Source organism: Paraburkholderia sp. FW306-2-2C-D06C (assembly GCF_058781505.1).
Genome location: NZ_JBYSWU010000017.1, coordinates 1 through 56,857, shown reverse-complemented (window position 1 = coordinate 56,857; position 56,857 = coordinate 1). Strand labels below are relative to the sequence as shown.

At 59.9% G+C, this 56,857-nt stretch carries 52 protein-coding genes and 1 pseudogene (1 of these 53 cut by a window edge); 6 read left to right on the top strand and 47 right to left on the bottom strand.

Features of this window, described 5'->3' with window-relative positions; all coding sequences use genetic code 11:
• The 9 genes from AC3WLT_RS15305 to AC3WLT_RS15265 all read right to left on the bottom strand — a co-directional run.
• On the bottom strand, positions 1-991 hold the 5' portion of the coding sequence (locus tag AC3WLT_RS15305) for a phenylacetate--CoA ligase family protein (protein ID WP_492592557.1). 392 nt of this gene lie to the left of the window's left edge; the window shows 991 of its 1,383 coding nt (coding positions 1-991); its start codon is at positions 989-991; its stop codon lies off the left edge, out of view.
• 87 nt (positions 992-1,078) lie between these two features.
• A complete protein-coding gene (locus AC3WLT_RS15300; RefSeq protein WP_492592556.1) occupies positions 1,079-1,855 on the bottom strand; it encodes an ABC transporter ATP-binding protein in 777 nt (258 codons plus the stop codon).
• Positions 1,856-1,859: 4 nt separating this feature from the next.
• The gene (locus tag AC3WLT_RS15295) at positions 1,860-2,678 is read right to left on the bottom strand and encodes an ABC transporter permease (protein WP_492592555.1); all 819 of its coding nucleotides are present in this window, start codon (positions 2,676-2,678) and stop codon (positions 1,860-1,862) included.
• Position 2,679: 1 nt separating this feature from the next.
• Positions 2,680-4,095, bottom strand: a complete 1,416-nt coding sequence (locus AC3WLT_RS15290; protein WP_492592554.1) for a mannose-1-phosphate guanylyltransferase/mannose-6-phosphate isomerase — start codon at positions 4,093-4,095, stop codon at positions 2,680-2,682.
• Positions 4,096-4,337: 242 nt separating this feature from the next.
• Entirely contained in the window at positions 4,338-5,264 is a 927-nt protein-coding gene (rfbD, locus tag AC3WLT_RS15285; RefSeq protein ID WP_492592553.1) for a dTDP-4-dehydrorhamnose reductase, read from the bottom strand.
• An 11-nt stretch (positions 5,265-5,275) separates the two neighbouring features.
• Positions 5,276-5,827 carry a dTDP-4-dehydrorhamnose 3,5-epimerase gene (gene rfbC / locus AC3WLT_RS15280; protein WP_492592552.1) on the bottom strand — a complete coding sequence of 184 codons (552 nt, stop codon included), beginning with the start codon at positions 5,825-5,827 and terminating at the stop codon, positions 5,276-5,278.
• Entirely contained in the window at positions 5,812-6,705 is an 894-nt protein-coding gene (rfbA, locus tag AC3WLT_RS15275; RefSeq protein ID WP_492592551.1) for a glucose-1-phosphate thymidylyltransferase RfbA, read from the bottom strand. Before rfbA ends, rfbC begins: the two co-directional genes overlap by 16 nt.
• A 10-nt stretch (positions 6,706-6,715) precedes the next feature.
• Positions 6,716-7,777: a dTDP-glucose 4,6-dehydratase gene (gene rfbB, locus AC3WLT_RS15270; protein ID WP_492592550.1), complete on the bottom strand. Its 1,062-nt coding sequence runs from the start codon at positions 7,775-7,777 to the stop codon at positions 6,716-6,718.
• 465 nt (positions 7,778-8,242) lie between these two features.
• Positions 8,243-9,154, bottom strand: coding sequence for a GDP-mannose 4,6-dehydratase (locus AC3WLT_RS15265; protein ID WP_492592549.1), 912 nt, complete (start codon positions 9,152-9,154; stop codon positions 8,243-8,245).
• A 211-nt stretch (positions 9,155-9,365) separates the two neighbouring features.
• Between AC3WLT_RS15265 and AC3WLT_RS15260 the strand changes: the two genes are divergently transcribed.
• The gene (locus AC3WLT_RS15260) at positions 9,366-10,247 is read left to right on the top strand and encodes a symmetrical bis(5'-nucleosyl)-tetraphosphatase (protein ID WP_492592548.1); all 882 of its coding nucleotides are present in this window, start codon (positions 9,366-9,368) and stop codon (positions 10,245-10,247) included.
• Here AC3WLT_RS15260 and AC3WLT_RS15255 read toward each other — a convergent pair.
• The 5 genes from AC3WLT_RS15255 to ruvX form a co-directional block, all read right to left on the bottom strand.
• Complete coding sequence (locus AC3WLT_RS15255) at positions 10,244-11,086, bottom strand: lysophospholipid acyltransferase family protein (RefSeq protein WP_492592547.1); 843 nt, start codon at positions 11,084-11,086, stop codon at positions 10,244-10,246. The genes AC3WLT_RS15260 and AC3WLT_RS15255 overlap by 4 nt on opposite strands.
• 37 nt (positions 11,087-11,123) lie before the next feature.
• Positions 11,124-12,404: a dihydroorotase gene (locus AC3WLT_RS15250; RefSeq protein WP_492592546.1), complete on the bottom strand. Its 1,281-nt coding sequence runs from the start codon at positions 12,402-12,404 to the stop codon at positions 11,124-11,126.
• A gap of 87 nt (positions 12,405-12,491) precedes the next feature.
• On the bottom strand, positions 12,492-13,517 hold the full coding sequence (locus AC3WLT_RS15245) for an aspartate carbamoyltransferase catalytic subunit (RefSeq protein WP_492592545.1): 1,026 nt from the start codon (positions 13,515-13,517) through the stop codon (positions 12,492-12,494).
• A 125-nt stretch (positions 13,518-13,642) separates the two neighbouring features.
• Positions 13,643-14,185 carry a bifunctional pyr operon transcriptional regulator/uracil phosphoribosyltransferase PyrR gene (gene pyrR, locus AC3WLT_RS15240; protein WP_492592544.1) on the bottom strand — a complete coding sequence of 181 codons (543 nt, stop codon included), beginning with the start codon at positions 14,183-14,185 and terminating at the stop codon, positions 13,643-13,645.
• Positions 14,172-14,612 (bottom strand): Holliday junction resolvase RuvX, encoded by a 441-nt coding sequence (gene ruvX / locus AC3WLT_RS15235; protein ID WP_492592543.1) that lies wholly within the window; start codon positions 14,610-14,612, stop codon positions 14,172-14,174. The genes pyrR and ruvX overlap by 14 nt, the downstream gene beginning before the upstream one ends.
• A 128-nt stretch (positions 14,613-14,740) precedes the next feature.
• Here ruvX and AC3WLT_RS15230 point away from each other — a divergent pair, with 128 nt between their 5' ends.
• Positions 14,741-15,874 carry an RNA-guided endonuclease InsQ/TnpB family protein gene (locus AC3WLT_RS15230; RefSeq protein WP_492592542.1) on the top strand — a complete coding sequence of 378 codons (1,134 nt, stop codon included), beginning with the start codon at positions 14,741-14,743 and terminating at the stop codon, positions 15,872-15,874.
• 59 nt (positions 15,875-15,933) lie between these two features.
• On the opposite strand, the gene AC3WLT_RS15225 is transcribed toward AC3WLT_RS15230, so the two are convergent.
• The 3 genes from AC3WLT_RS15225 to AC3WLT_RS15215 form a co-directional block, all read right to left on the bottom strand.
• Positions 15,934-16,512: a YqgE/AlgH family protein gene (locus AC3WLT_RS15225; protein ID WP_029971036.1), complete on the bottom strand. Its 579-nt coding sequence runs from the start codon at positions 16,510-16,512 to the stop codon at positions 15,934-15,936.
• Positions 16,513-16,743: 231 nt separating this feature from the next.
• Entirely contained in the window at positions 16,744-18,153 is a 1,410-nt protein-coding gene (locus AC3WLT_RS15220) for a FimL-related protein (protein WP_492592541.1), read from the bottom strand.
• 238 nt (positions 18,154-18,391) lie between these two features.
• Positions 18,392-18,562: a rubredoxin gene (locus AC3WLT_RS15215; protein ID WP_006047743.1), complete on the bottom strand. Its 171-nt coding sequence runs from the start codon at positions 18,560-18,562 to the stop codon at positions 18,392-18,394.
• 303 nt (positions 18,563-18,865) lie between these two features.
• On the opposite strand from AC3WLT_RS15215, the gene AC3WLT_RS15210 reads away from it, so the two are divergent.
• Entirely contained in the window at positions 18,866-19,726 is an 861-nt protein-coding gene (locus tag AC3WLT_RS15210; RefSeq protein ID WP_492592540.1) for a hydroxymethylpyrimidine/phosphomethylpyrimidine kinase, read from the top strand.
• A gap of 268 nt (positions 19,727-19,994) precedes the next feature.
• Here AC3WLT_RS15210 and groL read toward each other — a convergent pair whose 3' ends face one another.
• From groL to AC3WLT_RS15150, 12 genes are all read right to left on the bottom strand, one after another.
• Positions 19,995-21,635 carry a chaperonin GroEL gene (groL, locus tag AC3WLT_RS15205; protein ID WP_492592539.1) on the bottom strand — a complete coding sequence of 547 codons (1,641 nt, stop codon included), beginning with the start codon at positions 21,633-21,635 and terminating at the stop codon, positions 19,995-19,997.
• Positions 21,636-21,687: 52 nt separating this feature from the next.
• On the bottom strand, positions 21,688-21,978 hold the full coding sequence (gene groES / locus AC3WLT_RS15200; RefSeq protein ID WP_007178996.1) for a co-chaperone GroES: 291 nt from the start codon (positions 21,976-21,978) through the stop codon (positions 21,688-21,690).
• A 792-nt stretch (positions 21,979-22,770) separates the two neighbouring features.
• Entirely contained in the window at positions 22,771-23,832 is a 1,062-nt protein-coding gene (locus AC3WLT_RS15195) for a maleylacetate reductase (protein WP_492592538.1), read from the bottom strand.
• Positions 23,833-23,855: 23 nt separating this feature from the next.
• A complete protein-coding gene (locus AC3WLT_RS15190; protein ID WP_154872768.1) occupies positions 23,856-24,152 on the bottom strand; it encodes a Dabb family protein in 297 nt (98 codons plus the stop codon).
• A 152-nt stretch (positions 24,153-24,304) separates the two neighbouring features.
• The gene (mmsB, locus tag AC3WLT_RS15185; protein ID WP_492592537.1) at positions 24,305-25,513 is read right to left on the bottom strand and encodes a multiple monosaccharide ABC transporter permease; all 1,209 of its coding nucleotides are present in this window, start codon (positions 25,511-25,513) and stop codon (positions 24,305-24,307) included.
• Between the two features lies 1 nt (position 25,514).
• Complete coding sequence (mmsA, locus tag AC3WLT_RS15180) at positions 25,515-27,044, bottom strand: multiple monosaccharide ABC transporter ATP-binding protein (protein ID WP_492592536.1); 1,530 nt, start codon at positions 27,042-27,044, stop codon at positions 25,515-25,517.
• Positions 27,045-27,136: 92 nt separating this feature from the next.
• The gene (chvE, locus tag AC3WLT_RS15175; RefSeq protein ID WP_492592535.1) at positions 27,137-28,207 is read right to left on the bottom strand and encodes a multiple monosaccharide ABC transporter substrate-binding protein; all 1,071 of its coding nucleotides are present in this window, start codon (positions 28,205-28,207) and stop codon (positions 27,137-27,139) included.
• A gap of 96 nt (positions 28,208-28,303) precedes the next feature.
• Positions 28,304-29,392 (bottom strand): Gfo/Idh/MocA family protein, encoded by a 1,089-nt coding sequence (locus AC3WLT_RS15170; RefSeq protein WP_492592534.1) that lies wholly within the window; start codon positions 29,390-29,392, stop codon positions 28,304-28,306.
• Between the two features lie 24 nt (positions 29,393-29,416).
• Positions 29,417-30,409 (bottom strand): inositol 2-dehydrogenase, encoded by a 993-nt coding sequence (iolG, locus tag AC3WLT_RS15165; protein ID WP_492592533.1) that lies wholly within the window; start codon positions 30,407-30,409, stop codon positions 29,417-29,419.
• 35 nt (positions 30,410-30,444) lie between these two features.
• Complete coding sequence (locus AC3WLT_RS15160; protein WP_492592532.1) at positions 30,445-31,326, bottom strand: sugar phosphate isomerase/epimerase family protein; 882 nt, start codon at positions 31,324-31,326, stop codon at positions 30,445-30,447.
• A 69-nt stretch (positions 31,327-31,395) separates the two neighbouring features.
• Positions 31,396-32,319, bottom strand: a complete 924-nt coding sequence (locus tag AC3WLT_RS15155) for an intradiol ring-cleavage dioxygenase (protein ID WP_492592531.1) — start codon at positions 32,317-32,319, stop codon at positions 31,396-31,398.
• A 144-nt stretch (positions 32,320-32,463) separates the two neighbouring features.
• A complete protein-coding gene (locus tag AC3WLT_RS15150; protein WP_492576688.1) occupies positions 32,464-33,378 on the bottom strand; it encodes a LysR family transcriptional regulator in 915 nt (304 codons plus the stop codon).
• A 241-nt stretch (positions 33,379-33,619) separates the two neighbouring features.
• Here AC3WLT_RS15150 and AC3WLT_RS15145 point away from each other — a divergent pair, with 241 nt between their 5' ends.
• The gene (locus AC3WLT_RS15145; RefSeq protein WP_492592530.1) at positions 33,620-33,799 is read left to right on the top strand and encodes a hypothetical protein; all 180 of its coding nucleotides are present in this window, start codon (positions 33,620-33,622) and stop codon (positions 33,797-33,799) included.
• Positions 33,778-34,821, top strand: coding sequence for a LacI family DNA-binding transcriptional regulator (locus AC3WLT_RS15140; protein ID WP_492592529.1), 1,044 nt, complete (start codon positions 33,778-33,780; stop codon positions 34,819-34,821). The genes AC3WLT_RS15145 and AC3WLT_RS15140 overlap by 22 nt, the downstream gene beginning before the upstream one ends.
• 214 nt (positions 34,822-35,035) lie before the next feature.
• Here the strand turns inward: AC3WLT_RS15140 and AC3WLT_RS15135 are convergent, their stop codons facing one another.
• From AC3WLT_RS15135 to AC3WLT_RS15055, 17 genes are all read right to left on the bottom strand, one after another.
• Complete coding sequence (locus AC3WLT_RS15135; RefSeq protein WP_492592528.1) at positions 35,036-36,220, bottom strand: porin; 1,185 nt, start codon at positions 36,218-36,220, stop codon at positions 35,036-35,038.
• 1,081 nt (positions 36,221-37,301) lie between these two features.
• Complete coding sequence (locus tag AC3WLT_RS15130; protein ID WP_492592527.1) at positions 37,302-38,300, bottom strand: sugar-binding protein; 999 nt, start codon at positions 38,298-38,300, stop codon at positions 37,302-37,304.
• Positions 38,301-38,338: 38 nt separating this feature from the next.
• Positions 38,339-39,352 (bottom strand): ABC transporter permease, encoded by a 1,014-nt coding sequence (locus AC3WLT_RS15125; RefSeq protein ID WP_492592526.1) that lies wholly within the window; start codon positions 39,350-39,352, stop codon positions 38,339-38,341.
• A gap of 23 nt (positions 39,353-39,375) precedes the next feature.
• A complete protein-coding gene (locus AC3WLT_RS15120) occupies positions 39,376-40,116 on the bottom strand; it encodes an ATP-binding cassette domain-containing protein (RefSeq protein WP_492592525.1) in 741 nt (246 codons plus the stop codon).
• Between the two features lie 59 nt (positions 40,117-40,175).
• Positions 40,176-40,448, bottom strand: a complete 273-nt coding sequence (locus AC3WLT_RS15115) for a hypothetical protein (protein ID WP_492592524.1) — start codon at positions 40,446-40,448, stop codon at positions 40,176-40,178.
• A gap of 35 nt (positions 40,449-40,483) precedes the next feature.
• Positions 40,484-41,479, bottom strand: a complete 996-nt coding sequence (gene iolG / locus AC3WLT_RS15110; protein WP_492592523.1) for an inositol 2-dehydrogenase — start codon at positions 41,477-41,479, stop codon at positions 40,484-40,486.
• 631 nt (positions 41,480-42,110) lie between these two features.
• Positions 42,111-43,310 (bottom strand): arabinose transporter, encoded by a 1,200-nt coding sequence (locus tag AC3WLT_RS15105; RefSeq protein ID WP_492592522.1) that lies wholly within the window; start codon positions 43,308-43,310, stop codon positions 42,111-42,113.
• A 347-nt stretch (positions 43,311-43,657) separates the two neighbouring features.
• Positions 43,658-44,827 (bottom strand): Gfo/Idh/MocA family protein, encoded by a 1,170-nt coding sequence (locus AC3WLT_RS15100; RefSeq protein ID WP_492592521.1) that lies wholly within the window; start codon positions 44,825-44,827, stop codon positions 43,658-43,660.
• The gene (locus tag AC3WLT_RS15095; protein ID WP_492592615.1) at positions 44,824-45,891 is read right to left on the bottom strand and encodes a sugar phosphate isomerase/epimerase family protein; all 1,068 of its coding nucleotides are present in this window, start codon (positions 45,889-45,891) and stop codon (positions 44,824-44,826) included. The genes AC3WLT_RS15100 and AC3WLT_RS15095 overlap by 4 nt, the downstream gene beginning before the upstream one ends.
• A gap of 81 nt (positions 45,892-45,972) precedes the next feature.
• A complete protein-coding gene (locus tag AC3WLT_RS15090) occupies positions 45,973-46,782 on the bottom strand; it encodes an SDR family oxidoreductase (protein ID WP_492592520.1) in 810 nt (269 codons plus the stop codon).
• Entirely contained in the window at positions 46,779-47,693 is a 915-nt protein-coding gene (iolE, locus tag AC3WLT_RS15085) for a myo-inosose-2 dehydratase (RefSeq protein WP_492592519.1), read from the bottom strand. Before iolE ends, AC3WLT_RS15090 begins: the two co-directional genes overlap by 4 nt.
• Before the next feature lie 24 nt (positions 47,694-47,717).
• On the bottom strand, positions 47,718-49,559 hold the full coding sequence (iolD, locus tag AC3WLT_RS15080; RefSeq protein ID WP_492592518.1) for a 3D-(3,5/4)-trihydroxycyclohexane-1,2-dione acylhydrolase (decyclizing): 1,842 nt from the start codon (positions 49,557-49,559) through the stop codon (positions 47,718-47,720).
• Between the two features lie 244 nt (positions 49,560-49,803).
• Positions 49,804-50,760, bottom strand: coding sequence for a MurR/RpiR family transcriptional regulator (locus tag AC3WLT_RS15075; protein ID WP_492592517.1), 957 nt, complete (start codon positions 50,758-50,760; stop codon positions 49,804-49,806).
• Between the two features lie 406 nt (positions 50,761-51,166).
• On the bottom strand, positions 51,167-52,288 hold the full coding sequence (locus AC3WLT_RS15070; protein WP_492592516.1) for a Gfo/Idh/MocA family protein: 1,122 nt from the start codon (positions 52,286-52,288) through the stop codon (positions 51,167-51,169).
• Between the two features lie 196 nt (positions 52,289-52,484).
• Positions 52,485-53,465, bottom strand: a complete 981-nt coding sequence (locus AC3WLT_RS15065; RefSeq protein ID WP_492592515.1) for a hydroxyacid dehydrogenase — start codon at positions 53,463-53,465, stop codon at positions 52,485-52,487.
• Between the two features lies 1 nt (position 53,466).
• On the bottom strand, positions 53,467-54,282 hold the full coding sequence (locus tag AC3WLT_RS15060; RefSeq protein ID WP_492592514.1) for an HpcH/HpaI aldolase family protein: 816 nt from the start codon (positions 54,280-54,282) through the stop codon (positions 53,467-53,469).
• A gap of 10 nt (positions 54,283-54,292) precedes the next feature.
• Entirely contained in the window at positions 54,293-55,729 is a 1,437-nt protein-coding gene (locus AC3WLT_RS15055; protein ID WP_492592513.1) for an NAD-dependent succinate-semialdehyde dehydrogenase, read from the bottom strand.
• A 430-nt stretch (positions 55,730-56,159) separates the two neighbouring features.
• Here AC3WLT_RS15055 and AC3WLT_RS15050 point away from each other — a divergent pair.
• Positions 56,160-56,324, top strand: a pseudogene (locus AC3WLT_RS15050) (IS6 family transposase); the annotation flags it as partial.
• A gap of 155 nt (positions 56,325-56,479) precedes the next feature.
• Here AC3WLT_RS15050 and AC3WLT_RS15045 read toward each other — a convergent pair.
• The coding region (locus AC3WLT_RS15045) for a porin (RefSeq protein WP_492592512.1) at positions 56,480-56,857 on the bottom strand (378 nt) is incomplete at its 5' end.

Here is a 56,857-nt window from a genome sequence, read left to right as displayed (position 1 = left end):
CGAGTTCGTGCGCACCGTCGGGATTGCCTTCGGACACGCGGCTCTCCGGCCATCCTTCGGATTCGAGAATCTGGAAGCCGCCCTCGTGCCCGTCGAGTTCATAGGCCATCACGCCGAGCTCGGCGAGACCGTAGCGGTCGATCACCCGGCAACGCAGCGCCGACGCAATCATCTCGCGCGCATGCGGCTCGAGCAGTTCGCCGCTCGACTCGAACACCTCGAATGCTTTGCCGCCGCCGTACTTGCGCTGCACATAGCAGGCGAGCGCATACATGGTCGACGGATGCGAGTGCGCCAGGTACGGCTTGCGGCGCTTGAGCGTCTGCCACATTTCTTCGAGACCCTGATCGTCGATGCGATCGAAGAAAATGTTGCTGCGATTCATCGCGAAGCACTTGAAGTCTTCACGCGACGGCCATTCCGGAATCACCTGATCCGGGAAGCGGCAGGCAAAGTGCAGTTCCGAGCGATGGCGCAGCTTGCCGATCCGTTCGCGCGCATACGACGTGACGGCCGATGAATAATCAGCGCCGACCTGATCGTAGTAGATCGTGGTCGACAGTCCGGTCGAGCCGCCGGTCTTGCACGCATGATGCCGGCCCGCTTCGAGCGGCCCCGACAGCAGGCGCGGCCCCTGCTCGCGGATGATGTCCTTGGTCAGATACGGAAGCTCTTCCAGATAGCGCGGGTCCTGCTTGACCTTCGCCGGATCGAACTGCCGCGCCTGAAACAGGTCGCGATAATACGGCACTTGCGCACCGGCGAACTCGAGCATGCCGGCCAGCCGGTCGAGCGCGATGCGGCGGCGCTCCGGCATCGGCAGCACATAGTGCTGCCGCAACTCTTCGATCTTTGGACGGACGCTGCGCTTTTCGCGGCTCTCGGCAATCGGATAGGCGATATAGCCGCCGGCAAAGCCCTTGAGCGTGCGAAACGGCTGTCGCACCAGCAAAGACTCGGAGTACCGCAGAAATGGATGATTAGCTCGCATGACATTCGAACCTTGTTGCGCCTGTGGGGCACGCACCGGGCAGCCCCGCGGTCATACGACCGGGTTCGGCATACCCGTTTGCGGAAATTAATGCGGCAACTGCGCCGACTGGCTGACCAGCGGCCCTTCGCTCACCTGCGGCGCGATCACCGGTTCGTCGGCGATCATCTTGCCGTGCTCCATGGAAATCTTGCGGTTGCACACCCGCGCCACCAGCGACGGATCGTGCGACGCAACCACCAGCACTGAAGCCTTGCCAACCAGGCTCTCGAGACGCTCGGCCGCCTTGATGCTGAACTCCGCATCGCCCACGCTGAGCCACTCGTCCATGATCAGGATGTCGGCTTCGACACTGGTCGAAATCGCGAACGCGAGACGCAGCATCATCCCGCTCGAATAGGTGCGCACCGGCAGATTCAGGTAGTCGCCCAATTCGCTGAAATCGGCGATCTCGTCGATCTTGCTGCGGATGCGCGCCGGTTTCAGGCCGTCGAGAATGCCGCGCAGATAGATGTTCTCGAAGCCGGTCGCGTCGGGATCGAGGCCCATCGAAACATCCAGCAGCGAAGCAATCTTGCCGTGCACCTTGAGCTCGCCGCGCACCGGCGCGTACACGCCCGACAGCGTGCGCAGCAGGGTTGTCTTGCCCGAGCCGTTGTGGCCGATCAAACCGACACGATCGCCTTCGGTGAAGCTGAAGCTGAGGTCGTCGATCGCTTTGACAACCGCGTGACGACCGGCATCCTGGCCGATCCGGCCACCCGTCGTGAGATTGAGCACCGCCTTTTTCAGTGAGCGATGGGAGTTCTCGTAAATCGGAAATTCGACGGAGATGTTACGAGCAACAATCGATGAAGAACTCACAATATCAAAGCCAGTAAGGAACGCGATTACGGAAACGTTTCATCAGGATTTGCGCGAAGGCAAAGCCCACAATCAGCAAACCAAACGACCAGGCCCACGATTCCCAATGGGTCGGGCGGCCGGTCAACGGCGCACGCACCGTTTCGATCAGGTGGTAAAGCGGGTTGTATTCGGCAACCCAGGCACGGTCCTTCAGAATTTCAGGTGACCACATAACGGGCGTGAAGAAGAACACGACCTGAATCAGATTGGTCACGATCGGCGGAATGTCGCGAAAACGCGCGCACAGCACGCCGAGCGTCACGCCGAGCCAGACGCCGTGCAGCAGCAGCATGGCGAGCGCGAGCGGAACCAGCAGAAACTCCCACCCGGGCCAGCGCCCGAAGGCGAGCAACAGGACCACGACCACCGGCAAGCTGTGCAGCAGAATCACAAAATTGCGCCACGCGATCCGGCACACGTGCACGGTGAGCGGCAGGCGAATCTGCTTGATGAGATACGCCGCGCCAATGAAGGCTATGCAGCCTTCATTGGCAACCGATGCAAGATAAGCCCAAATCACCAGACCAACGGCAAGATAGGGCAGATAGTCGGAAATTTCCTGGTGCAACAGCGTGGAATACAGCGCGCCCAGCACCACGACCATGATGATCGTGCTCAATGTAAACCAGAAAGGCCCGAGCACCGAGCGGCGGTAACGCTGACGAATGTCATGCCAGCCCAGCGTGCCCCACACCCGCACCGCTTTCATGCCGACGAGCAGATCGTCGGTTTCGGTATGGCGGGTCAGGTCTTCCGTATCGTTGATAAAACTGATATCCATCTCAAGTACGTCCGTAAATGTCTTCAAAGCGGACGATGTCGTCTTCGCCTAGATATTCGCCGCTCTGCACTTCGATCATCACGAGCTCGACTACGCCCGGATTCTCGAGGCGGTGTTTGTGACCCGCCGGGATGTAGGTCGACTCATTGGTCGACACGAAGAACTCCTGGTCTCCGTTAACGACCTTGGCCATTCCGCTGACCACCACCCAATGCTCGTTGCGATGATGATGCATCTGCAAGCTGAGGCTCGCGCCCGGCTTGACCTCGATGCGTTTGATCTTGAAGCGAGGGCCTTCTTCGAGCACCGAATAGGTACCCCACGGCCGATGCACCGTGCGATGCACCTTATAAGTTTCGTGGCCGCGCGCCTTGAGCTCGGCAAAAATCTGCTTGACGTCCTGAGCCCGCTCCCGGTCCGCGACGAGAAGCGCGTCCGGCGTGTCGATGACGATCAGATTTTCGATGCCCACGGCGCCGATCAGGCGGTCGCCGCCACGCAGGTAGCAATTCTTCACGTCGAGCAGCAGCGCTTCGCCTTCGACGCGGTTGCCGCTGCCGTCCGGCGGCGAGAGATCACTTAGCGCCGTCCACGAACCGACGTCCGTCCAGCCGATGTCGCAACGAACCACCGCGGCGTGTTCGCATTTCTCCATCACCGCATAGTCGAATGACACTTCCGGCACGGCGCCGAAGCTCGCGGGCTCAAGACGGATCTGCGCGCCGTCCTTACCCTCGGCAGACGGCGACTTTTCCATACACTCGGCAGCCGCGCTGAGAATCTCGGGACAATGCTGCTCCATCTCCTTCAGGATCGTGCCGGCGGTGAAGCAGAACATGCCCGAGTTCCACACGAACTTGCCGGAGGCGAGATACTCGCGAGCCTTTTCGAGCGACGGCTTCTCGACAAAGCGCACCACGTTCTCGCCGTCCGCTTCGATATAGCCGTAGCCGGTCTCCGGCGTGTCCGGATGCATGCCGAAGGTCACCACCTTGCCCGCTTGCGCAAGTTTCTTCGCAGCCTCGACGGCCACGGCGAACGCAGGCTGGTCGGCAATCAGATGATCGGCGGCCAGGACGAGCATGACCGTCTTGTCGCCATGCACTTTCGCCGTATGCAATGCGGCCGTCGCGATCGCGGCGGCCGTGTTGCGGCCAAACGGTTCAAGAATGAACGAGGTTGTACAGCCTTTCGCGTTCACCTCACGAAAGTCGTCTTCGGTCTTGAAGAACAGATCGCGGTTCGTTACGGTGAGCACTTCTTTCACGCCGGGCAGCGCGACCGCCCGCAAGAAAGCCTTCTGCAGCAGGCTCTCGCCATCCGCGAGACGGATGAAGGGCTTCGGGTGCGACTCACGCGAAACCGGCCAAAGCCTCGACCCCGCTCCGCCACAAAGGATGATCGGTAACAAACTCACAGAGTCCTCTCAGTACCGTACTTATTACGGAAGTGCCCTGACTATGAACGCTCAGCACAACCCACAATCAGGTTGATCACGCGACGGGCCCGTCATGAGCAGCGCCATGTCTACGCCCGATTGCCGAGCCTGGGCGGGGCTCCCAACCCGTCGATATTCTACCCCCGCCCCCTTTCACTATCGTTAGACAGCTGCGGCGCTGCGCTACGTGGCGAGCTTGGGCAAGGGCGCGTCCCAGCTGGTTAAGAACGGGCCGCGGGAGACACCGGAAAAGCGTCCGTCAGACACAATTGCAAGGCATCGCGCCAATGCGGAGCAGCTAGCCCGAACACCTGCGCCAGCTTCTCGTTGGACATCCTCGAATTGGATGGACGCTTCGCCGGCGTCGGATAGTCGGATGCGGGAATCGGCAGCGCCTTCGGCCGGTTCGGCAGATTCGCCAGTTCGAAAATGGCCGAGGCGAAACCGTGCCACGAAGTCGAGTCGCCGGCGCACAGGTGGTAGATGCCGGAGCACTCGTTCCACCACGCAGCGCTCTCATCAGCGGCGAACGCCTGTGCAACCAGATGCGCCGTGAGCGTGGCGATCGTGTTGCTCCAGGTCGGCGCGCCGAACTGGTCGGCAACGACCTTCAACTCAGGCCGATCTGCGCCGAGGCGCAGCATCGTGAGCAGAAAATTCTTGCCGCGGGTGCCGTACACCCAGCTCGTACGAAGCACCAGATGGTTGACGCCAGCGGCAGCGATCGCCTGCTCGCCGGCCAGCTTGGTGCGCCCATACGCGTTCTGCGGATCGGTCGGATCGTCTTCGACGTAGGCGCCGTCTTTCTCGCCGTTGAACACATAATCGGTCGAATAGTGGATCAGCGCCGCACCCAGCTTTTTCGCTTCTTCAGCCAGCACACCCGGCGCTTCGCCGTTGATCCGCATGGCGAGGTCGAATTCGTCCTCAGCCTTGTCGACCGCGGTATAGGCCGCGGGATTGACGATCAGGGCCGGCCGAACTTCGCGAACCACGGCACGCACCTGGTCCAGATTGGACAGATCCAGCCGCGAGCGATCGACCGCCACCACTTGTCCGAGCCCTTGCAACGTGCGGGCGAGTTCGAAGCCAACCTGGCCATTCACGCCGGTGACGAGAATCGTCCGCCTGGCATCATGTGCGTTCATGCTGCCGCCCCTTATGCGAAGACTTCAGCATCGGCAAGGCGCTTGCCCGCCGCATCCTTCGCAGCCAGCAGCGGCTCGAAGTCGATCGGCCACTCGATGCCGATCGCCGGATCGTTCCAGACGATGCTGCGCTCATGCTCGGGGAACCAGTAATCGGTGGTCTTGTAGAGGAACTGCGCGGATTCCGACAACACCACGAAACCGTGCGCAAAACCCGGCGGCACCCACAACTGCCGATGATTCTCGACCGACAGCGTCACGCCGACCCACTTGCCGAAATTCGGCGAGCTCTTGCGGATGTCGACAGCCACATCGAACACCTCGCCTTCAACCACCCGCACGAGCTTCCCCTGCGCATGCTGGATCTGGTAATGCAGCCCACGCAACACGCCCTTCGCCGAGCGCGAGTGGTTGTCCTGCAGGAACGTGACACCGGGCTCCACGTGCTCCGCGAACTCCAGAGCATTAAAGCTCTCGTAGAAATAGCCACGTGCATCACCGAACACCTTTGGCTCGATGATCTTGACTTCGGGCAGCGCCGTAGCGGTTACTTGGATGGCCATGCAACTTGGTCCGTAAGAATGGTTTGCAGATACTGTCCGTAGGCGTTCTTCGCGAGCGATTTGGCGAGCGTCAGCAGCTGCTCCCCATCAATCCACTGCTTCCGGTACGCAATCTCTTCCGGACACGCGACCACCAGACCCTGGCGCTTCTGCAGCGTGGCGATGAAGGTCGCCGCTTCGATCAGCGAATCGTGCGTACCCGTGTCGAGCCACGCATAGCCACGCCCCATGATTTCCACATTGAGCGCGGCATTCGCCAGATAACGCGAGTTGACGTCGGTGATTTCAAGTTCACCGCGCGGCGACGGTTTGATATCGGCGGCGATATCGCAAACCTGCCTGTCGTAGAAGTACAGACCAGTGACCGCGTAGTGCGAGCGCGGCCTGGCCGGCTTCTCTTCGATTGACAGCGCGCGGAACTGCTTGTCGAATTCGACCACGCCGTAGCGCTCCGGATCGTGCACGTGATAGGCGAAGACGGTCGCGCCTTGATCCTGCTCATTGGCGCGTTCCAGCTGCTTCGCGAGATCGTGGCCGTAGAAAATGTTGTCGCCGAGAATCAGCGCCGACGGATCGTTGCCCACGAAGTCGCGGCCAATGATGAACGCCTGCGCGAGGCCGTCCGGCGACGGCTGCACTGCGTACTGGATATTCATGCCCCACTGACTGCCGTCGCCGAGCATGGTCTCGAAGCGCGGCGTGTCCTGCGGCGTCGAGATGATCAGCACGTCGCGAATGCCCGCCACCATCAGCGTGGACAGCGGGTAGTAGATCATCGGCTTGTCGTAGACCGGCAGCAGCTGCTTGGATACGACATGGGTAATCGGATACAGCCGCGTACCCGATCCGCCTGCGAGAATAATGCCTTTGCGCGCCATAGCTGTGCCCTTACGCGCGCTGCGCGTAGTTGGTCTCAACCCACTTCCGGTACTCACCCGAAGCGACTTCGTCGGACCATGCCTGATTGTCCAGGTACCACTGAACCGTCTTCGCGAGGCCGGTTTCAAACGTTTCAGCCGGCTTCCAGCCGAGCTCACGTTCGAGCTTGCGGGCGTCGATCGCATAGCGGCGATCGTGGCCCGGACGATCCTTCACATAGGTGATCTGATCGCGGTACGAGGCGCCCGCCTTCGGCCGCAACTGATCGAGCAGATCGCACAGCGTGTGCACGACATCGAGGTTCTTCTTCTCGTTCCAGCCGCCGATGTTGTACGTCTCGCCCGGCACGCCGCGCGCGAGCACTTCGCGGATCGCGCTGCAATGGTCGCCGACATACAGCCAGTCGCGCACGTTCTGACCGTCGCCGTACACCGGCAGCGCCTTGCCACCCAGCGCATTGGCGATCATCAGCGGAATCAGCTTCTCGGGGAACTGGTACGGACCGTAGTTGTTCGAGCAGTTGGTGGTGAGCACCGGCAGGCCATACGTGTGATGGTAGGCGCGCACCAGATGGTCGGAACCCGCCTTGGTGGCCGAATAGGGGCTATTCGGCGCGTACGGCGTGGTTTCGGAGAATTGCGGATCGGTAGCGGAGAGCGAACCGAACACTTCGTCGGTCGAGACGTGCAGGAAACGGAACGCGGCCTTGCCGGCGTCGCCGAGCGCATTCCAGTAGCTGCGCGTCGCTTCGAGCAGCGTGAAGGTGCCGACCACGTTAGTTTGCACGAAATCGGCCGGGCCGTGGATCGAGCGATCCACGTGGCTTTCGGCAGCAAAATGCAGCACGGCGCGCGGCTTGTGTTCGGCGAAGAGCGCGTCGAGCGCGGCACGATCGCAGATATCGGCCCGCACGAAGATATGGCGGGGATTCGCCTGTTGCGACTTGAGCGTACCGAGATTGCCAGCGTAGGTCAGCTTGTCGACGTTCAGCACCGCTTCGTCCGACGCATTGAGCCAGTCGAGCACGAAATTGGCGCCGATAAAACCGGCGCCGCCCGTTACCAGGATCATGAAATTCCCTTCCAGATGTTCGTGGTGGATCGGACACAGCAGGCCCGAGCACACGCCCCAAATTGTGGTTTTCGATTCTTGTCAACGCCGTCGCCAATCCTCATACCGCAAGCGGACGCTCAGACGCCAATCTTATGAAGCCACGATTATAAAGCCGCCCCGGGTAAAAACCAGAACCCTAACAACTTGAAACAGCTTGACAAACCAAGTTTCTCTTGAGGTCGATTCGGGACAATTTGCCACCTGCGCCGCGGCCGGCAGCCCACGGACGCAAAAAGGCACGCGCCTGATCGACGCCTGGTTCGGACTGTTGGGGCACGATCGCGCGGCCAGGCGCCGCGCGCGATTGACGAGTAGATGCGCACGCGCCCGCGGTAACAAGCCGGCGCGCTGCAATGCAGGACGAATATCGGTGAAAGACGCTGAAAGGCGCCGATCAGGCACCTGACCAAGCCAGGCCCTCGACTAAGCCGCCAGCATCCAGCGCAGCGTATCCATGAAGGGAATAGCCTCGACTTCCGGCACCAGCGAGCGCAGCTTGGCCGGCGAACCAGCCAGCATTTTCACGTCGGTTTGACGCACGAACGCGGGATTGATCTGTATCTCGAGCTCGTGCCCGGTCAGGTCGCTCGCTGCCGAGAGAATCTCCCGCAGGGTATAAGGCGTGCCGGTACAGACATTGACCGTTTCGCCGGCGACCGCGGAATCGAGCAAGGCTTCATAAGCGCTCGCCACGTAGCGCACGTCCGAAAAATCACGCGCAACGTCGATATTGCCGAGCGAAATGGAAGGCTCGCGCCGCGCAAAATGCTCGACGATCTTCGGCACGAGGAAGTTCGATGCCTGCCCGCGACCGGTGTAGTTGAACGGCCGCACGATCAGAATCGGCAGCCGGTCGAACCAAGTGCGGACCATCGTTTCCATGGCCGCCTTGCTGGCGGCGTAGTGATTGACCGGCGTGACCGGAAAGGTTTCGTCGATGGCGTCGCTGGTGACGTTGCCGTAAACATTCGCGCTGCTCGCGATCAGCAGCTTGCGCGGCGTGTGGCCGACGGCTGCGCAAGCCTCCAGCAGATTCAGCGTGCCAATCACGTTGACGCGATAGAAGTCGAGCGGATCGTTATGGCCCACAAAGCTGATGGCCGCCAGATGCACGATGTAGTCGGGCCGCGCCGTTTCGATCACGCGCCGGCAGGCGTCGGGCGACGTGATGTCGAGCCTGAGCCGCGTCGGCGTTTCGGGCTCGTCGCGTCCTGCCACCGTTTCGATCACGGTGTGACCTTTGGCGAGCAGGTTATCAACCAGATAGCGGCCGGTGAAACCACTCGCCCCGGTGACGAGCGTGCGGATTGGGTGTTTCGCATGAGAAGACGACATGCTTTCTCCGTTCACGAGGGTCATCCTGTTGTGTTGCAGTACCGCGCGCGGCCTTGCCGGCGTCGTCGTCGGCCAGCTCCAGACGGCGCAGGTCGCAATACCAGTGCTTCAAACGGGCTATTATGTCACGCTTATATGTTGCACCGCCCAACGCGACACGTCTCGCGCGTATCCACGTGTAACAGCGTGTATCGTTTTGCACCGACTCCCGATGACAGCCTCCACCGCTCCCACCAACCGCTCCGAGCCGCACCCGTTTCCTCTCGCCTTCGGCGACCTGCAAGGCTGCCGCACACCGTTCCAGCAACTGCTGGCCAAAGCCGCGCCGCCGGCCGGCACGCCGCTGTGGTTCGCCGGCGACCTGATCAACCGCGGCGCCGAATCGCTCGCCACGCTGCGCGACATCATCGCGCTGGGGAACCGCGCGGTACCGGTGCTGGGCAATCACGACCTGCATCTGCTGTCGGTGTCGGCGGGAATTCGCAAGTCGAAGAAAGGCGACACGATCGACGACATCCTCGCCGCACCGGATGCCGAAGACCTGCTCGAATGGGTCCGCCACCGGCCGCTCGCGCACTTCGACAACGGCATGCTGATGGTGCACGCAGGCGTGTTGCCGCAGTGGGACGCCGCCCTGACCCTCGAACTCGCCGACGAATTGCAGCGCGCGCTGCGCGCGCCGACATGGAAAGAAACGCTCGCGGGCCTGTACGGCAACGAGCCGAATTACTGGAAGCCGGGCCTCAAGGGCATCGAGCGCTTGCGCCTGACGTGCAGCGTGTTGACGCGCATCCGCTTCTGCAATCTCGACGGCGTGATGGATTTCAGCACCAGCGGCGGCCTGAATTCCGCGCCGGCCGGCTACGTGCCGTGGTTCGATGTGCCGTCACGCAAGACCGCCGATATCACGGTGGTCTTCGGCCATTGGGCCGCGCTCGGCTTGACCTTGCGCGACAACCTGATCGGCCTGGACTCGGGCTGCGTATGGGGCGAGAAGCTCTCGGCCGTGCGTCTTGCCAGCAATCCGGCAGAACGCACGCTCACCCAGGTCGACTGCGCAAGCTGCCGCGTGCCGATGGACGGCGGCAATTAAGCCGAACGGCTGGACGGGTCGCCCGGTTCGACCGGGTCGATCAGCACCGGCGTGACGGCAGACGACGCGGCTTGCGCCGCGATCACCGCAGTGCAACCCGCCGTGCCCGCCTGCATCTCCCTCAATGCCGCGGCGACCACCCCTTCCGCTTCCGCCGCCAGCATGCGCCGGTCGGCGCCCGGCGCGAGCGGCGCGCCGACATACACGTGCGCGGTCAGCGGCCCGCCGCGCAGCAGCATATTCAGCGAATCGGCCAGCGTGACGTCGTCGATATAGGCGGGCGCGGTCGACTGCCGACCCTGCGCGTCCTCGTACATGATGCACAGCGGCTGAACCGGCGCCGACGCCGACACGGCCGCCTGGAACATGTTCGCGTGAAACGGCAGCAGCGCGAGGCCATTGGACGTGGTGCCTTCAGGAAACACGCACATCAGTTCGCCCGCGCTCAGACGGTCAGCCAGTTCATGCATGATCCGCTTCGCGTCGCTGCGCTTTTCACGCTGGATGAACACCGTGTCCAGTTGCTGCGCGAGCCAGCCGACCACCGGCCACTGACGGATCTCGGCCTTCGAGACGAACGGCGTGGGCCGCCACGCATTGATCACATAGATGTCGATCCACGAAATGTGATTGGCGACCACCAGTGCGCCGCGATCGAGCCGCGCGCTGTCGTTGTGCACGACCAGCTGCATGCCGCACAGCCGCAGCATTTTCAGCGACCATTCCCGATTGAGCGCATGACGGACTTCAGCGCCGGTTTTGGGAAAACGTGTCGCGACGATCCACATGCCGTGCAACAGATGCGCGATGAGACGGGCCTTGCGTAACGCGAGCTTCATAGTCTGAGCTTTCCGTAACTGGGCAATGGCGCGGATATTAGCGCTGTTCGAACGCGACGTGGCCGGACACGATCGTCGCACGCACACGCGCCGGCAGTTCGTAGCCGAGGAACGGCGTGTTGTGCCCCTGGCTCTTCAACGCGCGCGGCTCGACGCGCCAATGCGCGTGGCGGTCGAACACGCAGAGATCGGCGACCGCGCCCACGGCGATGCGTCCGGCGGCCTCCAGCTTCAACACGCCGGCCGGCGCCGCGGTAATGCGGTTCAGCGCCTTCGCGAGCGGCACACCCGCTTCGTCGGCCCACTTCACGGTCAGCGACAGGAACAGCTCCAGCCCGGTCGCGCCCGGCGTGGCTTCGGCGAACGGCAGCAGCTTTTCGTCGTCGTCGACCGGGGTATGGTCGGAGCAGATCGCGTCGATCGTGCCGTCCGCGAGACCCGCGCGAATCGCTTCGCGATCGCGCTGCTGGCGCAGCGGCGGGTCGAGCCGGAACTGCGCGTCGAAGTAGCCGATGTCGACGTCGATCAGATGCACATGATTCACGGTGACGTCGCACGTCATCGGCAAACCTTCGGCCTTTGCCGCGCGCACCAGCGCAATGCCCGCCGCCGACGACACATGCGACAGATGCACGCGCGCCCCGGTCACGCGGACCAGTTCGAAAATCGTATGCAGCGCGATGGTTTCCGCCGACACCGGCACGCCCGACAAGCCGAGCCGCGACGCCAGCGCGCCGCTCGCGGCCACGCCGCCCTTGCCGAGGTACGCATCCACGGGACGCAGCCACACGGTATAGCCGTAAGTCGCCGCGTACTGCAACGCGCGCATTAGCACCTGCGTATCGACCACCGGCACGTCGGCCTGCGAAAAGCCGATGCAGCCCGCTTCGGTCAACTCGACCATCTCGGTGATGACCTGGCCCTTGAGGCCGACGGTCAATGCGCCGAGCGGATACACATGCGCCTGGTTCAGATTGCGCGCGCGGAACTTCAGCATCTCGACGAGGCCGGGTTCATCGAGCGTCGGGTCGGTGTCCGGCGGACACACGAGGCTCGTCACGCCGCCCGCGAGCGCCGCGGCCATTTCGGATTCGAGCGTCGCCTTGTGTTCGTAGCCCGGTTCGCGCAGGCGCGCGGACAGGTCGACGAGACCCGGCGCGATATGCAGGCCCTTCGCGTCGATCGTCTTCGCCGCGTTGAAATCGGCGGGCGCGTTGCCGATGGCGACGATCTTGCCCACTGCGATAAAAATGTCCTGCTGCTGTTCGGTGCCCGCTGCCGGATCGATCAGCGTGCCGCCTTGAATATGAATCTTCATGCGCTGCCTTATGTTCAGCTATGTTCAGCTAAGTTCTGCGTGATTTGTCGGGTGCTTGCCGCGTAGGCGTTGTGTGCCGCGGCGAAATCAATCGTGATTGCCCGCGACGATCCCCATCACCGCCATGCGCACCGCGATGCCGAACGTCACCTGATTGAGAATCACCGATTGCGGACCGTCGGCCACCTGCGAATCGATTTCGACGCCGCGGTTCATCGGCCCCGGGTGCATCACGATCGCATCGGGCTTGGCGAGCGCGAGGCGCTCCGGCGTCAAACCCCAGCTCTTGAAGTACTCCTGCGCGGACGGCAGCAGCGCGCCGCTCATCCGCTCGTTCTGCAACCGCAGCATGATGATCACGTCGACGTCCTTCAGGCCTTCGTCGAGGTTGTGGAACACGCGCACGCCCATCTGCTCGAGCCCGCCCGGCAGCAGCGTGCGCGGACCGATCGCGCGCACTTCCGGCACGCCGAGCGTGGTCAGCGCATGAATGTCCGAACGCGCGACCCGCGAATGCAGAATGTCGCCGACGATCGCCACGCGCAGGTTCGTGAAATCCTTTTTGTAGTGGCGGATCGTGTACATGTCGAGCAGACCCTGGGTAGGGTGTGCATGACGGCCGTCGCCGGCGTTGATCACGTGCACGTGCGGCGCGCAATGCTGCGCGATCAGGTACGGCGCGCCGCTCGATGCATGGCGCACGACGAACATGTCGGCATGCATCGCCGACAGGTTGTTGATCGTGTCGAGCAGCGATTCGCCCTTGCTGGTCGAAGACGCGTTGATGTTCAGATTCAGCACGTCCGCGGACAGGCGCGTTGCGGCGATCTCAAAGGTCGTGCGGGTGCGCGTCGAGTTCTCGAAGAACAGGTTGAACACCGACTTGCCGCGCAACAGCGGCACCTTCTTCACCTCGCGATCGGTCACGCTGACGAACTGCTCGGCGGTGTCGAGAATGTGATTGACGATCGCCTTCGGCAAGCCTTCGATCGACAACAGATGTTTGAGCTCGCCGTTTTTCGTGAGCTGCGGATTGCCCTTCAGGAAGCCATAACGGAAGCGCTCGGTGGCGCTATCGGTTGAATCCTGGGATGCCTGGCTGGCAGAGTTCATGGTGTACCCGTTTCAAATACTGGCTTCATCGTGTTCGGTGTCGATGCTGACTGCGTGTGGCGGTTCAAGCGCTGCGTGCAAAGCCGCAGCTTGTGAACCGTTTTGCTCGATGTACGGAGCCGCGTTCAATCGACGCGTGCTTCGGTATGAAAAGTGAAACGCTGATTGCCGTCGGCGGCGCCTTGTTCGCGGGCGAGCACGAGCGTCGCATCGGCCGGCACATCTACCACTCCACCGACAAAACGCGCCGCCACCGGCAGTTCGCGCCCGCCGCGATCGGCGAGCACCGCCAGTTCGACCGATGCCGGGCGGCCGTAGTCGTACAGCTCGTTCAGCGCGGCGCGAACCGTGCGGCCGGTGTACAGCACGTCATCCACCAGCACGATGCGGCGCTTGTCCACGGAAAACGGCAGCGAGGTTGGGCTCGCCTGCGAGTGCAGGCCCTTCTTAGCGTAATCGTCGCGATGCAGCGCGACATTCACCACGCCGAAGCTCGGCACGTGCAGATCGCGCGCGAGGCGTTCGGCGAGCCACGCGCCGCCACTGTAAATACCGGCCAGCACGGCGCCATCTGCGCTGTCTTGCCCGGCGCCGAGCTTGTCACCATAAGCGGCACGAATCTGTTCGAGCAAAGCGCTGTAGAGCGCTTCGGCGTCAATGGAACTCATGATCGTCTGAAAGTCCGTCTAGATATTGCTGGAGGATGATGCTGGCGGCTTCGGCGTCGAGCATGTCGGCGCGGCCGTTGCCGGCGCGGATTTCCGCCTTCGCCTCGACCGACGAATAGCGCTCGTCGACCCACGTCACCGGCAGATTGAAGCGGCCGTTCAGCTGGTTGCCGAAGCGCTTCGCGAGTTGGGTCATTTCGTGCGGCGTGCCGTCCGGGTGCATCGGCAGGCCGACCACCAGCGCGTCCGGCTTCCACTCGGCGATCAGCTTGCCAATGGCCTCGAAACGATATTCGCGGCTGCGGTTCTGCACAATCACGAGCGCGCGTGCGCTGCGCGTGAGCGAGTTGCCCACCGCCACGCCGATCCGCTTTTCACCATAGTCGAACGCAAGCAGCGTCGCCTCACGTCCGGCCGGCAGACTCATGCGTCACCTTTCATCAGATTTGCTCCGAGAAACCCCGTCCCTCAGGCGCGGGGAGTGAAAGGAGCGCAGCCGCAAGGCTGCTTCTCCAGATTTTCAATCTCACACAAACATATGATATTGTGTGAAGAATGGACATTAAGCGAGCATACCGATTCCGGTTCTACCCGACGCCCGAGCAAGAAGCGATTCTTGCGAGGACGTTTGGGTGCGCGCGTTTTGCCTATAACCACATGCTTCGGTTGCGTACCGATGCGTGGTATCAGCGTCAGGAACGAGTCGGATATCACGAAACCTCCGCAGCGCTCACGGCGCTCAAGAAAACACCCGAGCACGCATGGCTGAACGAAGTCAGTTCGGTTCCGGTGCAGCAGGCCTTGCGCCACTTGCAAACGGCATTTGCGAGCTTCTTCGCCAAGCGCGCGAAGTATCCGAATTTCAGGCGCAAGGACGGCGCGCAGTCTGCCGAGTACACGACGAGCGCTTTCAAGTGGGATGGTGCGTCATTGAAACTCGCGAAGATGGATGCGCCGCTTGCGATTCGATGGTCACGCACTATCCCGAAGGGAGCGAAGGTAACGACCGCCACGGTGTCGAAAGACGCATCGGGCAGATACCATGTCTCGATGCTGTGCGATGACGCAGTAAGCGCGAAGCCAGAGGTATCCGGCAAAGTTGGCATCGACTTAGGTCTGACGCACTTCGCCATCCTTTCTACCGGCGAGAAGATCGCGGCCCCTAACACGTTCCGAAAGAACGAGGCCAAGCTCGCCAAGCTGCAACGGCGACTAGTGAAGAAGCAAAAGGGTTCCGCCAATCGCATGAAGGCGAAGCTCAAAGTTGCACGAATGCATGCCAGGACGGCAGATTCCCGAAGGGACTTCCTGCACAAACTTTCGAGCCGGCTGATAAACGAAAACCAAGTGATCGCCATCGAAAGCCTTGCCGTCAGCAACATGCAGAAGAACCGTTGCCTTGCAAAGTCGATTAGCGATGCAAGCTGGTCCGAGTTCACCCGGCAACTAGAGTACAAAGCGCAGTGGTACGGACGCACGTTGGTCGGCATCGACAAGTGGTACCCGTCAAGCAAACGATGCAGCGATTGCGGACATACAGTGGTCAAGATGCCGCTGAATATCCGCGCATGGACCTGCCCGGAATGCGGCAGCATCCATGATCGCGACATCAACGCTGCGCGCAATGTTTTGGCCGCCGGACTGGCGGCGTCAGCCCATGGAGAAAGCGTAAGTCCCATGTCTCTTTGAGATGAAGTTGGGTTGCCGTCTGTGAAGTGGGAATCCCCTTCCTTTAGGGAGGGGAGCAGTCAAGCGTGACCTGCTTCGCCCGACAGCATCGACAGCGAAACGCCGAGCAGCGCGAGCGCGGCTTCGAAACGCTCTTCGGCGGGCACGTCGAAGACGATTTTCGGGTCGGCTTCAACCGTGAGCCAGCCGTTCTTGGAAATCTCTTCTTCGAGCTGGCCCGCGCCCCAGCCGGCGTGGCCGAGCGTGAGCAGGAAACGTTCCGGGCCGGTGCCGCTTGCGACGGCTTCGAGCACGTCTTTCGAGGTGGTCATTTCGAGCCCGCCGGGCACCGACATCGACGACGTGTAAGTATTACCGTCTTTCGGATCGTGCAGCACGAAGCCGCGCTCGGTTTGCACCGGGCCGCCGAAATACACGGGCACATGCAGAAGGGGTTCGATCTCAAGCTTGAGATCGATGCGACTGAAGAGCGCTTCAAGGTCGATATCGGTCGGCCGGTTGATGACGAGGCCGAGCGCGCCGCGCTCACTGTGATCGCAAAGGTAGACCACCGTTCCTGAAAACGTGGGATCGGCCATGTTCGGCATGGCGATCAGGAACTGGTTGGTCAGATTGATGCGATCGGTACTCTTGGACATAGTTCGGATTTTAGCAAAGACGATGCAGGATGGCGGGCTTTGAGCGTGTGACCGCGAGCCATCGACGGCGATTCAAGTTCCACTCTATCACGCACGCCGACCTTGGCCACGGTGCGCGATAGAGGTGTTTTCGACACGCATGCTGCTTGTCTAAAGGTTCTTCCCGGCTCCTCCGAGTTCGTGCGTGTTACCGATGTGCTCCAAAGGCAGGACGTGACACGCAGATACGGCTCATGCACCGCCCTGCTCGATCGCCCGCGTCAACGCGGCCAGCGTCGTGGCGCTGCCTGGCGGCGCCACGCCTGCGGCCACCTTGTGCAACATCGCGCGCAATGCTTCGGCGGTTTGCTCCAGCGTGCTCGCCGCCGGTGCACCCACGATCACGTGCGAGCGCACCGCCGGCGTCGACACGCCGGCATGCGCGCGACGGCGCCACGCGAGCCCCAGCGCGTCGGCCACCAACGCTACGTGGCCGAGGCCCAGCGCGCAGGCGGCGGCGCCGAGCCGGTAGGCGGCATCGCCTGCTTGCAGCGCTTCGCTCGGATCGGCTTTCTCGGGCTGATCGGCGGCGCGGGCGTGCTCGGTCAAAGCGGAGATCGATGCATCCGCTGTTTGCAGAAAATCTTCGTAGGCATGCGCGTTAACGGTCAGCACGCCCAGTTCGCGCGTCGGCATAGCGTGTGCGGCGGTGAACGCCTGCGCCTGCGCGGCGCCTGCTTCCCAAAGCATTTCCGATGCCTGGGTGCCGGCGACGTGCCAATCGACCGTCAAGCCGTAATCGTGCAGCACTTCGACCTGATCGGCGTCTTCCGCCGCGGCGCCGAATAGCGCGTAGTCGCGCCACAACAGTGCAAGCGTCGCGCGCACCAGCGAGCGCGGCGCGCGCTGGATGCCGCGCGCGTGATCGGCCAGCGCGAGGTTGCAGCGGGCGTAGAAACGCCGCGCCTCGGTGTCCCCGGTGGCACGGCCGCTGACGCGCAACGCCTTGGCGCAGGCTTTCGCGAGCCGCCAGAAATCGTAGGGATCGGGGCCGGTGAGTTCGGTGAGGCAGGCGTCCAGTTCGTCGAGCGCGGCGTTTGTGGCGGCGAGCGCCGCGCCGCTGTTATCGGGCTGCGAGCGCAACACCGGCAGCAACGCACGCTCGTAGCGCGCCCGCAAATGGGCCAACTGATCGGTGGACTGGGCATGCAGCGACACCGGCGGCACGGGGCGCGCAGCCAGCGCGAGGTCTTCGAAGGCAACCGTGGAACCGGGCGTGTGCTGCGACAGATGCGCGCCGAGCGCGCGGTAGTGGGTAAACAGCGCTGGCGAACAGGACAGCTCGCGCAGATTGTGGCGCTCGAGGGCCGCGCGAAAATCGTTCAGCGCCGCGCCGAACGCGGGCCGCGCGCTGTCGGCGTCTACTGAATGGCCCGACGCCAGCGGCGACACCAGCACCAGCGCGTCGGCGAAACGCTGCGCGCCGAGCCAGCCGGCTTCGCGCAAGGCGTGGGACGCGCGCAGCAACGCCGCGGTGCTCTCGCCGTGCTGCTCGAACGCTAACAGCGCCTCTGCCAGCGCGAGCTCGGCGGAACGGACAGCGCCGCCGCGCGGATTCGGCAATGCATCGAAGGATTCGGGTGCAGCGGATCGTAGAGTCATGGGCAGGCGACACGAAGCTGACGGGCCGTCGCGAGCGCCGCACGCCGATTGATCGGCTAGCGCGCAAACTGGCGACAGAACAATGACAGACTACCGCTGCGACACGGCACAATCGAGGACGTTCCGCGTCGGCACGTGGGGTTGAACGGCTTGGGCGCACCGAATGTGTTCGATCCGACCGGCGCCGCCGCATGCACGGCACAACCTCAGCCGGCGACCGCCGACTATCCCCCGGACCTCAGATCTGGACCATCTCGAAGTCTTCTTTGCGCGCCCCGCATTCCGGACACGTCCAGTTGATCGGCACGTCCTCCCAGCGCGTGCCCGGCGCAATGCCTTCGTCCGGCAACCCGGCTTCTTCGTCGTAAATCCAGCCGCAAATCAGGCACATCCAGCTTTGATATTCCATTCTTGTGTCGCGTCGTAGAGTCCGTTGAAACGGGAGCCATGATGGTACCGTGTTGCCGCCCCAATGCCTAGCAATCGGAAAAGCGCCCAATCGCGGCGTGCAGCGGCTTCGGCTATGCCGGCTGGGTCGGCTTGCGCGGCGGTTGCGGCGCCTTGCCGCTGCTTGTGCGCAGCCTGGTGTGCTGCCTGCATGAGCCCGCCGGGCCGAGGATGCGAAAAAACGCCCCCGCGACGGTTTAGGCCGCATAATTGAGCCGATTGCGCACCGGCTGCGCTTAAATAACGGTCCTTTTAGTCAATTTTCATGCCCAGCGACACGCCTCCGATCGTCCTCACCTTCGGCCTTTCCGATCCCACCGGCGGCTCCGGCCTGCAAGCCGACCTGATGACACTTGCCAGCATGGGGTGTCATGGCGTCAGCGTGCTCACGGGCTATACGGTGCGCGACTCGGCCAGTTGCGACGAAGTCACCGGGCTCGATCCGGAAGTCGTCGCGACCCAGGCGCGGATGCTGCTCGAAGACATGCCGATCGCCGCGTTCAAGGTCGGCGCGTGCACGCGCGCGGAAGTGGTGAGCGCGATCGCCGAGGTGGTCGCCGATTACGACGACGTTCCACTGATTCTCGCGCCCGACTTCACGCTCGACGACGAACATGTGCTCGCCGCCGACGAACTGCGCGAAGCGATCGCCGATCTGCTCGCGCCGCAAACCACGCTGCTGGTCGCCGACCATGCCACCCTGCTCGCGCTCGCCCAGCCGGATGGCGACGCGGAGGCGCCGAGCCTCGATGCAGCGATCTCGCACCTGCTGTCGCAAGGCTGCGAATACATTCTGTCGACGGAAACCGGCACGCACCGGCTCGTCAATACGCTGTACAGCGAAGACGGCCAATTGCGTCAGGACATGTGGGACCGCGGCACCCATCGCATCATGGGTTTGACCGATACGCTGGGCGCGGCGATTGCCGCGTTGCTGGCCAACGGCCAGGACCCGGCCGAAGCGGTTCGCGAAGCGCAGGAGTATCTGTATCAGGCGGTGCGTAGCGCTTTCCGTCCGGGCATGGGCGCGTATCTGCCGGATCGGTTCTTCTGGGCGCGCAGCAGCGACGACGACACGCCGCCGACGGCCGGCAAGGACGCTACGCCCGGCGAAGCACGGCATTGATTAGCCTGCGCGGTCCAACTTTCTTGCTCGCGCTTCGCTTCGACCGTAACGGCGCCGGATCAGCCACGCCCGGCAACGCCACCCAGGCGCTCTGCCGAACGAGGGCATAAAAAAACCCGCATTTCTGAACTGCACCCCAAATCGTTGGACGAATGTCCAACTTTGCGGGGTCAGTTCATTTCTGCGGGTTTTTTCTTTTGGGAAGCACGCCTCGCGGCGTGCTTCCCCATGTGCTTCCAACTGAGCCTCGAACGAAGCCCAACTGAAATTACATGTCCATGCCCATACCGCCCATGCCGCCGGGCATACCGCCGCCCATCGGACCTTCTTCCTTCGGCAGTTCGCAAACAGCTGCGTCGGTGGTCAACAGCAGGCCTGCGACAGAAGCTGCATTTTGCAGCGCCGTGCGCGTCACCTTCGTCGGGTCCACGACACCTGCGTCAACCAGGTCGACGTACTCGCCGGTTGCTGCGTTGTAGCCGTAGTTGCCCGTGCCAGCTGCGACAGCTGCCACCACGACGCTGGCTTCTTCGCCACCGTTCGTGACGATCTGGCGCAGCGGCTCTTCCATCGCGCGCAGCACGATCTTGATACCTGCGTCCTGATCGGCGTTAGCGCCCTTCAGACCAGCGATTGCCGTACGTGCGCGGATCAGTGCGACGCCGCCGCCAGCCACGATGCCTTCTTCCACAGCTGCGCGCGTTGCGTGCAGCGCGTCTTCGACACGTGCCTTCTTTTCCTTCATTTCGACTTCGGTCGCAGCGCCGACCTTGATCACTGCAACACCGCCAGCCAGCTTGGCCACGCGTTCTTGCAGCTTTTCACGGTCGTAGTCCGACGTTGCTTCTTCGATCTGCGTGCGCACTTGCTTCACACGCGCTTCGATCGTTGCACCTTCGCCTGCGCCGTCGATGATCGTCGTATTTTCCTTGCCCACTTCGATACGCTTCGCTTGACCCAGTTCAGCCAGCGTTGCCTTTTCGAGCGTCAGGCCGGTTTCTTCAGCGATAACTTGACCGCCGGTCAGGATCGCGATGTCTTCCAACATGGCCTTACGACGATCGCCGAAGCCCGGAGCCTTGACAGCAACCGTCTTCAGGATGCCGCGGATGTTGTTCACAACCAGCGTAGCCAGCGCTTCGCCTTCGACGTCTTCTGCGATGATCAGCAGCGGACGGCCAGCCTTAGCGACTTGTTCCAGTACCGGCAGCAGATCACGGATGTTCGAAACCTTCTTGTCGTGCAGCAGCACGAACGGGTTTTCGAGCACAGCAACTTGCTTGTCCGGGTTGTTGATGAAGTACGGCGACAGGTAGCCGCGGTCGAATTGCATACCTTCGACAACGTCCAGCTCGTCTTGCAACGACTTGCCGTCTTCAACGGTGATGACGCCTTCCTTGCCGACCTTGTCCATCGCTTCAGCAATACGGTCACCGATCGACGAATCGCTGTTCGCCGAGATCGCGCCGACTTGAGCGATTTCCTTGTTGGTCGTGCACGGCTTGCTGATCTTGCGCAGTTCTTCGATAGCGGCCGTCACAGCCTTGTCGATACCGCGCTTCAGATCCATCGGGTTCATGCCCGATGCAACGTACTTCATGCCTTCGCGGACGATCGACTGAGCCAGAACCGTTGCGGTCGTGGTGCCGTCGCCTGCGTTGTCGCTGGTCTTGGAAGCGACTTCCTTGACCATTTGCGCGCCCATGTTCTGGAGCTTGTCTTTCAGTTCGATCTCTTTCGCGACCGAAACACCATCCTTGGTGACCGTCGGGCCGCCGAAGCTGCGTTCCAGCACCACGTTGCGGCCCTTCGGACCCAGCGTGACCTTCACAGCGTTCGCGAGGATGTTCACGCCTTCAACCATCTTGGCACGGGCGGAATCACCGAATACGACGTCTTTAGCTGCCATCTTCTAACTCCTTGAATTCTTGGGATATAACCTGGGAAGTAGCGACCTGCGCTTACTTCTGCACCACGGCCATGATGTCTTCTTCGCGCATGACCAGCAGTTCGTTGCCGTCGACCTTGACGGTCTGGCCTGCGTACTTGCCGAACAGGACGCGGTCACCAACCTTCACGTCGAGTGCGATTTGTGCACCCTTGTCGTCACGCTTGCCCGGGCCGACTGCCAGGATTTCGCCTTGATCCGGCTTTTCCGCTGCGGCTTCGGGGATCACGATGCCCGACGCAGTCTTGGTTTCTTGATCCAGACGTTTGACGATCACGCGATCATGCAAAGGACGAAGGTTCATACATACTCCTCTCTTGATTGAGACTGAAGAACGCTGAGAAAACCCGGTTGGCTGAGCCAACCGGCGATGTTGTTAGCACTCTCGTGCAGCGAGTGCTAATTATATGGACGGGTGGTGACAAATTCAAGAAGGGATATGGGGCGGGTGTCGAGATTCGCTTAATTTTGAACTTTGTTCGCTTAAGTCTGAACCTTGCACCGCAGCAAAAACCTGACGAATTGCAGTAACTTCCTTTTAAAACAGGGCTCTACCCGTACGTTCTTGCCGCCGTCAAACTGGACATCGCTCACTCGCGAACAGGCTGATCGACGACCAAATTCCTCGAATTTTCTTTGCGATCGCTCGCCCAGGGAAATCCCTTAATCCACCGGCAGCCGAGAATATTTCGCTCCAACTTGGACACGATGGCCGTGCGGTTGGTGGAAGAGACGAGAGCGCTGTTGTTATGCTGGCGAAGGTGACGGCGCGCGAGCCAACTGGTCAGAACATTCTCAGCGGGCATCCCACGCAAGCCGCTATTGAAAACGAAGTCGGGAACTGAGAGATGGCCATTTGGAACTACAGCGATGCTTCTTGGGACCTCGGACGGGCGGTATCGCGGTGCGCCACATGTCTGTTTTGCCGATCCCCATTGCAAAGACTGCCTCCGGAATACCGCGAGTATGAGGAGAGCAATCTCGAAGTCGAGGTAACGCCTGCAGTCTGTCACTTATGCGGCTGGTGGACTCTCACTGTCATATATATGTAGCGCCAAAACTAATCAATGCATTCGCGTATGCCCCGAGCCGCTTCTCAAGGACGAGGCCGACTTCCCTCCCAGGCGCGCTGGATCAATGCTCTGAGTGGCGCTTGCTCCACCGGACGCGGATTCCAGTACGGATTCGACATCGCGACCTCGCACGCACGATCAAGGTCACTCTCACGCAGTCCGATCTCACGCAGACCACGAGGTACACCGAGTTCCTGGCTCAGGTCATACAGGCCGTCTGCGGCAGATTCCGCATCGAGTGCACGCGCAATTCGTGTCATTGCCTCCGCTGCGACGATGCTGTTGTAGGCGAGCGCATGTGGAAGAACAATCGCATGTGTCTCCGCGTGCGGAAGGTTGAACGTCCCGCCAAGTGTGTGGCAGAGCTTGTGATGGAGCGCCATGCCGACATTGCCGAGAACCATCCCACAAAGCCACGCGCCATAGAGACAATCACTGCGCGCCGTCTTGTCCGTGCTGCTCTTCTTCACGCCGCGCAGACCATTGGCGAGTGCGCGGATTCCCTCTTCAGCCATCAGCGACATGACCGGGTTTCCATCCTTTGCATACAACCCCTCGGCAGCATGTGCAATTGCATTCAGGCCGCTCACGAACGAGAGATGAACCGGCAAACCGACCGACAGCTCCGGGTCGTAAAGAACCGTTTTCGGCAGAACCCTTTGGTCACGGCCCGTCTGCTTGAGTCCATTCTCAGTTATGCCGTAGATCGGGGTCATTTCCGAGCCCGCGTAGGTCGTCGGAATAGCGATAATCGGCAGGGACGATTCGAGCGCGATGGCCTTGCCGAGACCAATCGTCGAGCCTCCGCCAATGGCCACCGCACAATCCGCGTCAACCGCCTTCGCGTACTCACGCGCCCGCCGGGCGTTCTCGATAGGAACATGCATCTGCGCCCCGTCGAAGACTCCCGCACTCGATGGACCGAGAAGGGACGAAACGATCTCGGCCTGCGCTCTCTGCTCCGGGGTGCACAGAACCAGCGCCCTGCGAGCGCCCAGCGTCTCAACTTCCTGCTGAATGAGCTTCATGCTGCCGGCGCCGAACACCACCCGCGAGGCAGGCGTCGTGTAGGTAAATTCGTACATAAGTTTCCCTTTCGTTCACCGACTCAAACGTAATCGACCTGGTGTCGCGCGATACGGCTGTCCCCAATGACCTGCTTGACGCGCAGATGCTCGGGATGTGACGCGTATGCATCCAGCGACTGCGGATCTTCAAACTCGGTGTAGAGCACGACGTCACAGGCGTAATCGACACCGCTCACGTCCATGCCGACTTCGAGCTTCGTTAGTCCGGGGATTTTTCCGATCAGACTTTCGAAGGCGCTTTTCACCAGTTGAGCCGTTTGCTTCTTTTGCTCGGGCGTCTCACCGCGAACATTCCACATAACGATGTGCTTAATCATGTCGATTCCGTGTTTACTAGTGATGCCCGCACGATCCATCCGGTTAGGCATCCGTATATGTAGCCGCTTTGCCTCGGATTGCCGGGCACTCTGCCATTGAAATTGACTGCGTCTCGGCCACACCATCTGGCTGCGCGTCCGGAATCCGAAGCTCAGGCCTTGTTCTTGTTGTACACATCAACAAAGACAGCCGCGAGCAACACCACCCCTTTGATCACCTGCTGGTAGTCAACGCCGATACCCATAATGGACATCCCGTTGTTCATCACACCCATGATGAAGGCACCCACTACCGCGCCGACCACCCTCCCGACACCGCCAGAAGCGGACGCACCGCCAATGAAGCATGCAGCGATCACATCCAGTTCAAAGCCCGTTCCTGCTTTCGGTGTGCCGCTGTTCAGGCGGGCCGCGAAAATGAGGCCGGCCAATGCGGCCAGAACACCCATATTCACGAAGGTGAGGAAACTGATCGTCGGAACACTGACGCCTGACAGTCTGGCTGCCTTCGCATTGCCGCCCACCGCGTAAACACGACGGCCAACGGTGGTGCGATTCATGACGAACGTATAGACGCCAATCAGTACTCCCATGATGACGAGAACCGTCGGCAGGCCGCGATAGGAGGCAAGGATGTAGCAGAAGAAGACGATCAGGGCCGTGAGGATGACGTTCTTCGCGATGAACATCGAGAACGACCCGCTATCCATACCGTATCTGGTTGCGCTCGCGCGGTGTCGAAGTTCGATCACGAAAAACAATGCGCCCACGAGAATTCCAAGCAGGATGGATGTGATGTGAAGGCTCTGCCCATGAAAGACGTCCGGAATGAAGCCGGAACTGACCGTAGCGAAAGCGTCCGGGAACGGTCCAATGGACTGGCCCTGCAGCACGAGGTTCGTCAGCCCGCGAAATACCAGCATGCCGGCCAGCGTGACGATAAACGACGGCATCCGCCAGAACGCAATCCAGTAACCCTGGACGGCTCCGATCAGCGCGCCGGTGACTATACAGATGACGGTGGCCAGCACGTAGTTGACATTGAACTGCACCATCAGCACCGCTGCGAGCGCGCCCACGAGCCCCGCGGTCGAACCGACCGAGAGATCGATGTGGCCCGCAACGATCACCATCAGCATGCCGAGGGCCATGATGACGATGTAGCTGTTCTGAAGTACCAGATTCGTCAGATTGAGCGGCTGCATCAACACCCCGCTCGTCGACACCTGGAAGAATGCCATGATGACGATGAGCGAAATCAGCAGCCCGTACTCACTGGCGCCGCGCTTGAGCGCCCGAACGATTTCGCTATTTTTGACTCCGGCGTCCTGCGGCGCCGCCGGCGAGAGTGCCTTACGCATTTTAGATGCCTCCATTTCGCATGATTGCCCGCATGATCTTCTCCTGCGAGACCTCTTCCGCGGTGAACTCGCCGACGAAGCGGCCTTCGTTCATGACATAAACGCGATCGCACATGCCAAGAAGCTCCGGCATTTCCGAAGAAATCATGACGACGCACTTACCCGCTTCAACCGCCTGATTGATGATGCTATAAATCTCGTACTTCGCTCCCACATCAATGCCGCGTGTGGGCTCGTCCAGAATGAGTACTTCGGGTTCCGAAAACAGCCACTTGCTCAGCACGACTTTCTGCTGATTGCCGCCAGACAGATTGGCGACCACATGTGTTACTCCCTGGGCGCGGATACGGAGCTTCTTCAGGAAATCCGCCGCGACCGATATTTCTTCGTGTTCGTTGATCACCCCGAGTTTCGACACGCCTGCGAGGTTCGCCAATGTGATGTTTCGCTGGATGTTGTCGTCAAGGACCAGGCCGTTTCCTTTACGGTCTTCGGTCACATACGCGAGACCCGCCTTGATGGCCTTCTGTACCGACGACACGTCTACCGGCTTTCCGTGCATGAGCACGGTCCCGGAAATATCCTGACCGTACGTTCCGCCAAAGACACTCATGGCAAACTCGGTCCGCCCGGAGCCCATAAGACCGGCGATACCGACGATCTCGCCCTTTCGCGCCTTGAGATTGACGCCCTTGATGACGGCGCGCTCCCGCTGGGTCGGATGCTGTGCGCGCCAGTCCCTGACCTCGAAAATCACGTCGCCGATATTCGGAACACGCTTCGGATAACGGTCGGACATCTCACGGCCGACCATCGCCTTGATGATGCGGTCTTCGCTCACACTTTCGGCCTTGCAGTCGAGCGCATCGACAGTCGAGCCATCGCGGATGACCGTGATGCCATCGGCAACCCGTGAAATCTCGTTGAGCTTGTGCGAAATGATGATGGACGTCACGCCTCGCGCCTTCAGCTCCAGCAGGAGATTGAGCAGCGTGTCGCTGTCCTTTTCGTTGAGGCTTGCCGTAGGCTCGTCCAGGATCAACAGACGGACCTCTTTCGACAATGCCTTGGCGATTTCTACAAGCTGCTGCTTGCCGATGCCGAGCGTGCCTACGGGGGTATCGGGGGAGTCAGTCAGACCGACCTTCGCCAGCAGTTCCTTCGCCTTGGACCGGGAGCCCTGCCAGTCGATAACGCCCCGCCTCGACTGCTCATTACCGAGAAAGATATTCTCGGTAATCGAGAGCATGGGCACGAGTGCGAGTTCCTGATGGATGATGATGATCCCCACCTCCTCGCTGTCGGAAATATCGGAGAACGCACGATCTTCACCGTCGTAGACCACATTGCCCGCGTAAGAGCCGTGTGGATAGACGCCGCTCAGGATCTTCATCAGCGTCGACTTACCCGCGCCGTTCTCGCCGCATATGGCGTGAATCTCGCCTTTGCGGACTTTAAGATTGACGTTATTCAGGGCTTTGACCGCGCCAAAGCTCTTCTGAATTTCGCTCATCTCCAGAATGGTTTCCATCGTCGTATTCCTCGGGTCGGTCACGTGCAATACGTGTCTGTGTGGTGCCGGCTGCAACTACACGTCCGGCACCCACGGAAGCCAGAACTTCGTTACTTCAGCTGCGCCTGCGTGTAATACCCGCTATTGACGAGCTCCGACTGCCAGTTGTCCTTGTCGACGAGTGCGGGCTTCACGAGATAGGTCGGAACGATCTTGGCGCCGTTGTTGTAGCTCTTCGTGTCGTTCACAGGCACGGGCTTGCCTCTCAGCGCGTCGTCCACGATATCGGCCGTGATGCTGGCCAGCTTGCGCGTATCCTTGAACACGGTCGTGGTCTGGTCGCCGCGTATGATTCCCTTGACGTTCTGCAGGTCCGCGTCCTGTCCCGTGACGACCGGCATCGGCTGTTGCGCCGAACCGTAGCCAACACCCTTGAGCGAAGAAATCACACCGATCGCGATGGCGTCGTTCGGCGTCCACACGGCATCGAGCCGGTTGTTGCCATAGAAGGCGCTCAGCAGATTGTCCATGCGGGACTGGGCCGTGGCGCCGTCCCAGTTGCGGGTGGCGACTTTCTCGAATGGCACCTGCTTGCTGCGAACGACGAACTTCCCGCTGTCGATATAGGGCTTGAGCACAGACATGCCACCGGCGTAGACCATATGCGCGTTGTTATCGTCCGACGAGCCACCGAAGACCTCGATGTTGAAGGGGGTCTTGCTGCCCTTCTTCTGCCAGGCGGTGACGATGCTCTGGCCCTGCAGGACACCCACGCCGTAGTTGTCGAACGTGGCGTAGTAGTCAACGTTCTTGGTCTGGCTGATCAGGCGATCGTACGAGATGACCTTGATGCCCTTCTGTTGTGCAAGCGCCAGAGCGTCGGAAAAGGTCTTGCCATCGATCGGGGCGATCACGAGCGCCTTGACGCCCTTGGCCAGCATGTTCTCGACCTGGTTGACCTGAGTCGGCACGTCGTAGTTGGCGTACTGGAGATCGGCGGAATAGCCCTTCGCTTTCAGCGCGTCGACCATGCTCTTGCCATCGGTAATCCACCGCGACTCCGTCTTGTCCGGCAGCGAAATCCCAATGACTCCTTTGTCCTGCGCGTAAGCGGATAGGGAAGCCGCAGACAGTGCAATCGAGACGGCCACAACCACCGCGACGTTTTTGATGATGCTCATCATTTGTCTCCTGATAAGGATTACATAATTTACTTCTGACTTTCGTTAGTCAGTTCTTGATGGCCGGCCCCGAAACGAGGCCAGCCGCTCACCTTCCTACTCGATAAAGACCTCTGCGCCGGCCTGCTTCGACGAAGCGAACATCGCCTCAATGACGCGGCTGATGTTGTACGCCTGTGTGGCGGGGATAACCGACGGCGTGCTGTTGCGAAGCGCGTCGAAGAATGCGTTCGATTCGCGGTCGAAGTAAACCGGGTTCCCGATTTCCGCAATGTCGGGCGAATATTCGGTCTTCTTCGTGGCCCAGATTTCGGGGAAACTCGTTTCCTGCCATTCGGTCCATCCTTCCGGATGGGCGCCCTTGCCCGCGTCGTAGATCTTGTAGCTCGACGGCAGCGAACGGGAAGACATGATGCCTTCGGTGCCGTACGCCGTGATGTCCCAGCTTTCCGTCCAGGGCAGCACGTCCCACGACATGAAGTCGATGACAACGATCTTGTCTTCGTAGTTCAGCACGGCGCCCGCTGCATCCTCGCGCGACTCGTCGCCGTGGAAGTTCGGAAACTTCGTGATACGGGCATTGACGGATCGCGGCAGGCCAAAATGCAGCAGAATGCGGTCGACGAGGTGGCAGCCGATGACAAAAACGGCGCCGCCGATGTCGCCCGGCTGGGTCATATGAGCCGTTCCCGCCTCGTCATGTGAGCAGCCGCCGTGCGCACGCACCTGGACCACCTTTCCGAGGCGGCCGCTCTTGAGCGCCGCCTGCATGGCGTCAACCGACGGAGCAAAGCGCCAGCAGTAGCCCACCTGCACGAGACCGCCCGTACGCTCGACCGCTTCGACGATGCGTTTGGCGTCCGCGGAACTACGGCCTGCAGGTTTTTCGCACAGCACTGCCTTGCCGGCCTCGAGTGCCTCGATGGTCAGGTCGGCCATCTTCTCGCTCTTCGAGTGGACGAGTACGACGTGCACGTTGTCGTCGGCGAGAATGTCGTCTTTCGTGCGCGCTTCGAGGCCGAGCGCGTCCACGAACGGCTCGAGCAACGGACTGGTGTCCCACGCACCGAGCATCTTCGCGTCGGAACGACGCTGGATTGCCTTGACCCGACCGGACGTGTGCGGATGGGTAATGCCGAGGCACGCCACGCCTACCGTTTCGTTGGCATCAATCTTTCGCGTCATGTCTTGTCTCCTCCTGATTGCCAGTTACACCTTGACCGATTTCCCCGACACCGCGGACTCGAGTGCGCAGTCAGCCAGACGCAATGCCTTGAGGCCGTCCTGCACCGAAGTCGGCAGGGGTGCATTCGTACGCAGTGCCTCGACGAACGCTTCGAGTTCAGCCTTGTAGGCCGCTTCGTACCGCTCGAGGAAGAAGTTGAGGAGGGGTTCGCGGACATCGGTTGCCTCCTTCGTCCAGCGACGGATCGTCGAAGGCCGGAGGTTCTCCTGCAGGAGCATGCCTTTGGAGCCGGACACCTCCATGCGTTGGTCGTAGCCGTACACAGCCTCGCGGCAGCAATTGATGTGGCATTGCTTGCCCGAAGCTGTGCGAAGCTGCACCATGACCGTGTCGAAGTCAGAGAGCTCCGCCAGCGACGGGTCGACGAGCCGGCTCGCCATTGCCATCACTTCGACCGGCTCTTCGCCCAGTAGCCAGCGGGCCATGTCGAGGTCGTGAATCACCATGTCCCGGAAGATCCCGCCGGAGTGTTCGACGTAATCGCGGGGTGGCATACCCGGATCGCGACTGGAGATGACAACCTGGCGCACCTCGCCCACATCGCCTGCGTCGATCGCCTTGCGGAATGCCTGGGACGTCGGGTCGAAGCGGCGGTTGAACGCAAGCATCACACGACCGCCGAGGCGCTCGACCTCGTTCGCCGCTGCGAGCGACTTCTCCATGTCCAGGTCGATTGGCTTTTCACACAGCACAGCCTTGCCTTTCGCCACCGCTTGCAACATGAACGTGATGTGGGTGTCCGTCGGTGTGCCGATGACAACGGCATCGATGTCATCACGCTCGAGGACAGCCGAGGCATCCGTCGACGCTTCGCAGCCGAGTCGTTCGGCGAGCGAGGTGGCGGCCTTCTCAAAGGGGTCTGCTACGACAACCAGCTTCGCGTTCGGGCTAGCGGCAACGTTGCCTGCATGAATACGACCAATCCGGCCAGCGCCGAGTACAGCGATTCGAATCATGTGAGTCTCCAGAAGTACTTTGTGGTTTAAGGGCTTCAGGCAGAAGTCGCGCTTTTTGCCGAGAACTGAGCGATGGTGGTGTCGTAGGCGCGCTTTGCCATCTCGTCGAGCGGCAACTTCCGGTGCTTCTCGGAGATGAGCTCCACGCCGTAGTAAGGAAGCGTGCAACCTGCTTGTTGCAGGGCATCAATAAAGGCGGGACAGTCGCCGGCACCTTCGCCACAAAGCTGGCGGTTAAAGCTCGAGTCCTCAAACAGCGTTCCTTTAACCTGCGCGCCTACGTCATTCAGTTCTACTCCCTTGATGAAGCGCGCTGGGATTCGGGCGACCTCGCTATAGGGGCTGCCACCGCGTGCTACGTGCCAGTGGTCAACCATCAGGCCACCGTTGGGTTGGTCGGCGCCTTCAGCAATCTTCAGCGCGTCTCCGATGTTTCGGATGGGAGAAAAAGGCATAAATTCGATTGCGACCGTCGCGCCGACTGTCGCGACATCCTGGCAAAGTTTCGCGAATTCGTCGGTCATGCGCGCAAAGTCAGCCGGACTTTCGTCGAAGGGGCTCGCGCCGATTTTTAAATTGCGCATGCCAAGTTCGCCGCCCAGTTCGATGACACGGCGACGGAAACTGTCCGATTTGGCACGCGCCTCGCCGTCGAGGTACCAGTCCATAAGAATTTCGAGCTCGAAGTTCTTCATGCCCGTGTCGTCCAGAATATTCTTGACGCCGGAGAGCCCGTATTTCTCCACGCTGTACTCGAGGTCATCGAGGATGAGGCCGATGCCGCTCCAGCCAGCACGCGATGCCGCTTCGCAACGGTCTCGCAGCGGGAACGGACTGATTTCGGCCGGTCCACACGGATAGACGTCGCCGGCAATAGTCCAGTACGCAGCCAGCAGTTCGATGTCTTTGGTGCTCATTTCAGTTTGCTCCTGCAATTCAAGACGGTTCAAAATGTTCGACGAAACTTGGTGCTGCATGCAGCACAGTCATGCGATTGCCCGCGCCGGATTCGTGGAAGTTGCCAGAGTGAAATCCCAGGTCACTGACCAGAAGGGAGCTGAGAAGCCGAGCTCCCATGCCGCGCCGAGGTCGTCAATCTTGTTGAATTCGGCAATCAGTTCCCGCTTCACGCCGAAAACTGCGTCCTCGGGGAGATAAGGGCAATCAGGCGTGAAGATGTGGGTAATCACAGGGTCGTAGCCCGGCGCGGTCACGATGAAATGCAGATGCGCCGCACGGTTCGGGTGACGGCCCATTGCACCGAGGAGTTTCCCGACCGGCCCGTCCGAGGGAATCGGATAGTGGCGCGGCTTGACGGACCTGAACCAGTACCGGCCTTCTGCATCCGAGGTAAATACGCCACGCAGATTCGATTCCGGCTGAATCCCCTTTTGCTGGACGTCGTAGAAGCCATCGTCATTGGTCTGCCAGACTTCGAGCTTCGCGTTCGCGATAGGTGCGCCCTCGATGTCCGTCACACGCCCTGCAACGACCAGAGGCTCACCTTTTCCGTCGAGGCAGATGTTCGTGCCGTTCTCATATTCGGGTGCATTCGCGACATAGAACGGGCCGAGAATCGTATTCGGTGTGGCCCCGTTCGGCCGACGATGATTGATCGCGTCAACAAGCATCGAAACGCCGAGGATGTCCGACAGCAGGATGTACTCCTGTCGCCAGTCGGTGCACATCTGACCGGTTTCAGTCAGGAAGCGGATCGCGGCAAACCACTCTTCGTGCGTCGGCTCGATTTCCTTCACCGCCGCATGCAGATGCTTGACCAGAGTCGTCATGACCTGTTGCAGCCGCTCGCCGGCATTCTGTCCCATGCGAGCGTTGACGACGTCGGCCGAGCGCGCTTCATCGAAATACGGTGATGGGGATGGCGAAACAGAGGGTGCTGCATGTTGCATGGAGCGTCTCCTTCAATGTTTTCGTACAGCTTTGAGACGAGTCTATATTCCTCGAAGCCGGCAAAACAGAGCTGAAAAGGGAATCTCTTTCGTGCAAGGTGGGAAAGTGGGAAGGGCCGGCAGGTTGACTGTGCCGCGCGACCGTCATGCGGTCCAGTGCCGCTCGTACTCGTTCTGCTGGAACCGCTCGACAAGTGCGTCGATAAACAGGCGAACCTTTGCCGGCATATGAGCGCGGGTCTGGAATGCAATGTTCATCGTGAGCCGGGGCAGGTCCCAGTCATTCAGCACTGGAACCAGGCGGCCCGCCTTGAGGTCGTCGTACACAATGTACTTGGGCTGCACGAGAATGCCCATGCCGTCGAGCGCGGCGACCCGAAGTATCTGGCCGTCGTTGGATTCAAGAAGAGGCTTGATCTTGACGAGAACCGATTCGCCTGTGCGACAGAATGCGAGCTCCCGCGGATTGTCGGCGAGTGCGTAATTCAATACCTTGTGCCTGACCAATTCTGCCGGGAAGCATGGCAAACCATTTGCTTCGATGTACGAAGGAGCCGCAACCAGTATTCGCCGCGTTGCGGCAAGCCGCCTGACCGTTATGTTGCTGTCCGCCTCAAGAACCTTGGTTCGGATTGCGACGTCAATGCCATTTTCGATGATGTCATAGTAGCGATTGGCTGCCACAACATCCACCGTGACGTCCGGATAACATGCCGTAAACTCACGGAGCATAGGCGCAATATGCAGCATGCAGAACGAAAGCGACGCGGTAACGCGAAGCACGCCACTTGGCCGTACGATCGCTTCCTTGATGACCGACTCAGCTTCGCCGAGGTCTGCCAGGATGGACTTGCAGCGCCGGTGAAATTCTGCGCCAGCCTCCGTGAGATAGAGATTCCGCGTCGTCCTGCGCACCAACTGGACACTCAGTCGAGTCTCCAGCGAGATCAGGTAGCGGCTTGCTGCGGAGATGGAGAGGTCCACAGCCTCCGCAGCCCGACTGATACTGCCCGTCTCGGCAACCTCAACGAATAGCTGTAATTCTTTGAACTGGTCCATCTGCTTGCACCTTCCCACCTTTCCTCAAGCTCACGCAGCACGACAGTGCACGCAGGCGAGCGCCATCGATAAGTACGTCCAACCAGCCACTTCCCGCACGCAGCAGATCATAAGCCAGAAAATCTATCGACGGGAGACACGAAACACATCAAAAACACATCAATATTCGGAGTTACCCTGACCTGGCCGTGAATTTGTGCCGTGTTGCGTGGCAACGTGTGATCATTTACTCATACGCAATGTGAACGATCTGCTGACAGTCGAACAACGGGATCCGCTGCCTGACGTCCGCCGCATCACGCGTCGGGCAGCAGTCGCCCTGCTTCTGAAACATGGCATCCGTAGCTGGTGCTGGGATATCATGAACCATCAAAAGAACATCAAACACGAGGCCCAGGAATGGCTCACCGCTTTCTTATAAAGGAGATAGCTCTGCAGGCAGGGCTCGGAGTGGCAACAGTCGACCGGGTGCTGAATGGGCGCGCTCATGTTCGCGAACACACACGCACGCGAGTCGAGCAAGCCATCAAGGAACTCGAAAGACAGGAAGTGCAGTTGGCGAGCGCCGGTCGGAAGCTCGTAGTCGATGTAGTCGTAGAAGCCCCTGCACGCTTTTCTGACGAAATCAAACATGCACTTGAAGCAGAATTGGCCGCGTTGCGCCCGGTCGTCTTTCGGCCGCGTTTCCTGATGCGCGAAACGATGACAACGGCTGAGGTACTCGAAGCTCTTCGGTCAATTGGACGCAGAGGAAGCCATGGGGTTTTCCTGAAGGCGCGCGATGTTCCCGAAATTGCGGAGGCAATAGGCGAACTACAGCGCCGCGGCATTCCAGTGATCACGATCTTCACCGATATCCCGTTGTCCCGTCGCGTCGCATACGCGGGGCTGGACAATCGGGCCGCCGGCGCCACTGCCGCATACCTTCTTGCCTGGTTATTAGGTCCGCAGCCCGGTAACATCCTGATAACGATGAGCGACGAACGCTTCAGGGGCGAGGAGGAACGTGAAATAAGCTTTCGACGCGCGCTGAGGAACCGATCTCCACAGCTTACGTTAATTGACGCCAGTGGCGGCCACGGCCTTGACACGCCCACGGAAGAACGAGTCCGCAAGGTCCTCGCCGCACATACCCGTATCGCTGCGGTCTACTCCATGGGAGGTGGAAATCTCGCCATTCTCCGAGCACTCGAAGCTCAACAGCAATCACCGCTTTGCTTTATCGGGCACGATCTGGACAAAGACAACGTGCGCCTGCTGCGCGAGGGCAAGGTGCAAGTGATTCTATATCACGACCTGCGCCAGGACATGCGATCGGCGTGCCAACACATCATGCACTTCCACAAGCTCCTGCCAGCGTCTGCCGTATCGCCCTCCTCATCGGTCGTCGTCGTGACGCCCGAGAACATTCCAGAGCATATAGCGAGCCGGTTTCGTTCATAACGATGTTGATGGAGGCAATGTTTAAAGCGAGCGGGGATCGGGTTGCGACTGGCCGCCTCCTGTCGGCTCCAAATCTCGCGGTCGAACCTCGCTCGCAAATCGTCTGGCGCGAAGTCAGCCTTCGTCGGGCGGGAACGGTTAGATGACACGGAAAAGTGCGCCCGCCCCAGCCGAGGTTCGAGATACAAACTGTCCCGAACCCCTTCCACGCGCCCTAGAACTGGTGGGCGATACCCGCGATCACGCCGAACTGGCTCTTGCCATAGTTCGGGTTTGTGCTGGACGCGGCGCTGCTCACCGGGTCGTTATTAGTGTTCGCGCCATACAGCCCGCTGTCTAGCCCAAGATTGGACGTTGAACTATTCCGAACGTAACCGAGCTCGGTATAGAGGAGCGTCCGCTTCGACAGCGAATAGTTCGTGCCCAGTGTGTATAGCGTCGCGTTACCATTGCCGTGATTGGCGTTTGCGTGATACACCGCACCGGTGATCGAAAGCGCTGGCGTGGTCTGCCAGATGGCCCCAATCCATTCGTGATTGACTGCTGTCGGCAGCGATGTGCCTGACGGCAGCGTTGTCGGAGTGGCCGTACCAAAGTATCCTGCATTGGACGCGTTGGGTGCGCTGAGGTGCTGATAGCCAATATACGCAACGACGGGGCCAAACGCGTAGGTCGCACCCGTAAGGATAGAGCGCGAGGCCAGGTACACATTGCTGAACTGGCCGTTGGGATCGCGGACCTCATCATATGTGGCCTGCCAGAAAAGGCCGCCTGTCTGGTACGACAGCTTGATGCCGTCCGATCGCCCCTGAGCGCTACCCAGACCGCTCGATGAGCCCAACTGGCCCGGCGCGCTTCCCGGATTCCCGGAGTTCCATTTCGTCGAGTTCGTCAGGTCGTATTGCCCCTGCAGCGTAAATCCCGCGACCTGCGGCGACAGATACTCAATACCATTACCCGCCTGCGAAAAGATCCGGCCACGCACCAGCGTACCAATCGCATACTTCTTCGTCTGCTGCGGGTCGACATCACCCGAATACTGACTTATTTCGGCCGAGCCCATGTTGCCAAACTTCAGTTGACCCCATGTGTCATTGCGCAAACCTACAGTCGCCTGCCCTTCGAAGAAGCTGCCGTTGGCCAGGCTACCGTTTTGTGTGTTGAGGCGAGACTCAAGGTGGAAAACAGCCTGTGTACCGCCTCCGATATCTTCGACACCTTTGAGGCCGAATCGCGACTGGGCCCATCCGCCACTCTGTGCGCCGAACACGTGCCCCTTCGGCAAGCCAGTCTCGTATTGAAGCCCGTTGTCTACGATGCCATACAACGTGACGTTGCTTTGCGCACTTGCCGACGCCGCTGCCGTCATTGCGAACAGCCCAAACAGAACCTTTCTCATCACATCTCCTCTATTTATGTATGTAGTAGTACTATAGTAGTACTACTATATTAATCACCTGCCTGGTGAAAATCCGATCGCGGCGACTTGATATTGGCGGCAGCGCCTGATTATTCGGTAATGCAAAAAACTGGGCCAGTGCCCGTCATCAATTGCGCGGAAAGCGCGTTTCCCACATCCGTTGAAGAAGTGGCTGCATCGTTGCCGCCTTCATCGCATTCGGATCTCGGTTGGGAGTGCGGAGCGCAAATCACTCGCAGGGAGACGCCGCTCTCTTCCGGTTCCGGTCAGAGCACCTCAGGCATGCCGACTGTCCTGCGTCTTCACTTACGCTTGCTTGTTGTAGCCGCTCGTAGTCCGACGATAACTTGACCAAAGCGGTTGCTGACCGCGTCCGCTGAGTGCGCTTCATCGAAGTACGGGGGATCTCGAAGCAGAGGGCTGCTTGCGGCATGGCGCGTCTCCGTCGTTGTTCTGGTGTAAATTTGGCCCGAGTGTATATCCGTCAACGATGGAGACACAGAGCCGAATGGGGAATCTCTTTCGTGGAAATCGGGAAAATCGAAGGCTGCCAAGCGCTATCGGTGAAGACCAAAGCGCTACCCGCTTGTCCGATGTTCCGAGGAAGCTGATATGTGCACAGCGATGCTCGGCAGTGTTAGGGCGTCGCAGTGGCCATTGGTCACCGTAGCGCGTCGAACGGCATAACGCACAGCCTCACTAGTTCAGCGCGAATTGCGCCGCTACGCACGGCCAATCTGCGACACGGTGTGCTCGTGCACGTGTAAAGGTCCAAGGCTGGGTCGAGTCCGAAATCGCGAGCGAAGCATGGTGCCGGCGCAACGGTTCGACAAATTCCGGGACGATGAAACTACGGTGGCGGATTTTGATCGCATGGCGTATTGGCACAAAAACAGTGGACGTGCTCGCTTGACATTCGCAGCCAAAGCCGAACGCTAACATCGCGATCCGAGCCTCGCCGCACACTGGGCTTTGACAATGGCATTCACTGAACGGCACAGTCCTAGCTCCGCAGGGCGACGGAAGAAAATCCCGTCGCCACTGCGGAAGTTGGCGCCCGTTAATGCTTGAGACAGGTGTCCAAGGTGTCGGCCGTGCAAATATCGATGCCGGTATACGTGGGGTCCGAAACCTTCTTTCCTGATGAAATTTCCTGGAGCATCAGAATCGCCTTTGCACCCATCTCATACGGTCTCTGCCCCACATTGCCGTTACTGTAGCCATCTTTTAGCTGCTTCAACTGCATGGGCAGCGTGTCCGCAACAAGAACGACGAGCTGCTTTGACTTGATCCTCGGAAGCACCGATTGTACGGCCTGGCGGTACGCGTTATCCGACCACTGGGTGAACGCTCCAGTCGATACAAACGCGTCCAGCTGACTTCCATACTTCGTCAGAATATCCGACAGTTGCTGATCCGCTTTTGCGCTGTCGTCGTTCGTGAAAAGCGGACACCCGTCGACCTCTGTCCAGCCATGTTGCCCCGTCACGCGGTTTCCAGGCGGGGTGCTGCCATGTGTGCCAGCCAGCGTGTCTCGAATCCCCTGCAGCCGTTCATTGTGGTTCGCGGCTGCAGCCCCGCCCGACTGCAGACAGATCTTGCCTCCCTGCGGTTTCATTTGCTGCAGAAGCTTCGCCAGATTCACACCGATATCGTAGTTCTTCGTCCCCACGTAGGCCTGCCGATATGACTTGTCTTGCGGGAGAAGATCCGAATCCCAGGTAATCGTCGGAATGCCAGCCTCCTGCGCCGCCTTCAAGGCACGTGCGATCGCCGGCGCATTTGCAGGTGACACCGCAATACCCTTGACGTGACGCGTAATCAAATCCTGAATGATTTGAATCTGCTCCTGCTCGTTGGCCTCCGATGGCCCAATATAGAGGCATTTCCCGCCCTTCAACTTGTCGGTTACGCTGTTGCATCCGTCACGAGCCAGGTCGAAGTAGGGATTGTTCATTGCTTTGGGAACTAGCGCATAGACATCCTCAGCGCGGACAGTGAGCGACTGGACGCACAGGGCAGCCCCGAGCGCCAGCAGCGGCAACAATGCTTTTTTCATCGTGCACTCCTCCATAATTTTATTAAGAATCCGTCGAGTCAGTCACTCGACTTGCGACGCAACTTCTCCAGCATTACTGCAAGAATGATGAATCCGCCGAGGAACGTGCCCTGCCAGTAGGGGTCGACGCCGGCCAATAAGAGGCTGTTGCGGATAACCTCGATTAACGCTGCGCCGATCGGAGCGCCGATGGCATAGCCGATACCACCGGCTAGATTTGCGCCCCCGATAACAGTCGCCGCGATCACTTGCAACTCAATTGATAGTCCTAAGGCGTTCGTTACCGAGCCAAGCCAACCGACCATCAGAAAAGCGGTGATGCCTGCTGTAAGACTCGACAGGACGTAGACCGAGACGGTAAGTCTCTCAATGGGGATGCCGCACAGCTTCGCCGCCGCGGCGTTTCCGCCGAGCGCGAAAACATGCCGTCCCCATGCCGAGTAGCGGTACACCAGGATAAAGACCACTGTCATGATCGCCAGCACCCAGGCGGGGTTCGCAATGCCCGCCGTCGTTCCTCCTCCGATTTGAAACAGAAGTGCCTGATCAGGTCCAAACTCCCAAAAGAGCTTGTTGTTCGAGAAAACCAGAGCGAGCGATCTGGCAATCGCGAGCATCCCGAGTGTTACAACAAACGACGACATGCGGAAATATGCAATCAGCACCCCGTTAACCAGACCACACACTGTCGCGGTCAAGAGACACGCTGCTAGTCCGATCCAGATCGAGTGCCCTCCAGCCATTACTATCCCAAGCACAATTCCTGAGACGCCCATCACCGAACCGATCGACAAATCGATGCCGCCGGTGATAATTACGGTCGTCATACCCAGTGCCATGATGCCTGTAAAGGCAAAATTTCGACTCGTGTTGAAGAGGTTTTGTGTCGACATAAACTTGTCGCTCACAAAGCTCATTACGAAGCAGACGAGCAGCATAGCCAAAAAGACCCACACTGGCTGAGCATGTGTAATGGACTGTAGAAAGCCAGACTTTCGCCGTTGGACGATGGCGCTAAAATCATCAATCCTCGCTGCGGATTGCTTGTTCATCATAATTTCCTCCTGGATCGCTGTCAGGCCGATTCGATCGCACCCGTGATCAGCCCTGTGACTTCTTCAGGCGAACTTGAGGCGATGCTCTTATCCGCAACTTTCCGACCGCGACGCATGACGAGAACGCGACTGCAAACCGCAAAGACGTCGGGCATGCGGTGGCTGATCAAGATCACCGTGTGATTCGTGTCTCTGAGCCGCTCGATCAGGGCAAGGACTTCGGCGACCTGTCGAACGCTTATGGCTGCGGTCGGTTCGTCCATGAGAACGAGCTTCGGATTGGAAAGACGAGTACGGGCGATTGCCACAGCCTGGCGCTGCCCGCCCGACATTCTCCGTACGAGTTGCCACGGGCGAGTCTCAGATTTCAGTTCCGCAAAAAGTTCGGCTGAGCGTTCGGCCATGGCCTTGTCGTCCAGGATGCTGAACGGGCCAACTTTGCGCTTCAGTTCACGGCCGAGGAAGACATTTCCGGCGGCCGTCAGGTTATCGCTCAGCGCCAGATCCTGATAAACCACCTCGATACCTTTGTCTCTGGCATCGATTGGCCGATTGAAATGGCAAAGCTCGCCGTCCACAGAAATCTGACCGCCGGTCGGCGAAAAGTTGCCGGCAATCATTTTGACGAGCGTAGATTTTCCTGCGCCGTTGTCTCCCATGAGGGCGACTACTTCACCCTTTGCAATCGAACAGCTGACGTCCGAAACGGCTTGAATCGCGCCGAAGCTTTTCGATACATTCCTTAACTCGAGAATAGCCATAGACCACGTCTCCTGATTTTGTAAACGTCACGGCATCAAGGCCGTGATCCTTCGGTGACTTAAGACACGTTGAGCCAACTCCTCTCTCGCGAGGAGCGAATGGAAGTGTCGATAACCTTTTTAATCTCCCGTACTTTGCGAGAGTCCTGTCCAGTCATCGGCCCGCCTGCGATCGCCTTCAGGAAGTCAGCGACCTCGATTATTTTCAAATCGTTGAAGCCGGGTTGATGACCGGGCGCAACGATGAAATTGCCGTAAATCCTTCGCTGATCTGATCCCGCGTGCGTAGGGCAGAAATTGCCAATCGCGCTAACGTCGCGATTGGCAATCATGGAACGGGCCAATCGCAGAGCCAGCGGGTCGCCCCTTAGTCGACCTTTATCATTCGTCCAGTTCTCACGGATTCCACTGCGCAATCCGCAAGCTTCAATGCCTGACGGCCATCCTTCGGCGTGACCGGCATCGGCAGACCGTCGCGCAATGCCGTAAGGAACGCTTCGAGTTCGGCCCGATATGCGTCGGCATAGCGCTCAAGGAAAAAGTTGAGCAAGGGTTGCCGAGACTCGGTTTGCTCCGCCGTATATCGACGCACGGTTGTAGGCCTCAAATTCTCGTTCAGCAGCATTCCCCGCGAGCCGAAAATTTCGAACCGCTGATCGTATCCATAGACGGCTTCCCGGCAGCAGTTGATGTGACATTGCTTCCCAGACGCCGTTTGCATGATCACCATCAACGTATCGAAGTCGTCGAGTTCTGAGAGCGTGCTCTCCACGACCCTGCTCGCAACAGCCATCACCGACACGGGTTCTTCACCGAGCAGCCATCGCGCCATGTCGAAATCGTGGATGGTCATATCTCTGAAGATTCCGCCCGAATGCTTCAAATAATCCAGCGGCGGCAGCCCGGGGTCTCGGCTCGAGATGATCACCTGTCTGACGTCGCCAATATCGCCCGCGTCGATGGCACGTCGAAGCTCGATCGAGCTAGGATCGAAACGCCGGTTGAATGCCAGCATCACCCGCGCCCCCATTGCTTCCAGTTCTGCCACCGCGGCGTCGGCGCGCTTAATGTCCAGATCCACCGGCTTTTCGCAAAGCACAGCTTTCCCCGCACGCGCCGCAGCCAACATCAAGTCGACGTGCGTGTCGGTTGGCGTGCCAATGATCACAGCGTCTACATCTGCACGCGAAATTGCGTCCAGGGGATTCGAAACCGCCTCGCATCCAAGTTGTTCTGCGAGCGACCGAGCGACATTTTCGAATGGATCAGCTACCACGACTAACGACGCGTGCCGGCTAGCAGCAGCGTTTGCAGCATGGATTTTGCCGATTCGTCCAGCGCCCAATACGGCAATGCGAGTCATACCATGTCTCCAATTTGATTGACGGTCGCCGGGTCCGACCGGCTAGGCACATCGATGCAAAACTAACTTTCACCAGGTTTCTTGCTGCCATTCACACGCGACTGACAGTCGTGCGAAACGGGTCAATCCGTCATTCGTCGATGTGGCAATGGGGCGGCGCTCTGGTGTGACAGGCACTTAATGTTGCATAATCTATATTATGCAATTTTTGTTGCGTGTCAAGGTTTGCGTGCGCCTTCACCGATCTTCCCGAGGTCGCCCGGATCAGCCGAGATGCCCTTGCGACAAGGCTTTTCCTCGCCAGGCAGCGCGATCTGCAAGGTGAACCGAGGGAAAACGATAGGTTCCATGATTCACCGCACGGTGTGTCTTGCGGCACGAGTCGATCCGTTGGTTCAAATCGTAAACACTCCGTTCTGTTCGGCAACTTCACAATCTCTATTTAATAGGTTGTACGAAATTTATATGCAGTGAGCCGACCAATTCGGCATCTTTTCCGGCATCGCTACCAGGTTTCAAACCGTTGCCGCAAAGCGTGTTTGCGTCGGCAATGGAACCTGGCCGATCTCCAACAATCTGCGCGAGACTGCAATCAGACGACTCACCCTGTCTGGCGCATGCTGATGAGCAGTCATGTTGCCCGTTTGCTCCATACCGTCATGGCGACGCCGGCACACGACGTAACCACACCTGCTCCGAAGATGGCCTGGTACCCCAGCCCTGACGCGATCAGACCCGCAAGCGGGCCCGTTACGAAATAGGCGACATCCTGGAAAGCGGTAAAGGTTCCTATGGCGATGGCCCGGCTGTGCGATGGCATTCGCTTCACGGTCATCGATCCGAGCGCCGGAAACATCAACGAACATCCCACTCCTGTCACGGCTGCACCCAATACGGCGACCGCACTATTGGACGCCAGGCACATGATGAGTTGGCCGACTGCCTCGACACACATCGATCCCAGTGCGACCCGATACCCGCCCAACCTATCAGGCAACGAACCGAGCAACAGCCTGACCAGAACGAAAGAAAAGCCGAAACTTGATAAAGCCAGCCCCGGATTTGCCCATCCCCGCGCAACGAAATAAAGGGAAACAAAGGAGCCGATTGCAGCAAAACCAAAACCTTGCAACGCGAGGGTTATCCCGGGGCGCCAGACGACTCCGAGTACCTCACGAAAGCCGCTGCGATGCCCCCCGCTGGCCGGGACCGCTGAAAGGGTAAGCACCACAATGCACGCAATCAACGGCAGTCCAATCATTGCGACGCCGACCAGAGTGAAGCCTCCGATGTGAACTAGTGCCATGCCGCATGGCGCACCTACTGCAATCGCGCCATATAGCGCCATTCCGTTCCACGCCATCACCTTGCCCGAGCGCTGCGCACCCGCCAGGCCGATTCCCCAGGTCAACGCACCTGTGATGAGCTGACTTTCTCCCAAACCCGAAAACACACGACTGACCATCACGCACACCAGTTGAAAAACGGGTGCCCCCGTGACCAGCGTTGCACCAGCGAATACCACGCCGGCAGCCGAGCACGCCAACAAACCCCGCAACATCGACCTGCGGGCTCCCAAATGGTCAGCCTCACGTCCGGCATATCCGCGCGTGAGCAGTGTCGCAAGAAAATGCGCGCTTACAGCCGTACCGGCAATGACATCGCTGAACCCGAGCAGTCGCCCGACGAAAATAGAAACGACCGGCAACAGGGCGCCAAAGGTAATCCCGCAGATAAAGACCGCCGCACTGAGGCAAAACACGCTGCGTCCCACCGCAGTCCCGGGAGTCTTGGCAGTCACCGCTGTAACGGGTTTCGAATTGCAATTCATAAGAGGCTGCTTCCCGATTGAAAACGGTCTCCTCGTCGACCGCTGGCGTCGGGCAGTTCCCGGACAGGTTCACTTGCAAGACCATGCCCGGGATTCTCCCGTTACGAAAGTCAGCAGTACCGCCCAGCATATTTCAGCAAGGCGCCAATGATCTTGGGATGGGTTACTGTCATCTCTGCCTCCTCATCTCATGGATCTGACGCGCTCAACGCAGAAATGAGCGATCATATTTTATTGCATGGCATTGCTAATGAAACAATCAATTTCGGTAACGATAAACTGCATTTCTCTGCCCCGGAATATGCCAGCGTCCTGCTTGCTGGATTATCGACCGACTCCTCGCGCCACTAGACGAATTCCGGCTTTACCCACACCGATCCACGCTCGAAGCTGTCTGCCACCGCGTCGACAAACGCCACGCCTTTCAAACCATCGTAGGCCACCGGTATGTCTCGGCCGAGCGGGCCGACCTGCCGATCGTCCAACCGCGCCCGAATCGCCTCGGCGAACCCGCCATAGAGATTGGCGAAGGCCTCGATATATCCCTCCGGATGTCCCGGAGGGGTGCGCGTCCGGACTCTTGCCGCGTCTGAAACATCGTCACGGCCGCGCTTGATCGTGGCGGGTGCCCCGCCGAGCGGTGTATGAAGGAGCTCATTGGGTTGTTCCTGAGCCCATGCGAGACTGCCTTTGTTGCCCGTTATCCGAAGCCGCAACCCATTAGAGTGACCAATCGCTACCTGCGACGACCAGAGCAGGCCACGAGCGCCTCCTTCGTACCTCAACATCACGTGCGCATTGTCATCCAATGATCGACCCGGGACGAAGGTCGCCAGATCGGCGCATAGCGCGTCGAGCTGCAATCCGCTCACAAAGGCGGCGAGATGGTAGGCATGTGTGCCAATGTCTCCGATGCTTCCGCCCCGCCCGGATTTTTTTGGATCCGTCCGCCATTGCGCCTGGGCATTTCCAGCGGCCTCGATCGCCGTAGCCATCCACTCGAGCGGGTATTCGACCTGCACCACCCGCACCGTGCCGATCACGCCTTGCGCGACCAGCGCGCGGGCTTCGTGTACAAGCGGATATCCGCTATATGTATAGGCGACGCCAACGAAGCGGCCGCTCGACCGCGCCAACTGATGCAGGCTCACCGCGTCCTCCAGGGTGGTCGTCATCGGCTTTTCGCAAATGATGTCAAAGCCTGCTTCAATCAATGCCTTTGCGACCGGAAAATGCGTATGGTTTGGCGTACAGATTGAAACGATGTCTGCCTTATCTGCTCTCGTACGTTCACCTTCGATCAGTTCGAGGTAGCTGCCGTACGCGCGATCGCTTTCGACGCCAACGCTCCCAGCAAACGCCCGCCCTTTTTCGGCGGAGATGTCGAACGCACCCGCTACAAGCTCGTACTGGTCATCGAGACGCGATGCATAACGGTGGATGCCACCGATGTATGCGCCTTCGCCTCCGCCAACCATAGCAAGACGCAAACGCCTGTTGATCCTTGTGCTATTCATTGCGCCTCCTGTCCAAGGCCGAGGATCGCCCGGTTCGACGCGCGGTCCGCGCCCGATTTCACGAAATCGTCAAACGCCCGGTCTGATACGCTGATGATGTGATCGCGAATAAAGCGTGCACCTTCAGCCGCGCCATCCTCGGAATTTTTCAGAAAGCATTCCCACTCGAGGACGGCCCAGCCGTCGAAATCGTAGGTTGAGAGCTTCGAGAAAATGGACTTGAAGTCAACCTGCCCGTCTCCGAGTGGACGGAACCTGCCGGCGCGGCTGGCCCAAGGCTGGAAGCCACCGTACGCCCCGGTTTTGCCGGTCGGGCGGAACTCAGCGTCCTTTACATGAAACATACGGATGCGTTCGTGGTAGTGATCGATGTAGGAGAGGTAGTCGATCGATTGCAGGACCAGGTGACTCGGGTCATACATGATGTTGCAACGAGGGTGATTGCCGACGCGCTCGAGGAACATCTCAAAGGTCAGGCCATCGTGCAGATCTTCTGCTGGATGAATTTCGTAGCACAGGTCGACACCCTCGTGATCAAACGCGTCGAGGATGGGCCGCCAGCGGCGTGCCTGCTCATCGAATGCCTCATCGATCAGCCCTTCGGGCCACTGCGGATAAGGGTATAGGTAGGGCCAAAGTAACGTGCCCGAAAAAGTGACATGACGGTCAAGTCCTAACCGGCGCGAAGCCTTGGCAGCCAGCAACAACTGCTCTCGAGCCCATTCCTGACGCCGCTGCGGATTGCCGCGCACCGCCTGCGGTGCGAACGAATCAGCTATCACGTCGTAGGCGGGATGAGAGGCTACCAGTTGGCCCTGGAGGTGCGTCGCGAGTTCAGTCACCGTCAGACCGCGTGCCGCTGCCACGCCCCTGATTTCGTCCGCATACGTCTGGCTCTCAGCGGCCTTCGCGAGATCGATGACTCTCGCGTCCCACGCCGGCAGTTGAACTCCCGTGAAGCCCTTGTCTGCAGCCCAGTCAACCAGTCCGGCAAACGTGCTAAAGGGGGCCTCATTGCCTGCGAACTGGGCCAGGAAAACGCCCGGCCCCTTGATGGTACGCATGATTTCCACGACCTCATTCAAGTTCGAGAAGTGCGGCGCGACGTGCGCCGCGATCACTGGCGGCCCGAGTTCGTTGACCGGTCACAACGCCGCGTTCGGGCTTGGGGGCTCGTCGTATCCTCCCCACACGGACTGGTCATACTCGACCACGGACCCTGTCATCAGCCCGGACTCGTCACTGCTCAGGAACGCTACAGCGCGTGCCACCTCGGCAGGATCGATCAGGCGGCCAAAAGGCAATTTCTGCGCGGCCTCATCGAGCCAGTTGTCCTTTGCCCCGTGGTACGTTTTCATGATCCGGTCTTCGCCCTCGGATGCCATCCATCCAATGTTCAGGCCGTTCACGCGAATCCGGTTCTTCAGCGCCGCAAACGCGGTGTTTCGGGTGAGGGTGGCCAGTGCGCCCTTGGAAGCGGAGTAAGCGCAGATAAACGGCTGACCCGCCAGACTCGCCATCGAACAGATGTTGACGATCGTGCCTTTGGTTTCCGTTCGAAGCATGAGCTTGATCGCGTCCTGCATCAGGAAAAACGGCGCACGCACATTCGTCGCAAACATCTCGTCAAACCGTTCCGGCGTTGTGTCCAGAATCGTGCCGCGATCGCTGATGGCTGCTGCGTTGACGAGCGCGTCGACCCGACCAAACGACTGGTCAGCGGCCGCGATGACCGCACGGCAGTCCTCGACGCTTGACAGGTCCGCTGGTACGAACACCACTTTCGCCTTTGTCGCGGCAGTCAGTTCTCTCGCTTTTGCTTCGCCCTTCTCACGCGAGCGACCGCAGATGATGATTCCCTCTGCGCCTCGCTGTGCAAAGAGCGTGGCAATTGCGGCGCCCAGACCTTGAGTGCCACCGGTGACAACAGCAATTTTTCCCTCGAACTGATTCATGTCGTGCTCCTTTCGATGTCGTAGCCCGCTCGCTGCAACGCCATGGTGAGCGAACGATGTCCAATTCTCGCGTACTCGAGCGGCGGAGCGTTGGCGGGATCCTGCTCCGCCTCAACCACAAACCAGCCCTCGTAACCAATCTCGGCAAGTTTTTGCGCGACAGTCGCGAAATCGATCGCGCCGTCTCCGGGCACCGTATAGACGCCTTTGAGCACCGCGTCCAGAAAGGACTCATGTGAACGGTCCAATCCGGTCAGAACACCGTCGCGGATGTCCTTCGCGTGCACATGAATAACCCGTTTTCCGTGCCGGTTCAGGATCGCGATTGGATCGGCGCCGGCAAACACCGCGTGCCCGGTATCGAGCAGAAGATGCACCGCCTCGCCGGTATGGGCCATCAGACGGTCGATGTCCTGTGCGTTTTCAATCGCGGTACCCATGTGATGGTGAAACGCGAGCGGCACGTCCTGTTCGGCACAGAACTCGGCGAACTTCGTTAGCTTGCGGCCATATGTCACGAAGTCGTCGTCGTTGAGCGTACGTCGACCTGTCAGAGGGACATTCTGGCGGTTCTGGATGGTGCCAGCGGTCTCGCCGTACACCAGGCACGCGGCGCCACATTCGCGAAATAACGCAAGCTGCGCCAGCACTTTGTCCTTTTCCGCTTCAAGGTCTGAGTCAAGGACGGTGCCCGAATACCACCCCGACACAAGCCGCAGGCCAAAGCGCGACAGCAGCGGCTTCAGCTCGGCACTCGTCTTCGGAAACTTCCCGCCCGTTTCGACGCCGAGGAACCCGGCTTCAGCGCTCTCGGCGAGGCACGTCTCGAGCGGCGTATCGCCGCCCAGTTGCGGCAGGTCATCGTTGGACCAGGCGATTGGAGCAATGCCCAGCTTTGCTTTGAGTGTCATATCTGTTTCCCGTAGAAGGAATGATCAAACGCCGATGCGCTGTTTCGTACGGCCCTTTTCCTGATCCTTGCGCGCGGCCTGCACCTCTTCGCGCTCACTTACCTGCGGAACCCCGACGTCCCACCAGGCATCGCCCGGCGTCCACGCGAATGCATCGGTCACGATCGAGATGACGGTGGTCCGGTCATTCGACTTCGCCCACTTCAAGGCGTCGCGCAATTCGTCGAGCGTATTAGCGCGGCGGGCCAGTGCTCCCATCGATTCGGCATGGCGGATGAAATCAACCGGGAAGGCCTCCTTGACCTTGCTGTCCTTCAGCAGGTTGTTGAACGATGCTCCGCCCTTGCCGTTCTGAAGCCGGTTAATGACGCCGAAGCCGCCGTTGTCGCACACAAGAACAATCATCTTGTGTCCCGCCAGCACTGACGAATAGATGTCGGAGTTCATCATCATGTATGAGCCATCGCCGACCATGACAAAGACGTCACGTGACGGATCAGCCATCGTTGCACCCCAGCCGCCAGCGATCTCGTAGCCCATGCAGGAAAAACCGAACTCGCAATCGAACGTCCCTGGCGCCTTGACACGCCAGCCCTTGACCAGTTCGCCGGGCAAACCGCCCGCAGCAGAGATGACATAGTCGCGTTCCGCGGCTTCTTCATTCGCGACGCCGACAACCTGCGCGTACGTAGGCACGATGGCATCTGTGTGCTTCTGGCCAGCATCCAGGGCATCGTTCCAGCGTGCAAATTCACGCCGGCCATGCTCGAGCCATGACGCATCCACGTGCCAGTCACCGAGCGCGGCATCCAGCTCGGTGACGGTTTCCCGCGCGTCACCGATTAGCGCAAGCGACCGGTGCTTGACCGCGTCAAAGCGCGCTGTGTTGATAGCAACAAACTTCGCGCTGTGTGAAAAGCAGCTCCACGAGCCGGTAGTGAAATCCTGCAACCGCGTGCCGATCGCGAGAACAACGTCCGCCTCGCCAGCAAGCGCGTTGGCCGAGGTCGATCCGATGATGCCTAGCGGTCCGATGTGAACCGGGTGATCGTGTGTGAGCGTGCCTTTGCCCGCGATTGTTTCTACGACGGGAATACCGCGCTCTTGAGCAAGCTTCACTACGGCCTGCTCAGCCTCCGAGTAGCGTACGCCCCCTCCGGCGATGATGATGGGACGCTGCGCCTCCTTGAGCACCGCCACGGCCTGCGCCACGCGAGCGCTATCGGGCCTCGGCCGGGGAATCGAGTGAACCGTCGGTTCAAAGAACGCTGCCGGATAGTCGAATGCCACTTCCTGGACGTCTTGACACAAACCGAGGAAAGCCGGGCCGCAGTCCGCAGGATCCAGCATCACGGCTACCGCCTGTGGCAGCGATGAGATGATCTGCTCCGGATGCGTGATGCGGTCCCAGTACCGGGTGACCGCCTTGAACGCATCATTGACCGTCATCGACGGATCGTTGAAATGCTCAACCTGCTGCAATACAGGATCCGGACGGCGGCTTGCAAAGGTGTCGCCAGACAGGAAGAGGATCGGCAACCGGTTGGCGTGTGCGAGGCCAGCTGCGGTCACAAAGTTGGTCGCACCAGGCCCGATCGACGAGGTGGCGACCATGATCTGGCGTCGACGTTTCGCCTTTGCAAAGGCAATCGCGGCGAGCGCCATCGATTGCTCGTTCTGGCCACGCCAGGTAGGGAATTCGTCTTTTACCGCTTCGAGCGCTTCTGCAAGACAGGTGACATTGCCATGTCCGAAAATACCGAAGACGCCCGGGAAGAGCGGAACGCGCTTTCCGTCGATCTCGGTAAGCTGGCTCTTCAGGTAACGCACTATGGCTTGTGCCACGGTGCAGCGAATGGTCGACATTGTCTTCTCCTCACACGTTCGGAATAGCCGCGGGCTCGTCGCACCGCTCGGCTTTTTCAAACTTTATTGCAGATAACGTGCGTTAGCAATAAACATTGCTTAAGGGTTTTTCCCAGTGCGTTCTGCACTTTGCGCACGAGCGCCGACAGCCCGGGGACACAAGGCAGTAAAGGGGAGTGCGGGAAGAAAACCTGGCGCGACTACTATGCTGGACGGACGTGATTCGCCTGTTAGATCAGCCGCATCATTCCGTGCGCTGCCGGGGCCGTTTGCCCCGGTTCCGTTCCTTCTCTGTGACGGTCGCAATGCGCGGCGCTCCGTCATGACCGGGCTGAAGAAGCGCAGCGAGGGCAATGCCGATGCACTGCGTCAGGCACATGGGAGCAGCAAGCGAACGCGAGAACGTGTACTCCTCTTCCGGAATGGTAAAGAGCACGCCTGCGTCCTTGGCAAGAGGCGAAAGCTGGCTGTCCGTAATCGCCACAATGGGCACGCCCGCCCGCGCCGCGATGTCCGAGATCATGACGACTTCCTTGGCGTAGTGGCGAAATGAGATGGCGACCAGCACATCTTCCCCGGTCATCGTCGAGGCCATTTCCGGTGCCAGGCCGCCGGACGCGTCGAGCAGAATCACCTTGCGTTGCAGCATCGTCAGGATATAGCGCAGAAATTGCGCTATCGGTTCCGAACGAAGCTGGCCAGCGATGTAAATCGTTTGCGCGTTCTTCAGATAGTGGGCTGCCTGCGTGAGGCTTTCCTCGGTCACGCTGCTCAACAGCGCCTGGAGCGTCGCGATGTCGCGCACCACCAGGTCATGCAGAAATCCAAGGTTGCCCTGATCGACGTTGCGCTTGAGATCCACCTCCAAGGCATTGATGCGCTCACGAAAACCCGGAGCGGTGGTCGCAAGACGGGTCTGAAACACCGCCTGGAGTTGCTTGAAGCCGGAATATCCGAAGTGCTGTGCAAAACGCACGAGAATGGAAGGATGCGCCCCGCATTTGGCCGCGATCGCGTTGATCGACTCCAGCGCCACTACGTTGGGATTCTGCGTAAAGAACCGCGCTACCTGCTGATACCGCTCGGACAGCTTGGGGTACTCCGTGGTGATGACGTTGACGATCCCCTCGTAGTTCTCCTCCGGGATAAGCTGCTCGGCGGTCGTTTCCTTGGCTATCTTCGGTTTCTTTTCGCTCGTCATTCCGGTTGCGTCTCGTGTCGCTGGTAGTCCTGTCAGCCGAACGATGCCACCAGTAGTCGCCTCCGGCAAGCCTGAGTTGCAATACCCGGTCAGCGTCGCCGATGTGGCCGTCCTCAATCGATAATCTCACACCTGTCCGCACTGTCCCGAATGACTCCCCCGCCAAGCTGCCGGTCCTGTGAGGCCGCGGCACGGCCGCGACGAAGCGCATGCCCTCCTGCATGAACAGCTGCACGCTTCCTGCGCCGTACTGTCGATCGATCAGCTTGGTCCACCCCATCGCCAGCCAGATTTCCGTACCGAGTAACGAGGTGTCCGGGCCGGCGGTTCCAGACTCAACATGCCCTTACCGGTCCGGCCCAGCGCGCCCACAACCCGGATGCCCAGTCCGGGCGCGCCGGGTGTGTCACGAAACAGCGAGCCAGCGTCTCTCTCTCGAAGACTGGATGGCGGTGTCGATAACCTTCTGGATTTCCCATGCCTCGCGGAAATCGGGCCCTCTTCGCTCGCCGCCGGCGATGGCCTGCAGGAAATCGGCGACTTCGATCGTTTTCAGGTCATTGAAACCGAGCTGGTGTCCGGGGGCGACGATGAAGTTCCCGTATGGTGCGTGTCGTGGCCCGGACTCGATACGGACAAAACCTGCCGTATGGGGATCAGCACCGGCGCGATAGAACTGCAGTTCGTTCAGGCGTTCCTGCGAAAAAACGAGCGTGCCCTTCGTGCCTGTCACTTCGAAACCCAGTTGCATCTTCCTGCCCAGCGCGACCCAGTTGGCTTCGATGCTGCCGCTGCAGCCGCGTTCGAACCGCACGATGGCCCGGCCGATGTCATCGACCTCGACCTTCCTTCGCTCGGCCGCCCCCGGACCGACCGGTCGAGTCTTCACAACCGTCTGCAGATCGGCGTTGATCTCCACGATCGGCCCCAGCAGGAAGCGCGACATTCCGATTATATGGCTGCCGAGATCGGCAATCGCACCACCGCCGCCAGAGGGGTCCACTCGCCAATTGTATGGTGCGTCGGCGTCGGCCATGTAGTCCTCCGCGTGAATGCCGCGAAAGCTCACGATGTCGCCGAGTTCACCTGAAGCGATCATCGACCGGGCGAGACCCAGGATGGGGTTCTTGATGTAGTTAAAACCCACCTGCGTCACTACCCCGGCGGCCTCTGCCGCTTCCATCATGATCTTCGCGTCCGCAGCGCCAGGCGCGATCGGTTTTTCGCAATGCACGTGCTTGCCCGCGGCAATCGCCGCGAGCGCCTGCTCCTTGTGCACCAGGTTGGGCGTAGTGATCGACACAATGTCGACCGCCGGATCAGTCACGAGTGACTTCCAGTCCGAGCTCGCTCGCGCAAAGCCAAACTGCGCTGCGGCGCGCTTCGCGGCGTCTGCGTCGATATCGGCAACCGCAACGAGTTTCGGACGTAGGGATTCAGGGAACACGCCAGCCACGGCGCGATAAGCCAGCGCGTGAGTTTTTCCCATGAAGCCCGTACCGATAATGCCAATGCCAATTTCCTGCATGATGTGTTCACCCTTATGTATTAAGACCTGACTCGACCCGACGCCCCTTAGCCGACCATCACCGCTCTTCCCGTCCTCGCTGACTCCAGCGCGCAGTTCGCCAATCGCAAGCTGGCTCCAGTCTCTTGGGTCGTTGACGACGTGACGTAAAAGTCCTTCGCATGTGTTCGGCAGGCTTTGCCCATCGGCCCAGCACTCAGTCCATCGTCGCAGGCGGGGCGATTCTCACGTCGTTGACCACCAGCGCCGGATCCAGATGACCAGCGAAGAAGTTAACAATGTTCGTGGCAGCGGACACCGCCATGCCGGCCGCCGCTTCCTCAGTCAAGCCCGCGGAGTGTGGACTTAGTACGACATTCTCGAAATCAAACAGGGGGTTATTCGGCCCCGGCGGCTCGCTCTCAAACACGTCGAGGCCAGCACCGGCCAGACGGCCTGCGGAGAGCGCCTCCTGCAGTGCTCCCTCGTCGACGATTCCACCACGCGCTGTGTTCACGACGATCGACGAGGGTTTCATCCACCCCAATTCCCGGGCTCCAAGCAACGGACCATTTGCTGACTTCGGCATGTGAACTGACACAACATCAGCCTCAGCGAGGGCTTGCCGCAGATCGCTGACAGGCGTCACACCCAATGCACTAATTGTTTCGCCTGCAACGTAGGGATCGTAGGCGAGAATTTTCATGTTAAAACCTGCGGCCATTCTCGCCATCGCCTTGCCAATACGACCGAACCCTAGCAGCAACAACGTCCGGCCGTTGAGTTCCCATGCATCGTAGCTATTTCGATATTCCCAGGAAGAGGCTCGGGTCTTCTGGTCGTACACGATCGTCCGCTTGGCGAGCGCAAGCACCAGCATCATGCTGTGCTCGGCGACCGAGTTCGAGATGACGTCGCCAATAATCGCCAATGGGATGGATCGCTCTGTCAATGCTCCGACATCAACAGCATCGAACCCGACGCCATGGCGCGACACGATCTTGAGCCGCCCTGCGGATTCGATCACCGCACGCGGCAGTGGCTGGGTACGGATGAGGATCGCGTCCGCTTTCGGCGCTAGTGGCGCATAGGACTCGACCGAAATTTCCTCAACGAGGTCGAAGGTCACACCGCGGGCATTGCGCAGGATGTCCAGCCCCGCGTCGTGAATGCGTCCGGCTACCAGTACGTGGGGCATGTCAGTAACCTCCCGCCAGCTTTGCGTCCGAAGGCGTCGTCTTGCCGAGCAACGCGCGCACGGACTTCACGCTTGCCTGTGCCGCTCCGGCAAGCAGCCGCACGTCGTTGGACACCGTCACGAGGTCGAAACCCCACTCCACGGCGCGAGCCGCATATTCCGGCGTTCCGTTATGCAACGCTGCCTTAATGCCGGCGTGATGCGCACGCTTCAGGATGTGCTGGATGGCCTCGACCATTTCCGGCTCCTCGCGGTCGAATCCGCGCGGATATTTCTTGCCAGTCAAACCGAGCGTCAAATCCGCCGGTCCGATATAGACACCGTCCAGACCTGGTGTCGAGACGATCTCGTCAATATTCGCAAGGGCTTCGGCGGTCTCAATCATCGCAAAGCAGAGAACCTGCTCGTCAGCGTGCTGGCCATAGTCAGCGCCAGCGGAAAAATTCGCGCGTATCGGTCCGAAACTGCGCGAGCCCAAGGGCGGATAACGCATGTAGGAAACCAGCCTCGCCGCATCCTCCGCAGTATTGACCATCGGACAAATCACCCCGTAAGCGCCTGCATCGAGCGCTTTCATGATGTCGCCCGGGTCGAGCCATGGCACCCGGACAAGCGGGACCACCGCGCTTGCGCGCATCGCCTGTAGCATGGCGGTCGCAACCTCGTAGCCAACCAGGCCATGCTGCAGGTCGATCGTGATCGAGTCATATCCTTGCTCGGCCATGATCTCGGCGGAAAACGGACATGCAAAGGCAAGCCAGCCGTTTACGACAGGTTTGCCGTCTGCCCACAGCGACTTGATATTATTGAGTTTCATAGCCCCTCTCCTAGACTGCGATCTGCGCGAGCTTGACGTTCATGAAGTCAAGGACACCTTCGACTCCGCCTTCCCGCCCCATGCCACTCGATTTGATCCCGCCGAACGGCGCTTCGGCTGCCGCGAGTGCGAAACTGTTCACACCAATCATGCCCGCCTCTATCCGTGACACCGCTTCGCGGATTCGCCCCGGGTCCCTTGTAAATACATAGGCGGACAGGCCGTATGGGGAATCGTTAGCCCAGCCATAGGCGTCCTCTGGATCGCCGAATGGAGTGATCGCAGCGATCGGGCCAAAATTCTCTTCAGCTAGCGCCAGTGCCTGTGGAGGAACGTCGGACAACACCGTCGGTTCGAAGAAGAAGCCATTCCCGAACCCTGGCGGACGGTGTCCTCCCGTTGCAACGCTTGCCCCGAGAGCGACGCTGTCTGCCACGATCGACTCAATGGCCTCGCGTCGGCGCTGATTGATAAGCGGCCCCATCTGCGTCGCATCGTCCAGCCCATTGCCGAGGCGTAGCGCCTTGGCACGCTCGGTGAAACCGGAAACGAAGCGGCTGTAGATGCCCTTCTGGACATAGAAGCGGTCGGGCGTGACGCACACCTGACCCGCGTTTGCATATTTCGTCGCGACGGCCAGATCCAGAGCAGTTTCAAGATCGGCGTCATCGAACACCACAAGGGGTGCATTCCCACCCAGTTCCATGCTGACGCGTTTCAGCGTCTGTGCCGAATCGCGGATCATCTGCTGGCCGACAGATGTCGAGCCGGTCAGCGTGATCTTTCTCACCTGAGCAGAGGCAACGAGTGTGGCGTAGGTCGTCGAGGTCGGACCGCTCACGAGATTCGCCACACCGGCCGGCACACCAGCCTTGCGCAAACATTCGAAGATGACCATCGCCACACCCGGCACTTCGGTCGACGGACGCACAATGATCGAACACCCGGCAGCGAGCGCAGGCGCAACCTTGCGGGCAATGAGTACCGCGGGAAAATTCCACGCCGTAAAGGCTGCCACGATCCCGACCGGCTCGTGCAGGACTTCGAACCGGCCACCCGGAACGCGACTTTCCACAATCCGTCCATATATGCGCCGCGCCTCTTCGGCATACCAGCGAAACTGGTCGACGCTCAGTTGCCATTCCCGCTTCGCCTGAACGAGCGGCTTGCCGGATTCGAGCGTGATGCGCCGTGCGCCCTCTTCTGTCGCCCGGAGCATTTCATCGGCCACCCGATGCAGGATGTCCGCACGCGTCCAGGCAGGTGTCTGCCGCCAGAGCTTCAGGCCTGTAGCCGCCGCATCGATCGCCTGCTCCACGTCTTCGACCGAAGCCTGGGGTATGTGACCAAGGACCGCCTCAGTGGCAGGGTCGATCACCTCTGCGGAGCCATTGCCCCCCGTGGAACGCCACTCGCCGCCAATGAATAAACCGAACTTCTCATACATGACTCCCGCTCCTCCTGTTCTCTGTCGCAGCGTGACGCCCGTAGTGCGATCCTGGCGCGGCTGGCAACTGGATATCAATCTTTATGCAATTAATGTTGCTTCACTAATACTACGCAATTTTTGTTGCATGTCAAGGAAGTGCAACCCGCTGCATACGGCAGGCGGCGAGAGGGAAGAGGCGGATGTGGTGCCGTACAAACGGGTTGCAGCTTTGTGGATGCGCGTCGGTCAGTCGTCGGGTAGGGGAAAACGATCACATGAGCCCCGAGCAGGAAACCCGATCGACGGACCCTGTGCTGATCGCCGCGCGACCCGGCAACAGCTGCAGCAGACAGGTGTTCACGCAGAGTGTTTCTCCAACCACGGTCCGTCGAGCCTGGTTGGATTACGATAATTTCGACGTGAGACTCCCTGCTTAACTGGTCACAAAATCAAGCGACGCACGCGACCCATGCTGGGGTTCAAGTCTTTTCTCTGCGCCCGGATTCTTCCCGGCGGAATTGAACTCATGCATATGATTGCCAAAGGACAAACGAAGTGCTCTCACCGAATCCATCCGTCTGCCGCCGGTCAATTCTACGACTTGGCAACATAAGTACTGCCTCGCATAGCGAGAGCATTTTCTCCGTGCGTCCTACCGCGACAAAACCACTTGCTTTCCCTGCATTTCATGGAGAAGCTGTGCTAGCACGAGGGCGCCAACAACAAAAAAGCCCGCGTTATGCGGGCTTTCTTTAGGGTATCTATGGATTAGAACTTGTGGCGGATACCCACGGTAACGGTAGCCTGCTTGCTGGAGCCCGAGTCGCCTGTTGCCGAGCCGACGACAGCTACAGCGGCCGTGCCCGACGAGTCTTGTGTCCCCGATGCGGTCGTGTATCCAGCCCATGCGTAGACATCCGTACGCTTGCTAAGCGAGTAGTCTGCTGCGACAGCGAACTGGTTGTACTTTGCCGATGAGCTGCCGCTCGACTTCAGGTACACGTAGCCAATCTGGGTCTGCAGCGGTGCCGAGACCTGCCACACGGCGTACACCGAACCCGTGTTGTATTTTTCCGCGTGCTTGAACGTCGAGCTGCCGTCTGCAGTGTATTCGGCGTAGCTGTAGTAGCCGCCCAAGGTCACCGA

What these genes read in the sequence shown, in the direction of transcription:
- AC3WLT_RS15295 (WP_492592555.1), bottom strand. Translation starts at nt 2,678, where the DNA reads ATGGATATCAGTTTTATCAACGATACGGAAGACCTGACCCGCCATACC.
- rfbD (WP_492592553.1), bottom strand. Translation starts at nt 5,264, where the DNA reads ATGAACGCACATGATGCCAGGCGGACGATTCTCGTCACCGGCGTGAAT.
- rfbC (WP_492592552.1), bottom strand. Translation starts at nt 5,827, where the DNA reads ATGGCCATCCAAGTAACCGCTACGGCGCTGCCCGAAGTCAAGATCATC.
- rfbA (WP_492592551.1), bottom strand. Translation starts at nt 6,705, where the DNA reads ATGGCGCGCAAAGGCATTATTCTCGCAGGCGGATCGGGTACGCGGCTG.
- rfbB (WP_492592550.1), bottom strand. Translation starts at nt 7,777, where the DNA reads ATGATCCTGGTAACGGGCGGCGCCGGTTTTATCGGCGCCAATTTCGTG.
- AC3WLT_RS15265 (WP_492592549.1), bottom strand. Translation starts at nt 9,154, where the DNA reads ATGTCGTCTTCTCATGCGAAACACCCAATCCGCACGCTCGTCACCGGG.
- AC3WLT_RS15260 (WP_492592548.1), top strand. Translation starts at nt 9,366, where the DNA reads ATGACAGCCTCCACCGCTCCCACCAACCGCTCCGAGCCGCACCCGTTT.
- AC3WLT_RS15255 (WP_492592547.1), bottom strand. Translation starts at nt 11,086, where the DNA reads ATGAAGCTCGCGTTACGCAAGGCCCGTCTCATCGCGCATCTGTTGCAC.
- AC3WLT_RS15250 (WP_492592546.1), bottom strand. Translation starts at nt 12,404, where the DNA reads ATGAAGATTCATATTCAAGGCGGCACGCTGATCGATCCGGCAGCGGGC.
- AC3WLT_RS15245 (WP_492592545.1), bottom strand. Translation starts at nt 13,517, where the DNA reads ATGAACTCTGCCAGCCAGGCATCCCAGGATTCAACCGATAGCGCCACC.
- pyrR (WP_492592544.1), bottom strand. Translation starts at nt 14,185, where the DNA reads ATGAGTTCCATTGACGCCGAAGCGCTCTACAGCGCTTTGCTCGAACAG.
- ruvX (WP_492592543.1), bottom strand. Translation starts at nt 14,612, where the DNA reads ATGAGTCTGCCGGCCGGACGTGAGGCGACGCTGCTTGCGTTCGACTAT.
- AC3WLT_RS15230 (WP_492592542.1), top strand. Translation starts at nt 14,741, where the DNA reads ATGGACATTAAGCGAGCATACCGATTCCGGTTCTACCCGACGCCCGAG.
- AC3WLT_RS15225 (WP_029971036.1), bottom strand. Translation starts at nt 16,512, where the DNA reads ATGTCCAAGAGTACCGATCGCATCAATCTGACCAACCAGTTCCTGATC.
- AC3WLT_RS15220 (WP_492592541.1), bottom strand. Translation starts at nt 18,153, where the DNA reads ATGACTCTACGATCCGCTGCACCCGAATCCTTCGATGCATTGCCGAAT.
- AC3WLT_RS15215 (WP_006047743.1), bottom strand. Translation starts at nt 18,562, where the DNA reads ATGGAATATCAAAGCTGGATGTGCCTGATTTGCGGCTGGATTTACGAC.
- AC3WLT_RS15210 (WP_492592540.1), top strand. Translation starts at nt 18,866, where the DNA reads ATGCCCAGCGACACGCCTCCGATCGTCCTCACCTTCGGCCTTTCCGAT.
- groL (WP_492592539.1), bottom strand. Translation starts at nt 21,635, where the DNA reads ATGGCAGCTAAAGACGTCGTATTCGGTGATTCCGCCCGTGCCAAGATG.
- groES (WP_007178996.1), bottom strand. Translation starts at nt 21,978, where the DNA reads ATGAACCTTCGTCCTTTGCATGATCGCGTGATCGTCAAACGTCTGGAT.
- AC3WLT_RS15195 (WP_492592538.1), bottom strand. Translation starts at nt 23,832, where the DNA reads ATGTACGAATTTACCTACACGACGCCTGCCTCGCGGGTGGTGTTCGGC.
- AC3WLT_RS15190 (WP_154872768.1), bottom strand. Translation starts at nt 24,152, where the DNA reads ATGATTAAGCACATCGTTATGTGGAATGTTCGCGGTGAGACGCCCGAG.
- mmsB (WP_492592537.1), bottom strand. Translation starts at nt 25,513, where the DNA reads ATGCGTAAGGCACTCTCGCCGGCGGCGCCGCAGGACGCCGGAGTCAAA.
- mmsA (WP_492592536.1), bottom strand. Translation starts at nt 27,044, where the DNA reads ATGGAAACCATTCTGGAGATGAGCGAAATTCAGAAGAGCTTTGGCGCG.
- chvE (WP_492592535.1), bottom strand. Translation starts at nt 28,207, where the DNA reads ATGAGCATCATCAAAAACGTCGCGGTGGTTGTGGCCGTCTCGATTGCA.
- AC3WLT_RS15170 (WP_492592534.1), bottom strand. Translation starts at nt 29,392, where the DNA reads ATGACGCGAAAGATTGATGCCAACGAAACGGTAGGCGTGGCGTGCCTC.
- iolG (WP_492592533.1), bottom strand. Translation starts at nt 30,409, where the DNA reads ATGATTCGAATCGCTGTACTCGGCGCTGGCCGGATTGGTCGTATTCAT.
- AC3WLT_RS15160 (WP_492592532.1), bottom strand. Translation starts at nt 31,326, where the DNA reads ATGAGCACCAAAGACATCGAACTGCTGGCTGCGTACTGGACTATTGCC.
- AC3WLT_RS15155 (WP_492592531.1), bottom strand. Translation starts at nt 32,319, where the DNA reads ATGCAACATGCAGCACCCTCTGTTTCGCCATCCCCATCACCGTATTTC.
- AC3WLT_RS15150 (WP_492576688.1), bottom strand. Translation starts at nt 33,378, where the DNA reads ATGGACCAGTTCAAAGAATTACAGCTATTCGTTGAGGTTGCCGAGACG.
- AC3WLT_RS15140 (WP_492592529.1), top strand. Translation starts at nt 33,778, where the DNA reads ATGGCTCACCGCTTTCTTATAAAGGAGATAGCTCTGCAGGCAGGGCTC.
- AC3WLT_RS15135 (WP_492592528.1), bottom strand. Translation starts at nt 36,220, where the DNA reads ATGAGAAAGGTTCTGTTTGGGCTGTTCGCAATGACGGCAGCGGCGTCG.
- AC3WLT_RS15130 (WP_492592527.1), bottom strand. Translation starts at nt 38,300, where the DNA reads ATGAAAAAAGCATTGTTGCCGCTGCTGGCGCTCGGGGCTGCCCTGTGC.
- AC3WLT_RS15125 (WP_492592526.1), bottom strand. Translation starts at nt 39,352, where the DNA reads ATGAACAAGCAATCCGCAGCGAGGATTGATGATTTTAGCGCCATCGTC.
- AC3WLT_RS15120 (WP_492592525.1), bottom strand. Translation starts at nt 40,116, where the DNA reads ATGGCTATTCTCGAGTTAAGGAATGTATCGAAAAGCTTCGGCGCGATT.
- AC3WLT_RS15115 (WP_492592524.1), bottom strand. Translation starts at nt 40,448, where the DNA reads ATGATTGCCAATCGCGACGTTAGCGCGATTGGCAATTTCTGCCCTACG.
- iolG (WP_492592523.1), bottom strand. Translation starts at nt 41,479, where the DNA reads ATGACTCGCATTGCCGTATTGGGCGCTGGACGAATCGGCAAAATCCAT.
- AC3WLT_RS15105 (WP_492592522.1), bottom strand. Translation starts at nt 43,310, where the DNA reads ATGAATTGCAATTCGAAACCCGTTACAGCGGTGACTGCCAAGACTCCC.
- AC3WLT_RS15100 (WP_492592521.1), bottom strand. Translation starts at nt 44,827, where the DNA reads ATGAATAGCACAAGGATCAACAGGCGTTTGCGTCTTGCTATGGTTGGC.
- AC3WLT_RS15095 (WP_492592615.1), bottom strand. Translation starts at nt 45,891, where the DNA reads ATGCGTACCATCAAGGGGCCGGGCGTTTTCCTGGCCCAGTTCGCAGGC.
- AC3WLT_RS15090 (WP_492592520.1), bottom strand. Translation starts at nt 46,782, where the DNA reads ATGAATCAGTTCGAGGGAAAAATTGCTGTTGTCACCGGTGGCACTCAA.
- iolE (WP_492592519.1), bottom strand. Translation starts at nt 47,693, where the DNA reads ATGACACTCAAAGCAAAGCTGGGCATTGCTCCAATCGCCTGGTCCAAC.
- iolD (WP_492592518.1), bottom strand. Translation starts at nt 49,559, where the DNA reads ATGTCGACCATTCGCTGCACCGTGGCACAAGCCATAGTGCGTTACCTG.
- AC3WLT_RS15075 (WP_492592517.1), bottom strand. Translation starts at nt 50,760, where the DNA reads ATGACGAGCGAAAAGAAACCGAAGATAGCCAAGGAAACGACCGCCGAG.
- AC3WLT_RS15070 (WP_492592516.1), bottom strand. Translation starts at nt 52,288, where the DNA reads ATGCAGGAAATTGGCATTGGCATTATCGGTACGGGCTTCATGGGAAAA.
- AC3WLT_RS15065 (WP_492592515.1), bottom strand. Translation starts at nt 53,465, where the DNA reads ATGCCCCACGTACTGGTAGCCGGACGCATTCACGACGCGGGGCTGGAC.
- AC3WLT_RS15060 (WP_492592514.1), bottom strand. Translation starts at nt 54,282, where the DNA reads ATGAAACTCAATAATATCAAGTCGCTGTGGGCAGACGGCAAACCTGTC.
- AC3WLT_RS15055 (WP_492592513.1), bottom strand. Translation starts at nt 55,729, where the DNA reads ATGTATGAGAAGTTCGGTTTATTCATTGGCGGCGAGTGGCGTTCCACG.